At 55.1% G+C, this 57,671-nt stretch carries 49 protein-coding genes and 4 pseudogenes (2 of these 53 running past the window's edge); 8 read left to right on the top strand and 45 right to left on the bottom strand.

Translation table 11 applies throughout. The features are described from left to right. The 3 genes in view from prmC to hemA are tightly spaced (at most 41 nt apart) and all read right to left on the bottom strand, a layout consistent with a single transcriptional unit that may run on beyond the window. Positions 1-610, bottom strand: partial view of a peptide chain release factor N(5)-glutamine methyltransferase gene (prmC, locus tag O1722_RS10010; protein WP_023303859.1) — the 5' portion only. Its footprint begins 221 nt before the window's first position; 610 of the gene's 831 nt are visible here — the first part of the coding sequence; its start codon is at positions 608-610; the stop codon falls past the left edge of the window. Next, positions 610-1,692, bottom strand: coding sequence for a peptide chain release factor 1 (prfA, locus tag O1722_RS10005; protein WP_023296764.1), 1,083 nt, complete (start codon positions 1,690-1,692; stop codon positions 610-612). Before prfA ends, prmC begins: the two co-directional genes overlap by 1 nt. A gap of 41 nt (positions 1,693-1,733) precedes the next feature. Then, positions 1,734-2,990, bottom strand: coding sequence for a glutamyl-tRNA reductase (gene hemA / locus O1722_RS10000; protein WP_003856666.1), 1,257 nt, complete (start codon positions 2,988-2,990; stop codon positions 1,734-1,736). Between the two features lie 201 nt (positions 2,991-3,191). Between hemA and lolB the strand changes: the two genes are divergently transcribed. The 4 genes from lolB to dauA all read left to right on the top strand — a co-directional run bounded on the left by lolB (position 3,192) and on the right by dauA (position 7,546). Further along, entirely contained in the window at positions 3,192-3,803 is a 612-nt protein-coding gene (lolB, locus tag O1722_RS09995) for a lipoprotein insertase outer membrane protein LolB (RefSeq protein WP_003856665.1), read from the top strand. Further along, on the top strand, positions 3,800-4,669 hold the full coding sequence (ispE, locus tag O1722_RS09990) for a 4-(cytidine 5'-diphospho)-2-C-methyl-D-erythritol kinase (protein WP_017693293.1): 870 nt from the start codon (positions 3,800-3,802) through the stop codon (positions 4,667-4,669). Before lolB ends, ispE begins: the two co-directional genes overlap by 4 nt. A gap of 125 nt (positions 4,670-4,794) precedes the next feature. Next, positions 4,795-5,742, top strand: coding sequence for a ribose-phosphate diphosphokinase (gene prs / locus O1722_RS09985; protein ID WP_003856663.1), 948 nt, complete (start codon positions 4,795-4,797; stop codon positions 5,740-5,742). Between the two features lie 124 nt (positions 5,743-5,866). Continuing rightward, entirely contained in the window at positions 5,867-7,546 is a 1,680-nt protein-coding gene (gene dauA / locus O1722_RS09980; RefSeq protein ID WP_023296766.1) for a C4-dicarboxylic acid transporter DauA, read from the top strand. Here the strand turns inward: dauA and O1722_RS09975 are convergent. Together O1722_RS09975 and ychH are read right to left on the bottom strand one after the other, a co-directional pair. After that, complete coding sequence (locus tag O1722_RS09975) at positions 7,532-8,590, bottom strand: MerR family transcriptional regulator (protein ID WP_033486839.1); 1,059 nt, start codon at positions 8,588-8,590, stop codon at positions 7,532-7,534. The two genes, dauA and O1722_RS09975, sit on opposite strands and share 15 nt — an antisense overlap. A 120-nt stretch (positions 8,591-8,710) precedes the next feature. Then, a complete protein-coding gene (gene ychH / locus O1722_RS09970; protein WP_003856655.1) occupies positions 8,711-8,986 on the bottom strand; it encodes a stress-induced protein YchH in 276 nt (91 codons plus the stop codon). Positions 8,987-9,260: 274 nt separating this feature from the next. On the opposite strand from ychH, the gene pth reads away from it, so the two are divergent. Together pth and ychF are read left to right on the top strand one after the other, a co-directional pair. Next, a complete protein-coding gene (gene pth, locus O1722_RS09965) occupies positions 9,261-9,845 on the top strand; it encodes an aminoacyl-tRNA hydrolase (RefSeq protein WP_006810922.1) in 585 nt (194 codons plus the stop codon). Between the two features lie 126 nt (positions 9,846-9,971). After that, positions 9,972-11,066 carry a redox-regulated ATPase YchF gene (gene ychF, locus O1722_RS09960; protein ID WP_003856650.1) on the top strand — a complete coding sequence of 365 codons (1,095 nt, stop codon included), beginning with the start codon at positions 9,972-9,974 and terminating at the stop codon, positions 11,064-11,066. Positions 11,067-12,247: 1,181 nt separating this feature from the next. Here the strand turns inward: ychF and O1722_RS09955 are convergent. Both O1722_RS09955 and O1722_RS09950 read right to left on the bottom strand, forming a co-directional pair. Further along, the gene (locus O1722_RS09955; RefSeq protein ID WP_006812592.1) at positions 12,248-12,475 is read right to left on the bottom strand and encodes a hypothetical protein; all 228 of its coding nucleotides are present in this window, start codon (positions 12,473-12,475) and stop codon (positions 12,248-12,250) included. A gap of 94 nt (positions 12,476-12,569) precedes the next feature. Next, positions 12,570-12,773, bottom strand: coding sequence for a hypothetical protein (locus O1722_RS09950; protein ID WP_032653883.1), 204 nt, complete (start codon positions 12,771-12,773; stop codon positions 12,570-12,572). Between the two features lie 104 nt (positions 12,774-12,877). On the opposite strand from O1722_RS09950, the pseudogene O1722_RS09945 reads away from it, so the two are divergent. Then, positions 12,878-13,269: pseudogene (locus O1722_RS09945) on the top strand (DUF933 domain-containing protein); the annotation flags it as partial. A 302-nt stretch (positions 13,270-13,571) separates the two neighbouring features. Here the strand turns inward: O1722_RS09945 and O1722_RS09940 are convergent. From O1722_RS09940 to O1722_RS09930, 3 genes and pseudogenes are all read right to left on the bottom strand, one after another. After that, positions 13,572-13,937 (bottom strand): hypothetical protein, encoded by a 366-nt coding sequence (locus O1722_RS09940; protein ID WP_071963968.1) that lies wholly within the window; start codon positions 13,935-13,937, stop codon positions 13,572-13,574. Positions 13,938-14,149: 212 nt separating this feature from the next. Then, positions 14,150-14,521, bottom strand: a complete 372-nt coding sequence (locus tag O1722_RS09935; protein ID WP_006810924.1) for a hypothetical protein — start codon at positions 14,519-14,521, stop codon at positions 14,150-14,152. Beyond that, a pseudogene (locus tag O1722_RS09930) lies at positions 14,518-15,723 on the bottom strand (glycohydrolase toxin TNT-related protein); the annotation flags it as partial. The pseudogene O1722_RS09930 and the gene O1722_RS09935, both read right to left, overlap by 4 nt. On the opposite strand from O1722_RS09930, the pseudogene O1722_RS09925 reads away from it, so the two are divergent. Continuing rightward, positions 15,719-16,109: pseudogene (locus tag O1722_RS09925) on the top strand (DUF933 domain-containing protein); the annotation flags it as partial. The pseudogenes O1722_RS09930 and O1722_RS09925 overlap by 5 nt on opposite strands. Before the next feature lie 753 nt (positions 16,110-16,862). Here O1722_RS09925 and O1722_RS09920 read toward each other — a convergent pair. The 35 genes and pseudogenes from O1722_RS09920 to O1722_RS09750 all read right to left on the bottom strand — a co-directional run. Then, positions 16,863-17,234 (bottom strand): hypothetical protein, encoded by a 372-nt coding sequence (locus tag O1722_RS09920; protein WP_127341562.1) that lies wholly within the window; start codon positions 17,232-17,234, stop codon positions 16,863-16,865. Positions 17,235-17,239: 5 nt separating this feature from the next. Continuing rightward, complete coding sequence (locus O1722_RS09915) at positions 17,240-21,691, bottom strand: glycohydrolase toxin TNT-related protein (protein ID WP_479954560.1); 4,452 nt, start codon at positions 21,689-21,691, stop codon at positions 17,240-17,242. A 3-nt stretch (positions 21,692-21,694) separates the two neighbouring features. Beyond that, complete coding sequence (locus tag O1722_RS09910) at positions 21,695-22,135, bottom strand: DcrB-related protein (protein WP_017384279.1); 441 nt, start codon at positions 22,133-22,135, stop codon at positions 21,695-21,697. A gap of 75 nt (positions 22,136-22,210) precedes the next feature. After that, complete coding sequence (locus O1722_RS09905; RefSeq protein ID WP_058686689.1) at positions 22,211-24,133, bottom strand: type VI secretion system Vgr family protein; 1,923 nt, start codon at positions 24,131-24,133, stop codon at positions 22,211-22,213. 174 nt (positions 24,134-24,307) lie between these two features. Further along, on the bottom strand, positions 24,308-24,742 hold the full coding sequence (locus O1722_RS09900) for a hypothetical protein (protein ID WP_017384281.1): 435 nt from the start codon (positions 24,740-24,742) through the stop codon (positions 24,308-24,310). Between the two features lie 163 nt (positions 24,743-24,905). Further along, a complete protein-coding gene (locus tag O1722_RS09895; RefSeq protein ID WP_045342075.1) occupies positions 24,906-25,286 on the bottom strand; it encodes an immunity protein Tsi6 family protein in 381 nt (126 codons plus the stop codon). A 37-nt stretch (positions 25,287-25,323) separates the two neighbouring features. Beyond that, positions 25,324-25,689, bottom strand: coding sequence for a polymorphic toxin type 46 domain-containing protein (locus O1722_RS09890; RefSeq protein ID WP_230200456.1), 366 nt, complete (start codon positions 25,687-25,689; stop codon positions 25,324-25,326). 56 nt (positions 25,690-25,745) lie between these two features. After that, positions 25,746-25,947, bottom strand: a pseudogene (locus O1722_RS09885) (type VI secretion system Vgr family protein); the annotation flags it as partial. An 84-nt stretch (positions 25,948-26,031) separates the two neighbouring features. Beyond that, a complete protein-coding gene (tri1, locus tag O1722_RS09880) occupies positions 26,032-27,117 on the bottom strand; it encodes an ADP-ribosylarginine hydrolase Tri1 (protein WP_017384284.1) in 1,086 nt (361 codons plus the stop codon). Next, positions 27,117-28,457 (bottom strand): PAAR domain-containing protein, encoded by a 1,341-nt coding sequence (locus O1722_RS09875; RefSeq protein ID WP_045342008.1) that lies wholly within the window; start codon positions 28,455-28,457, stop codon positions 27,117-27,119. Before O1722_RS09875 ends, tri1 begins: the two co-directional genes overlap by 1 nt. Positions 28,458-28,459: 2 nt before the next feature. Beyond that, positions 28,460-29,254: a DcrB-related protein gene (locus tag O1722_RS09870; protein ID WP_017384286.1), complete on the bottom strand. Its 795-nt coding sequence runs from the start codon at positions 29,252-29,254 to the stop codon at positions 28,460-28,462. An 11-nt stretch (positions 29,255-29,265) separates the two neighbouring features. Then, on the bottom strand, positions 29,266-31,194 hold the full coding sequence (locus O1722_RS09865) for a type VI secretion system Vgr family protein (RefSeq protein ID WP_058686688.1): 1,929 nt from the start codon (positions 31,192-31,194) through the stop codon (positions 29,266-29,268). A 197-nt stretch (positions 31,195-31,391) separates the two neighbouring features. Continuing rightward, positions 31,392-32,138, bottom strand: coding sequence for an ankyrin repeat domain-containing protein (locus tag O1722_RS09860; RefSeq protein WP_033486913.1), 747 nt, complete (start codon positions 32,136-32,138; stop codon positions 31,392-31,394). 11 nt (positions 32,139-32,149) lie between these two features. Next, positions 32,150-33,616 (bottom strand): Tle-like phospholipase domain-containing protein, encoded by a 1,467-nt coding sequence (locus O1722_RS09855; protein ID WP_033486834.1) that lies wholly within the window; start codon positions 33,614-33,616, stop codon positions 32,150-32,152. Positions 33,617-33,641: 25 nt separating this feature from the next. Then, the gene (locus O1722_RS09850) at positions 33,642-35,075 is read right to left on the bottom strand and encodes a serine/threonine protein kinase (RefSeq protein WP_033486833.1); all 1,434 of its coding nucleotides are present in this window, start codon (positions 35,073-35,075) and stop codon (positions 33,642-33,644) included. A 24-nt stretch (positions 35,076-35,099) separates the two neighbouring features. After that, a complete protein-coding gene (gene tssH, locus O1722_RS09845) occupies positions 35,100-37,715 on the bottom strand; it encodes a type VI secretion system ATPase TssH (RefSeq protein WP_033486832.1) in 2,616 nt (871 codons plus the stop codon). 38 nt (positions 37,716-37,753) lie between these two features. Beyond that, the gene (tssG, locus tag O1722_RS09840) at positions 37,754-38,797 is read right to left on the bottom strand and encodes a type VI secretion system baseplate subunit TssG (protein ID WP_032653904.1); all 1,044 of its coding nucleotides are present in this window, start codon (positions 38,795-38,797) and stop codon (positions 37,754-37,756) included. Continuing rightward, positions 38,794-40,665, bottom strand: a complete 1,872-nt coding sequence (gene tssF / locus O1722_RS09835) for a type VI secretion system baseplate subunit TssF (protein ID WP_033486831.1) — start codon at positions 40,663-40,665, stop codon at positions 38,794-38,796. The genes tssG and tssF overlap by 4 nt, the downstream gene beginning before the upstream one ends. A 2-nt stretch (positions 40,666-40,667) precedes the next feature. Further along, positions 40,668-41,231 (bottom strand): type VI secretion system baseplate subunit TssE, encoded by a 564-nt coding sequence (gene tssE, locus O1722_RS09830; RefSeq protein WP_015570336.1) that lies wholly within the window; start codon positions 41,229-41,231, stop codon positions 40,668-40,670. Further along, positions 41,224-42,036, bottom strand: coding sequence for a type VI secretion system accessory protein TagJ (locus O1722_RS09825; protein ID WP_017384294.1), 813 nt, complete (start codon positions 42,034-42,036; stop codon positions 41,224-41,226). The genes tssE and O1722_RS09825 overlap by 8 nt, the downstream gene beginning before the upstream one ends. A gap of 9 nt (positions 42,037-42,045) precedes the next feature. Further along, complete coding sequence (locus O1722_RS09820; protein ID WP_033486830.1) at positions 42,046-43,032, bottom strand: hypothetical protein; 987 nt, start codon at positions 43,030-43,032, stop codon at positions 42,046-42,048. A 16-nt stretch (positions 43,033-43,048) separates the two neighbouring features. After that, positions 43,049-43,846, bottom strand: coding sequence for a PP2C family protein-serine/threonine phosphatase (locus O1722_RS09815; RefSeq protein WP_003859969.1), 798 nt, complete (start codon positions 43,844-43,846; stop codon positions 43,049-43,051). Then, positions 43,843-45,618: a type VI secretion system-associated FHA domain protein TagH gene (gene tagH / locus O1722_RS09810; RefSeq protein WP_015570335.1), complete on the bottom strand. Its 1,776-nt coding sequence runs from the start codon at positions 45,616-45,618 to the stop codon at positions 43,843-43,845. Before tagH ends, O1722_RS09815 begins: the two co-directional genes overlap by 4 nt. A gap of 90 nt (positions 45,619-45,708) precedes the next feature. Next, the gene (locus O1722_RS09805; protein WP_015570334.1) at positions 45,709-46,125 is read right to left on the bottom strand and encodes a hypothetical protein; all 417 of its coding nucleotides are present in this window, start codon (positions 46,123-46,125) and stop codon (positions 45,709-45,711) included. After that, on the bottom strand, positions 46,119-47,108 hold the full coding sequence (locus O1722_RS09800) for a hypothetical protein (protein ID WP_015570333.1): 990 nt from the start codon (positions 47,106-47,108) through the stop codon (positions 46,119-46,121). Before O1722_RS09800 ends, O1722_RS09805 begins: the two co-directional genes overlap by 7 nt. Before the next feature lie 75 nt (positions 47,109-47,183). After that, complete coding sequence (locus tag O1722_RS09795) at positions 47,184-47,666, bottom strand: Hcp family type VI secretion system effector (RefSeq protein ID WP_014884229.1); 483 nt, start codon at positions 47,664-47,666, stop codon at positions 47,184-47,186. Positions 47,667-47,846: 180 nt separating this feature from the next. Beyond that, positions 47,847-48,296 (bottom strand): T6SS amidase immunity protein Tai4 family protein, encoded by a 450-nt coding sequence (locus O1722_RS09790; protein ID WP_223230143.1) that lies wholly within the window; start codon positions 48,294-48,296, stop codon positions 47,847-47,849. 200 nt (positions 48,297-48,496) lie between these two features. Further along, entirely contained in the window at positions 48,497-48,775 is a 279-nt protein-coding gene (locus O1722_RS09785; protein ID WP_238138736.1) for a type VI secretion system amidase effector protein Tae4, read from the bottom strand. Then, a complete protein-coding gene (locus O1722_RS09780; protein WP_033486829.1) occupies positions 48,772-49,203 on the bottom strand; it encodes a Rap1a/Tai family immunity protein in 432 nt (143 codons plus the stop codon). Before O1722_RS09780 ends, O1722_RS09785 begins: the two co-directional genes overlap by 4 nt. 79 nt (positions 49,204-49,282) lie before the next feature. Further along, on the bottom strand, positions 49,283-50,782 hold the full coding sequence (tssC, locus tag O1722_RS09775) for a type VI secretion system contractile sheath large subunit (RefSeq protein ID WP_006810956.1): 1,500 nt from the start codon (positions 50,780-50,782) through the stop codon (positions 49,283-49,285). Between the two features lie 3 nt (positions 50,783-50,785). After that, the gene (gene tssB, locus O1722_RS09770; RefSeq protein WP_008502644.1) at positions 50,786-51,310 is read right to left on the bottom strand and encodes a type VI secretion system contractile sheath small subunit; all 525 of its coding nucleotides are present in this window, start codon (positions 51,308-51,310) and stop codon (positions 50,786-50,788) included. A gap of 75 nt (positions 51,311-51,385) precedes the next feature. After that, on the bottom strand, positions 51,386-52,402 hold the full coding sequence (gene tssA, locus O1722_RS09765; RefSeq protein WP_017693278.1) for a type VI secretion system protein TssA: 1,017 nt from the start codon (positions 52,400-52,402) through the stop codon (positions 51,386-51,388). 11 nt (positions 52,403-52,413) lie between these two features. Then, entirely contained in the window at positions 52,414-53,130 is a 717-nt protein-coding gene (tagF, locus tag O1722_RS09760; RefSeq protein WP_032671638.1) for a type VI secretion system-associated protein TagF, read from the bottom strand. A 16-nt stretch (positions 53,131-53,146) separates the two neighbouring features. Beyond that, positions 53,147-56,767 carry a type VI secretion system membrane subunit TssM gene (gene tssM, locus O1722_RS09755; protein ID WP_100151263.1) on the bottom strand — a complete coding sequence of 1,207 codons (3,621 nt, stop codon included), beginning with the start codon at positions 56,765-56,767 and terminating at the stop codon, positions 53,147-53,149. A 2-nt stretch (positions 56,768-56,769) separates the two neighbouring features. Further along, positions 56,770-57,671, bottom strand: the 3' portion of a protein-coding gene (locus tag O1722_RS09750; protein ID WP_003859963.1) for a DotU family type VI secretion system protein. 337 nt of this gene lie beyond the right edge of the window; only the last 902 of its 1,239 coding nucleotides appear in the window; its start codon lies beyond the right edge, outside the window — the gene reads right to left on this strand; its stop codon occupies positions 56,770-56,772.

The raw sequence follows: 57,671 nt of genomic DNA, 5'->3' as shown, positions 1-57,671 counted from the left end.
ACGGTTCAAAACGCACGTCGCCCTGCGCGAGATGCGGATCGTCTTCGTCGATGTAGGGCGGATTGCTGACAATCATTTCAAACATGCGGCTTTCAAGCGCGGCAAACCAGCTGCTTTGCAGAACGGAAACATTGTTCAGCCCCAGCCGTTCAACGTTGCGCCGCGCGAGGGCGACCGCATCAGGCATCACGTCTACCGCCGTCACGGTGCAGTCCGGTCGCTCGCTGGCAAGCGCCAGCGCAATCGCGCCGGTGCCAGTACCGAGATCGAGGATCTGACACGGCTGCGCCGGTAACCGCGCCAGCGCCTGCTCCACCAGACACTCGGTGTCCGGGCGCGGGATCAGCGTGGCCGCTGAAACGTACAGCGGAAGTGACCAGAACTCGCGTTCGCCAACCAGATGCGCCACCGGCTCGCCGGTTTTACGGCGGGCAAGCAGCGCCTCCAGCTGCGATTGCTGTTCAGCGGTCAGCGCGGTTTCGCCGAAAGCCAGCAGATACGTGCGGGCTTTACCCGTCACATGCTCAAGCAGAATTTCGGCGTCGCGCTTCGGGCTTTCACTTGCAGAAAGCTCACTGGCGGCATGGCGTAACCAGCGCTGAAAATCCATTAATCCTGCTCGGACAGTGCCGCCAGCTGGTCGGCCTGGTATTCCTGCACGATAGGCTCAATCAGCATATCGAGCTTGCCTTCCATCGCCTCATCCAGACGGTAGAGCGTCAGGTTGATGCGATGGTCGGTTACGCGACCCTGCGGGAAGTTATAGGTACGGTTACGGTCGCTACGATCGCCGCTGCCCAGCAGGTTACGGCGGGTAGAGGCTTCCGCCTGCTGGCGTTTCGCCATTTCCGCCGCGTGGATACGGGCGCCCAGCACGGATAACGCTTTAGCTTTGTTCTTGTGCTGGGAACGTTCATCCTGACACTCAACCACAATCCCGGTGGGCAGGTGAGTAATACGGATAGCGGAGTCGGTGGTGTTAACGTGCTGACCACCTGCCCCTGATGAGCGGAAGGTGTCGATGCGCAGATCTGCCGGGTTGATATCCGGCAGTTCCGCTTCCGGCAGCTCCGGCATCACCGCCACCGTACAGGCTGACGTATGAATGCGTCCCTGAGATTCTGTCGCAGGCACGCGCTGCACGCGGTGACCTCCGGATTCAAACTTGAGACGACCGTACACGCCGTCGCCGCTGATCTTGGCGATAACCTCTTTGTAGCCGCCATGCTCGCCTTCGTTGGCGCTCATGATCTCCACGCGCCAGCGACGGGATTCGGCATACCGGCTGTACATACGGAACAGATCCCCGGCGAACAGCGCCGCTTCGTCGCCACCGGTACCGGCGCGGACTTCCACAAAGGCGTTACGCTCATCATCCGGATCTTTCGGCAGCAGAAGCACCTGAAGCTGCTGCTCCATCTCTTCTGAACGCGCTTTCGCATCCTGTAACTCTTCCTGCGCCATCTCGCGCATCTCAGGATCGTCGAGCATCATCTGCGCGGTTTCGATATCTTCCTGGACCTGTCGCCAGTCGGTAAAGCATTTTGAAACATCACTTAACTGCGCGTATTCACGCGACAGCGCGCGAAAACGTTCCTGGTCGGCAATGATCCCGGCATCGCCGAGCAGCGCCTGGACTTCTTCATGGCGCTCGTGCAGAGCTTCCAGTTTAGCGACGATAGAAGGCTTCATAGGCGTAAATGCACCTTGTCTTAGAAAATGGGTATAGGGCGCTATTCCAGCCCGAGGCTGTTGCGCAGAATTGTCAGGCGTTCATCGTCCCCGTCACGGGCAGCCTGCTGAAGAGATTTGGTTGGGGCATGGATCAGGCGGTTGGTCAGTTTCCAGGCCAGATCCTGCATAATCGCCTGCGCGTCGCCGCCCTGTTCAAGGGCCGCTAACGCTTTGGCCGTCAGGTCATCACGCACCTGCTCCGCCTGACCGCGGTATTCGCGGATGGTCTCGCTGACGCTTTGTGCGCGCAGCCAGGCCATAAATTCGCTGGTTTCCTGCTCAACAATGGTTTCCGCCTGCACAGCCGCCGCCTTACGCTGGGCAAGGTTGTGCGAAATGATGCTTTGCAGGTCATCCACGCTGTACAGGTAGGCGTTCGCCAGTTTGCCCACTTCCGGTTCGACATCACGCGGAACGGCGATATCCACCAGCAGCATCGGCTGATTGCGGCGGGATTTCAGCGCACGCTCGACCATCCCTTTCCCGATAATCGGCAGCGGGCTGGCGGTAGAACTGATAATAATGTCCGCCTCTTTCAGACGTTCATCGATGTCGCTCAGCGCAATCACCTCAGCGCCCACTTCATCTGCCAGCACCTGCGCACGTTCGCGGGTGCGGTTGGCGATGATCATCTTCTTCACCTTGTGTTCGCGAAGATGGCGCGCCACCAGCTCGATGGTTTCGCCCGCTCCCACCAGCAGTACGGTGACGGTCGACAGGGATTCAAAAATTTGACGGGCAAGGGTACAGGCCGCGAAAGCAACCGAAACCGCACTGGCGCCAATGTCGGTTTCGGTTCGCACACGCTTCGCCACGGAGAATGACTTCTGGAACATTCGCTCCAGTTCGCTGGCTTTCAGATGCCCTTTCTGGGAATCCGCGAAGGCTTTTTTCACCTGGCCGAGGATCTGCGGCTCGCCCAGCACCAGCGAATCCAGACCGCTGGCCACGCGCATCAGATGGCTGACCGCATCGTTATCCTGATGCCAGTACAGGCTGTTGCGCAGTTCTTCTTCGTTGAGGTTGTGGTAGTCACACAGCCAGCGGATCAGCGCCTCGTGCAGGTTGTCCTGCTCTTCTACGCTCAAATACAGCTCGGTACGGTTGCACGTCGACAGCACCACGCCACCCTGCACCATCGGCTGTGCAAGCAGGCTGTCCAGCGCCAGGTCGAGCGTATCCGGCGAAAACGTAACGCGTTCTCGCAGTGAAACCGGGGCCGTTTTGTGGTTAATACCGAGTGCTAATAGGGTCATGTTGAGCGGGAGTAGTACCAGCGTTAATAAGGTTAGCAGGACGCATCATACAGGATGCGCGAGATCAATAAAAGAGACTGCCCCCTTTCGGAGTAATAGCTTACGCCACGCTTTGAGATAATTTGAACGTAGACGGTGGCACCCTTCAACGCTAGCATTAACAGTTATAACTGCAACGTATCTCAAGGATTTGTCATCATTATGACCCGAATGATTCGCCTGCTGCCTCTGGCGGCCCTGGTTCTGACCGCCTGTTCCGTTCATCAGCCGAAAGGCCCGGGCAAAAGCCCTGACTCACCGCAGTGGCGTCAGCACCAGCAGGACGTGCTGAAATTAAGCCAGTACCAGACCCGCGGTGCATTTGCTTATCTCTCTGACGAACAAAAAGTTTACGCTCGCTTCTTCTGGCAGCAAACGGGTCAGGACAACTATCGCCTGCTGCTGCTGAACCCGCTGGGCAGCACCGAGCTGGAGCTTAACGCGAAGCCTGGCGAAGCGCAGATCACCGATAACAAAGGCCAGCACTACACGGCAACCGACGCCGAAGAGATGATTGGCAAGCTGACCGGAATGCCGATTCCGCTCAATAGTCTGCGCCAGTGGATCCTCGGCCTGCCGGGTGACGCAACCGACTATACGCTCGACGATCAATACCGTCTGAGCCAGGTGAACTACACCCAGGGCGGTAAAACCTGGAAAGTGGTGTACAGCGCGTATGACAGCAAGACGCAACCGTCGCTGCCGTCCAATATGGAGCTGACGCAGGGTAGCCAGCGTATCAAGCTGAAAATGGACAACTGGATCGTTAAATGATGACCCACTGGCCCTCTCCCGCAAAACTGAACCTGTTTCTCTACATTACCGGGCAGCGCGCTGACGGCTATCACACCCTGCAAACGCTGTTTCAGTTTGTCGATTACGGCGACACCATCTCCATCGAACCGCGTCAGGACGGGCAGATTTGCCTGCTGACGCCGGTCGACGGCGTGGCGCATGACGATAACCTGATCGTGCGCGCTGCTCGCCTGCTGATGAAAACGGCGTCGACGTCGGGTCGTCTGCCAGCGGGAAGCGGTGCGGATATCCGTATCGACAAACGCCTGCCGATGGGCGGCGGTCTTGGCGGCGGCTCATCAAACGCCGCGACTGTACTGGTGGCGCTTAACCACCTCTGGGGCTGCGGTCTGACGACGGACGAACTGGCAGCGTTAGGGTTGACGCTGGGCGCCGATGTACCGGTGTTTGTGCGCGGCCACGCGGCGTTCGCTGAAGGTGTCGGTGAAATCCTCACGCCGGTCGATCCGCCGGAAAAATGGTATCTGATCGTTCACCCCGGCGTGAGCATTCCTACCCCGGTCATCTTTAAAGATCCTGACCTGAAAAGAAATACCCCGGCACGGTCAATAAAAACGTTATTAAATTGTGAATTCAGCAACGATTGCGAGGATATCGCAAGAAAACGTTTTCGCGAGGTTGATGCGGTGCTTTCCTGGCTGTTAGAATACGCGCCGTCGCGCCTGACCGGTACAGGGGCCTGTGTCTTTGCTGAATTTGACACCGAAACCGCCGCCCGTCAGGTGCTTGAGCAAGCGCCGGTTTGGCTGCATGGTTTTGTAGCACGCGGGATGAACACCTCCCCCCTACAGCAGGCCATTCTGGCGCAGACTGAGTTTCGGTGACAACGTCACCCTGTTCCAGACGTTGCATCGCGCTCTTTAATACACCGCCTGGATAGCGTTTGCTTAGGCCCCGCAGTTTGCGGCGAACGCTATCCACCACTGGACGCATGCCTGAGGTTCTTCTCGTGCCTGATATGAAGCTTTTTGCTGGTAACGCCACCCCGGAACTAGCACAACGTATTGCCAACCGCCTGTACACTTCCCTCGGCGACGCCGCTGTAGGTCGCTTTAGCGACGGCGAAGTCAGCGTACAAATTAATGAAAATGTACGCGGTGGTGATATTTTCATCATCCAGTCCACCTGTGCTCCAACGAATGACAACCTGATGGAATTGGTTGTTATGGTCGACGCGCTGCGTCGTGCTTCTGCTGGCCGTATTACTGCTGTTATTCCTTACTTTGGCTATGCACGTCAGGACCGTCGCGTCCGTTCCGCGCGTGTGCCAATCACCGCTAAAGTTGTCGCTGACTTCCTGTCCAGCGTCGGCGTTGACCGCGTACTGACGGTTGACCTGCACGCAGAGCAGATCCAGGGCTTCTTCGACGTGCCGGTTGATAACGTATTCGGCAGCCCAATCCTGCTGGAAGACATGCTGCAACTGAATCTGGACAACCCGATTGTGGTTTCTCCGGACATCGGCGGCGTGGTACGTGCTCGTGCTATCGCGAAGCTGCTGAACGATACCGACATGGCGATCATCGACAAACGCCGTCCGCGCGCTAACGTTTCTCAGGTGATGCACATCATCGGTGACGTGGCTGGCCGCGACTGCGTGTTGGTGGACGACATGATCGATACCGGCGGTACGCTGTGTAAAGCCGCTGAAGCGCTGAAAGAGCGTGGTGCGAAACGCGTATTCGCTTACGCCACTCACCCGATCTTCTCCGGCAATGCGGTAAACAACCTCCGTAACTCCGTCATTGACGAAGTTGTGGTCTGCGATACCATTCCACTGAGCGACGAGATCAAAGCGCTGCCAAACGTGCGTACGTTGACTCTGTCCGGGATGCTGGCCGAAGCGATTCGTCGTATCAGCAACGAAGAATCGATCTCTGCAATGTTCGAACACTGATCGAACACGGCCAAAAAACCCGCTACGGCGGGTTTTTTTGTTTATAGTATTTATTTGTATGACTTATGCCTCCTTCACCTGCCATTCACATGACAGATGATGCGCACACGGATGATAGATAATTGTGAAAAACGTAACCTCCTCACATGTTCTGCCCTTTCGCGCCCTCATCGACGCCTGCTGGAAAGAGAAATACACATCGTCACGCTTTGTTCGTGACCTGATAGCCGGGATCACCGTCGGGATTATTGCCATCCCGCTGGCGATGGCGCTGGCGATTGGTAGCGGCGTCGCGCCGCAGTACGGGCTGTACACCTCGGCCGTTGCCGGGATTGTGATTGCGCTGACGGGCGGGTCCCGCTTCAGCGTCTCCGGCCCGACTGCCGCCTTTGTGGTGATCCTCTACCCGGTTTCCCAACAGTTTGGTCTGGCAGGCCTGCTGGTTGCCACCCTGATGTCCGGCATCTTTTTAATTCTGTTTGGTCTGGCCCGCTTTGGTCGCCTGATTGAATATATTCCCCTTTCCGTAACGCTGGGGTTCACCTCGGGGATTGGGATTACCATCGGGACCATGCAGATTAAGGATTTCCTCGGCCTGCAAATGGCCCATGTTCCGGAGCACTATTTACAGAAAGTGGGCGCGCTGTTTATGGCGTTGCCGACGGCCAACCTGGGCGATGCAGCCATTGGCATCGTTACCCTCGGCACACTTATCGTCTGGCCTCGCTTAGGCATTCGTCTCCCGGGGCATCTGCCCGCTCTGCTGCTGGGCTGCGCGGTGATGGGCGTTGTCAACCTGCTCGGTGGACAGGTCGCCACCATTGGCTCCCAGTTCCACTATGTTCTGGCGGACGGCTCACAGGGCAGCGGCATTCCGCAGCTGCTGCCACAGCTGGTTCTGCCGTGGGACATGCCGGGCTCAAGCTTCACCCTAAGCTGGGATTCCCTTCGCGCTCTGCTGCCTGCCGCGTTCTCCATGGCAATGCTGGGCGCGATTGAATCCCTGCTCTGCGCCGTCGTGCTCGACGGCATGACCGGCACTAAGCACAAAGCCAACAGCGAGCTGGTCGGCCAGGGCTTAGGGAACATCGTTGCACCGTTCTTCGGCGGTATTACCGCTACGGCTGCGATTGCCCGTTCCGCCGCGAACGTACGTGCGGGCGCGACATCACCGGTTTCGGCGGTCATTCACTCCCTGCTGGTGATCATGGCGCTGCTGATCCTTGCCCCGCTGCTTTCATGGCTTCCACTCTCTGCCATGGCTGCGCTGCTGCTGATGGTGGCCTGGAACATGAGTGAGGCGCATAAGGTGGTTAACCTGCTGCGCCGCGCGCCGAAAGACGACATTATCGTGATGCTGATCTGCATGTCGTTGACCGTACTGTTCGATATGGTTATCGCCATCAGCGTCGGCATTGTGCTGGCCTCGCTGCTGTTTATGCGCCGCATCGCGCAGATGACGCGTCTCTCCCCGGTTAACGTTGAGGTGCCTGACGATGTGCTGGTGCTGCGCGTGATTGGCCCGCTGTTCTTCGCCGCGGCGGAAGGTCTGTTCAGCGATCTGGAATCCCGCATCGCGGGCAAACGGATTGTGGTGCTGAAATGGGATGCCGTCCCGGTGCTGGATGCCGGCGGTCTGGATGCCTTCCAGCGCTTTGTTGCCCGCCTGCCGGAAGGCTGCGAGCTGCGGATAAGTAACCTTGAATTCCAGCCCCTGCGCACCATGGCGCGCGCGGGCGTGCAGCCGATCCCTGGCCGATTGTCCTTCTACCCTAACCGTGAAGCTGCGTTAGCGGATCTGTGAGTCATCTGATGCAGAGACGCGTCTTTGCATCATCACCCCGATCGCCTGCTGGAGCCATTCAAGCACGGCAGGCGTCATCCACGTGCCTTTCATCAGATGCGGCTCCTGCTGCATGGCGAGGCGAAATTTTTGCTGGGTCTGCGGGTTTGTTCCCGCATAGGACTGGAATAAAACCAGCCACTTTTCTGCCAGCTTTTGCGCATCGTCAGAAGCGGGACTGAGATTATCCCGCTGCGCCTGATGCAGCTTCGCCACCAGCGGCGGCCACTCCATCATCCGGTCAAAGTAGTGCGACCGGGTAAAGGCCATCTCTTCGGCAGTGAGATATTTCTCCCAGATGCTGAGCTTTGATTCGGCAAACGCCCGCGTGATGTAATCAGTTATCTCCGGCGTAATGCCGGTTTGCGCCTGCATCTGCGGCTCCACGCTGTGCATCTCGTTCAGACGGGTCAAAAATTCCGGTTTGCCTGCGGTATCCTGCTCCAGGCGTTCCATCCACCGTGAAGCCAAATCGGTCGCCCGCGCGTCCGTGACGCTGACGTTCTGTTCCAGCAAGTGTTTAACTTCCGTCACCAGACCCGCCCAGATATCCGCCAGCGCCTCTTTCTCTACCGCAAACGGCAGTTGCTGCAACTCTTCTTTGCTAAACCAGCGATCGTACATATTCATTAACTCCAGAGTCTGTAGCCAGGATTCCAGATCCGGCGTCGCATCGTCGGTCAGCCCGGTACGCAATTCCACCAGCCGGTTGCGCAGCGTATGGATGCTACGCAGTTGCTTGTCCAGCAGAGTGATTTGCCCGTCGAGTAATTCGGCTAATGACAGCGAACGCTGTTCCAGAAAATCCCTGATTTCGGCAAGCTCCAGTCCGGCTTTTGCCAGCGCCTGGATCATATGCAGACGCTGCACATCCGCCAGGTTATAAAGCCGGTAGCCTGCCGCGCTTCTGGCAGAAGGTAACAACAGCCCTGTTTGCTCGTAGTGATGCAATGTCCGCACGGTGATCCCGGCACGTTTCGCCAGTTCACCCACCTGTATCAACATAACGGCTCCTTTTGTTCTGCCAGTGTCGTTACTCTGGAGCCTTACGTTACGTGAGGGTCAATGCGTCATGCAAAAAAAAACGACTTCAGATGAAGTCGTTTCGGTGTTCTTTATGGGGCACTAGCTATGCTTGCGCTGGTCGCGGCGGCATCGTTTATCGTAATGGCGCACCCACCAGTATTTATCGCAGACTTCCTCATGTCCGCTCACGCGCGCCCCGGCGAGCCACAATACCGCACCAAGGAAGATACTCAGCACCGCGCCATGCGCAAAGTATTGTGGGAGGTCAAGCTGCGGTAATTGGTTTAAGATTGAATAACCGACACCGGCGACCATCACGAACAGTCCCAACCCCATTAGCACGTTACCGAGCATTGAAGCGTTTTTGCGTTTCATATGTCACCTCCGGAACTTTGGGTTGTCAGGGGAAAAGCCCCTTCTCCTTGTGTGTAAAGTATAGACAACGCCTCTTATATGAGTTGCGTGAATGATCACATTTACTGATAACTCACGGACAAAAATTTACAAATAAGACATTGAACAGCTTGAAATTCTAATTGTTCAAAGAGGAAATTATTCGCATTTCGGTGTACAGCAGGCAGAACTTTGTCAAGCGGCGCGCCAGACAGTAAACTACGCGCCAGATCTGGAACCCATTAGGAAGTAAATCGTGACGATTAAACTGATTGTCGGCCTCGCCAATCCGGGCGCAGAGTATGCCGCAACCCGCCATAACGCCGGTGCCTGGTATGTTGATCTGCTGGCGGAGCGTTTGCGCGCTCCCCTGCGTGAAGAACCCAAGTTTTACGGGTATACCTCACGCATCAATCTTGCGGGTGCCGACGTGCGGTTGCTGGTGCCAACCACCTTTATGAACCTGAGCGGCAAAGCCGTGGCGGCCATGGCAACGTTTTATCGCATCAATCCGGATGAGATCCTGGTGGCCCACGACGAACTGGACCTGCCGCCAGGCGTGGCGAAGTTCAAACTGGGCGGCGGTCATGGCGGCCACAATGGTCTGAAAGACATCATCAGCAAACTGGGTAATAACCCTAATTTCCACCGTTTGCGCGTGGGAATCGGCCATCCGGGCGATAAAAACAAAGTTGTTGGTTTCGTACTGGGTAAACCACCGGTTTCTGAGCAGAAGTTGATTGACGAAGCGGTGGACGAAGCGGCCCGCTGCACCGAGATATGGCTTCAGGATGGCCTGACAAAAGCCACCAATCGACTGCACGCTTTCAAAGCGCAATAATCGGCGCCCTGGGGCTTTTTTACCGCGCGTCGCGCGGGTTACGTGTATAATAGGCGTAGTTATTTACTTTTCTTCAATCGGTTATCGTTAACGGATTGATTATCAAGATATTAAGGTGATTTAGAAATGGGATTCAAATGCGGTATCGTCGGTCTGCCAAACGTGGGCAAATCCACCCTGTTCAACGCGCTCACCAAAGCAGGTATTGAAGCGGCGAACTTCCCGTTCTGTACCATCGAGCCGAACACCGGTGTTGTTCCTATGCCCGATCCGCGTCTGGACCAGCTCGCGGAAATCGTGAAGCCGCAGCGCATTCTGCCAACTACCATGGAGTTCGTGGACATCGCGGGCCTGGTAAAAGGCGCATCCAAAGGTGAAGGCCTGGGCAACCAGTTCCTGACCAACATCCGTGAAACCGAAGCGATCGGCCACGTTGTGCGCTGCTTCGAGAACGACAACATTATCCACGTTAACAATAAAGTGGATCCAGCTGACGACATCGACGTCATCAACACCGAGCTGGCCCTCTCTGACCTCGACACCTGCGAGCGCGCCATTCACCGCGTGCAGAAGAAAGCCAAAGGCGGCGACAAAGACGCGAAAGCGGAACTGGCTGCGCTGGAGAAATGTCTGCCACAGCTGGAAAACGCGGGCATGCTGCGCGCGCTGAAAAACCTGACTGACGAAGACAAAGCGGCGATCAAATACCTGAGCTTCCTGACCCTGAAGCCTACCATGTACATCGCCAACGTTAACGAAGACGGTTTCGAGAACAACCCGTATCTGGACAAAGTGCGTGAAATCGCTGCGGCTGAAGGTTCTGTAGTTGTGGCGGTTTGCGCTGCCGTTGAATCCGACATCGCTGAGCTGGACGACGCCGACCGTGAAGAGTTCATGGCCGAGCTGGGTCTGGAAGAGCCGGGCCTGAACCGCGTGATCCGCGCGGGCTATGAGCTGCTGAATCTGCAAACCTACTTCACCGCTGGTGTAAAAGAAGTGCGTGCGTGGACCATCCCTGTGGGAGCGACCGCGCCTCAGGCGGCTGGTAAGATCCACACCGACTTCGAGAAAGGCTTCATTCGTGCGCAGACTATCGCGTTTGAAGACTTCATCACCTACAAGGGTGAGCAAGGCGCGAAAGAAGCAGGCAAGATGCGTGCGGAAGGGAAAGATTACATCGTTAAAGATGGCGACGTGATGAACTTCTTGTTTAACGTTTGATTTGTTTTGAATGAAAAAAAATCCACGCTTAGGCGTGGATTTTTTTATAGAGTAACGAACTTATCCCCTTTTGCGCAGATAGAACTCTAGATATTTTTTGGGTCTATCCTGAAACGCACGCTCTTTGCCGTAGTTATAAGCATCGTTAAAATATTTATACGCTTCCTCGAATTGATTCAACTCATAACAGACCATGCCGAGATCGATTAAGGGTGCAGTGTCTATATCCGATCCACGTGTCCGTAATGTCGTCTCTCCCCATTTCTTTGCCTCAGCGTAATCCGCGAGATCAAAACATGCGCTGTACATGCAGGCAGCGATCCAGTTGGCGAGTTCCCATTCGAACTTTGGCTCAGGAAGAGCTTGCCAGGCTTTTTGGTATTGCTCTAAAGCCTCGACGTATTTTTTATCATCGTGAACTCGTTTCCTTGTTCAACAAAGGAGTTAATTTCAGATTCAATTTTTGGGTTTTCAAGGTCTTTCATGGAACAATGCTCCTTCATTGGAAATATTGTGATTTTTCCTGTGGGCCAATATAACTTTTATTATTAATAGCGAATTTAGTACGCAGGTCCTGATCGAGACAACGTGTTATGAACCATATCAAAGGAATAAAACCAATCATACCAGCCATTTTGTTGAACTGCGAAACTACAGATAACAACCACTTCCTTCGACAAATTTAATGTTAAGTAATAGAAATAAGCCTTTTCAGGCGGTGCAGACAATAATAGCTCTCCGCCCTCTGCATTGAAGATTTTAAAACGGTTGGTAATAGTTCTGGTTCGCTTATCGCAAAGACTAATTGGCGTGCAGGATCGACCATGGCGGCATATAAGCGAGGTATGTTTAGACTTATAGTTCTTGAAGAGAAGATCCATTCGAGCATGTTTTTTCTCTGGAAAACCTGAAGTCAGCGATCATGTTCGCTCTCAATAAAAATGTTTTTTATACATGGATGATGTTGAATTTTTTGATATTGATGCTTGCTTCACTTTTTAAAACGGCCTCGAGACTCCATTGATGTTTGAGGAATTTTTTATTAAGAAAACAACCTTGAATTTAGTTTTGGATTGAATATTTTATCTGAGAAATAATAAAAATATCATCTGTTTGATTATTGATAACTTTCCTGTCTCTGTAATTATAGTATTTTAAAAGAAAAGAATTGATATATCTCATCACGGACCATAAAAATGCATCAATGTACTAAGGTCATCTCTATCTTGTGCGGTGAGTTCATTTCTCTCCATTTTATCATATTTAAACATTATGCCTTTCATAGGAGGGCCGGACTCATGTTTAATTGCCATGCTCATTAACTCATCGATATCAGATTCTTTTATTAAAGTTCTCTTTAAGAATTCAAAGAGCATTTTCTCTGCATCTTTTCTTTCTAAAAAATACATTTAGATTACTCTACTATTTTTATGTAAAAATCACCAATATAATTAGATGCGCCTTCTTTGTCGCTGACCTATAGTTGCTCATTAAAAATGAAGTCTATACTTTATTTTTTCTATTTTCGATAGAAATTAAAACCTCACAAGCATCTTTTTCACTCACTTGAACTTTTTTAGCCGCATCAATACTCACTTCTTCCTCCTCCTCTTTCATAACCATCCCCCCTGAATAAAACCTAATAAATAAACGCCCTTCTCTCTCGATAAGGATCACTCCATAATTATTAAATATTATTTTATCCATATTACTTCCATCTTTTATTTTTCAATAGTGTGATTTTTAAATAATTTAGCAAAGACTGCGTCAGGGGGTTGTGCGGGATCTTCTCAGCAAAATCTTCGAGCGGTGAATATTCTGTAGTGGTGGCGGTTTGCGCCGCGGTTGAATCTGATATCACTGAAATGAACGACGCCGATCGTGAAGATTTCATGGCCGAACCGGGTCTGAACCGCGTGATCCGCGCGGGCCATGAGATGTTCAGCCTGCAAACCTACTTCACCGCGGGCGGAAAGAAGTGCGCGCGTGAACCAACCCTGTCGGTGCGACTGTGCCTCAGGCGGCTGGTAAGATCCACTCCGACTTCGAGAAAGGCTTCATTCGTGCGCAGACTATCGCGTTTGAAGACTTTATCACCTACAAGGGTGAGCAAGGTGCGAAAGAAGCAGGCAAGATGCGTGCGGAAGGGAAAGATTACATCGTTAAAGATGGCGACGTGATGAACTTCTTGTTTAACGTTTGATTTTTTTATTGCGTGGCTAAAACACATTGTTTAAGAGTTCTGTTTTCATGCTGGGTTCAAAAGGAATGATATCGGCAGTCACAAGCTTTAACGCCTGAAAAAGATCCTCGCCTAAGCGCTCTTCAAGAGAGTCAAGAATCTCATATTTAGCGAGAATGACACTGCCGTTTCTTGGGATCCGTCTTCCGGAGGCCAGGATAATTCCCCTTTACGCACACCTTTTTAAACCACTTGTTGGAATTATTTATATAGTATCTCTTTTGCCACCGGCTATTGTTATCATTTTTTGGGCTCATTTGATATTAATACGCAGGGCCTGATCGAGACAATGCGTTACGCTTCATATCATAGGAATAAAACCAATCATGCCAGCCATTTTGTTTTACTGGATAACTACAGACAACGACCACTTCATTTGACAGGTTGAATGTTAAGTAATAAAAAGTCGCGCCTTCAGGAGGTGCAGACCAAAATAGTTTTTCGCCATGAGCATTGAAGATGGTCAAAACGGTTGGTAATGATTTTGGTTCGCTTAATGCAAAGACTAACTGGCGTGTAGGATCGACCATAGCGATATCTAAGCGAGGTATGTTTAGACTTATATTTCTTGAACATTGAATCCATTCGAGCGCGTTGTTTTCTCTAATGAATCTTAAGTAAGCAATCATACATGTCCTAACTGCATGAAATTATTAACACTTCTAAATATAAATTATATAAGACCCATGTTGAATGATGCTTGATATAATCGAACAATTTATTACGGGAGTGATGATATTTTTATCCCATCCAAAGATTACTCTCAGGTTGTTACCGAAAACCCTAAAATCTGGAGCCTCATCCCAAAGGCATTTTAAATCACATTTAATATAGCAGAATACTAAACATCATTACTATTAAAAACACCTATTAAATAAGATTCATAACGAGCGGGTTGTATCTCTTTATAAGTAAAGATGACAAAAATATCATGGATTCCTTTTGAACATTTTTTTTCTGATATCCTTAGTGGGCTTTCTTTGTATCTATAGCCCGGGATTAAACCATCTGATAACTTTACGCCTCGCATCTTACTTACCATTTTTGTTTTTTTGCAGTCCTCAAGCTTATCAAAACTTTTAGAGTTATATAAACCGAAACGAACGACAGCATCACAACATGGACAGGATATTTCTTTTTCGTTCCTTAAGAAGTCATCTTCAAGCCCATCATGGATAAGTTCTTTTCTTTTCTGAAAATTAATTAAAGTCATATTTTCCTCAAAAAACCATTTTCAATTAGTGCTTCGATCGCTTCGGATGTTTCGTATTGGGTTCCTCTGCCCGGTTGCCCAAACCATGGTATAGCAGGACCACTATCTACCGGCAACGGTTTAAGAACTTCATAAACCGAATATGGTTTGTTTAAAGTATTTTGTTGGAGGGCTCTCCCCTCGAAAGATGATCCCGCAGGGGATATAAACGTACCACTATCGTGGAAACCATCTGCATCGGTCCAACCACCGTAGCGGTCAACTTTTGTACCAGGTTTTAGAGTCGTTTTCGTTGCAGTAATAAATCCACGATTAGGAGGCCAGGCACCATCGCCCATAAATTTCTCTAATGCCGCCCAGTCTTGTTTCTTCCATAACGCGTAGGCCTTAGATGCTTGTGTTCTCGAAGAGAACTGACGCTTATTAGATTTTTTCTGAAACTCATTCCAGTCATTTTTACAACGACTCAACCCCCACGGATCCACCCACCCCAGCGCATTCGGCGCATACTGGTAAAGGTTTATCCCCCCCGCCAGCCCTATCGGGTCCTGCTGCGTAAACCGCCCGCAGTCCGGGTCGTAATACCGGAACAGATTGTAGTGCAGCCCTGTCTCACGATCCAGGTATTGCCCCTGCATACGCAGGTTCTGAGAATATCCTGATACCTGCGTCTCGCTTTCCCGCAGCAGCTTGCCCCAGGCGCTGCTCACCCCTTCCCAGCGTACCTGACCTTCGCTATCCGTCATCCGCTCCGGCGTGCCGTTGGGCTGACAGTGGAACCAGAAGATTTCCGGGGCATCAACGCCGTCAATACGTGCCAGCGGATCGTAGCTGTCCTGATCGCTGTAGACGTAGGTGAGCGGCACATCCCCGTGCACCTCCTGCAACAGCCGGAACCCTTCCCAGACAAACCGGGTGGTGACCGGCTTGCCGGTTGGCTGGCCGCCCAGCATCTGGCGGCGCGTTTTGCTGATGCGTCGCCCGAGCGGGTCATAGCGGAAGCTGACCTGCGTCTGCGGCCTGTTGCGGTCCCGCGGCTGGCTGATGACCTCCGTCAGGCGGTGCTCGCCGTCGTAGCGGTAGTGCCAGCGGGTCTGACCGTTATCCTTCTCCACGGTGCGGCCATGGATGTCATAGCGCCAGCGAATGCCGTTCAGCTGCGTCAGGCGGTTGTGCGTGACCTTCTCAGCAGACTCTTCAAGCGATAAAGGTTCTGTAGTGGTAGCGTTTTGGAACGCGGTTGAATCCGATATCGCTGAAATGAACGACGCCGATCGTGAAGATTTCATGGCCGAGCAGGGTCTGAACCGTGTGATCCGCGCGGGCCATGAGATGCTCAGCCTGCAAACCTACTTCACCGCGGGCGTAAAAGAAGTGCGTGGACCATCCCTGTGGGTGCGACCGCGCCTCAGGCGGCTGGTAAGATCCACACCGACTTCGAGAAAGGCTTCATTCGTGCGCAGACTATCGCGTTTGAAGACTTCATCACCAATAAGGGTGAGCAAGGCGCGAAAGAAGCAGGCAAGATGCGTGGAAAGATTACATCGTTAAAGATGGCGACGTGATGAACTTCTTGTTTAATGTTTGATTTGTTTTGAATTAAAAAAAACCACGCTTTGGCGTGGATTTTTTTATAGAGTAATGAACTTATCCCCTTTTGCGCAGATAAAACTCCAGATATTTTTTTAGGTCTATCCTGAAACGCACGCTCTTTGCCGTAGTTATAAGCATCGTTAAAATATTTATACGCTTCCTCGAATTGATTCAACTCATAACAGACCATGCCGAGATCGATTAAGGGTGCAGTGTCTATATCCGATCCACGTGTCCGTAATGTCGTCTCTCCCCATTTCTCTGCCTCAGCGTAATCCGCGAGATCAAAATATGCGCTGTACATGCAAGCAGAGATCCAGTTGGCGAACTCCCATTGGAGCTTTGGCTCAGGAAGAGCTTGCCAGGCTTTTTGGTATTGCTCTAAAGCCTCGGCGTATTTTTTATCATCGTGAAACTCGTTTCCTTTTTCAACAAAGGAGTTAATTTCAGATTCAATTTTTGGGTCTTCAAGGTCTTTAATGTAACAATGCTTCTTCGTTGGAAACTCTGGCATTATTCATCCGCAACTTTTATTAGGCTCTAGTTTGCTAATCTATAGCTCTCTGTTTATAATTGATTTAAGCTTACCATTCTATATACCGCAATCAAAAAACCTTTCATTTGATTGCACTGCTAGCTCTCCCCCTTCAAACCTGCATTTAACTCCCTATATTAAAAGATCAAATAAGGTTTATGTAGCGACGCGCTAAAGGCGAGTAACTTCCCTCGCCGTATCCCTCAAAATATATTACCCAACAATTACTGAACCTAGCAATATAATTTTATATCTGGCAGGTTGACTTTCACCTTGCGCCAATACAATATGAACATTTTTATTTTCCAAAAAACAAGAATAAATATACACATCAAGATTATTATATTTATAAGAAGGTTCTGGATCATCATGAAATGTCAAAGTCCTAACTCCAGAAATATTACTTACAATTTCTTTTTTTAATGAGTTATCGACATCCCAAAGAGGTGTTGCGTTTATATTCCTGAATTCAATCTCAACATTTAAATATGGAATATGTATTTTTTCTGAAAAATCATAAAAACCATTCTCTTTCCCATCATATAAATTTTTTCTAGGTTTGAAGTTATAAAATTTCAGGTTCATAAATTTCATATCTCTCTAATTTTATTTTCGGCCAAAAGTTGGCTTATAGATTTTGATAGTTCATATTGTGTTCCTCCCCCTGGCTGATCAAACCAAGGGATAGCAGGTCCTGCGTCCGCATGTACCGGTGCAATCACTTCATATGTTTTATATGGTTTATCTAACGTATCCAATGGTAAAGCTCGACTTTCGAAAGATGCTCCAGCAGGGGATACAAAGGTTCCTCGGTCACTGAAAGTACCATTGTCGATACGCCCGCCATATCTATCGATCTTAGTACCAGGTTTCAGAGTTATCGGCGTTGCCTTGATGAACCCTCGGTTTGGAGGCCATGCTCCAGCGCCCATGAAGGACTCTAAGCTTTGCCAGTCTTGATTTTTCCATAATTTATATGCTTTAGAAGCATCTGCACGTGTTTTGAAAACACCTCTAGATTTTGATTGAAATCCATTCCATTCGTTTTGACACCTACTCAACCCCCACGGATCCACCCACCCCAGCGCGTTCGGCGCATACTGGTAAAGGTTTATCCCCCCCGCCAGCCATATCGGGTCCTGCTGCGTAAACCTTCCGCAGTCCGGGTCGTAATACCGGAACAGATTGTAGTGCAGCCCTGTCTCACGGTCCAGGTATTGCCCCTGCATACGCAGGTTCTGGGAATATCCTGATACCTGCGTCTCGCTTTCCCGCAGCAGTTTGCCCCAGGCGCTGTTCACCCCTTCCCAGCGCACCTGCCCTTCGCTATCCGTCATCCGCTCCGGCGTGCCGTTGGGCTGACAGTGGAACCAGAAGATTTCCGGGGCATCAACGCCGTCAATACGAGCCAGCGGATCGTAGCTGTCCTGATCGCTGTAGACGTAGGTCAGCGGCACATCCCCGTGCACCTCCTGCAACAGCCGGAACCCTTCCCAGACAAACCGGGTGGTGACTGGGTTACCGGTTGGCTGTCCGCCCACCATCTGGCGGCGCGTTTTGCTGATGCGTCGCCCGAGCGGGTCATAGCGGAAGCTGACCTGCGTCTGCGGCCTGTTGCGGTCCCGCGGCTGGCTTATGACCTCCGTCAGGCGGTGCTCGCCGTCGTAGCGGTAGTGCCAGCGGGTCTGGCCGTTATCTTTCTCCACGGTGCGGCCGTGGATGTCATAGCGCCAGCGAATGCCGTTCAGCTGCGTCAGGCGGTTGTGCGTGACCTTCTCAGCCGAGCCTTCAAGCGGGTTACCGGCAGCATCCCAGCGCCACTGCTCCTGGCCGGGCAGCGTGCCGTCCTGAACCAGCAGACGTCCGGCGCTGTCGTACTGCCAGCGGTACCAGCTGAACGGGTTATCGTCCCGCTCTTCGCGGACCAGGTTATTGCGATAGTCGTAATCCCAGCGGCGGGACCAGCGGCGCGGCGACGGGCGCTGGGCATTGCCGGTAAAGACGTCCCGGCGATGCAGTCGGCCAAGGCGGTCGTATTCGCTGCGGGTGGTCAGCAGCCCCTGGGTACGGCTGGTTTCACGGTGGAGTTCGTCGCGGGTAAAGTCGGAGACCGACAGCTTATCAAGCGCGATGCTGAGCAGATGCCCGCTGCCGTAGTAGAACTGTTTCAGCTCCCGACCATCGGGCAGCGTGACGGAGGTGCGGTTACCCAGCGCGTCATACTCCCACGCCAGCTCCCCGTGCTCGCCCGTTTCGCGCGTGACGCGCCCGAGCGCGTCATACTCAAACACAAGCTCCTGCTCGGCCTCGGCACTCCAGGCATCGGCTGAAAGCGCGGGATGCAGCCCAATCCGGCTCAGAAGGCCGGACGGGGTGTAGTGGTAGCGGGTCTGCCCCTCCGGCGTGGTGCGGGCGACCAGCTGGCCGCTCGCGCTCCAGGCGAAGGAATGGGTAATGGCCTCCGGATGTCCGGCGGCAAAGGTGCGCGCTATCGTACGCCCGCAGGCATCGTAGCGATACTGCGAGGCCACGCCATCCAGCCCCACCTCTTCCAGCAGCAGCGAGTCTGCGCCCCAGCGGAACTGATACGCTTCGCCGTTTTCGTTTTCCAGGGCAATCAAACGCCCGCGGCTGTCCCAGCGGCGGCGCACCTCTTCACCCTGCGTATTGCGGGTGGCGGTTAAGCGCCCTGCCTCGTCGTATCTGAACTCGCTCTCTTTCCCGTCGGCGCCCGCATGCTTCACCGGCAGACCACGTTCGTTCCATTTGAGCGACTCGGTCCACCCTTCCGGGCGATCGAGCTGCACCGGACGCCCCGCGGCGTCGTAGCGGTAACGCGTCTCTTCGCCGTCGGCGCTTATCTCAGCCACCAGCCAGCCCAGCGGATGATAACGGTATTGTGTCACACGGCCCGAACAGTCCGTCGCACGCACCATCTGCCCGGCTTCGTTGTACTCCTGGTAGCGGCTGTTCCCGGTGGCATCAACTTCTTCCACAACCTGACCAAACTCGTCCCGACGCAGCAGCGAGGTCTGCCCCATCGGATCCACAACGCGTTTCAGCCCGTGATGTTCGTCATACAGGAACCGGGTGGCGCTACCGTCGGCTTCGATGATGGACGCCGGAAGCGCACGGTGCTCCAGCCAGGTGGTGGTGCGGGTATTGCCGTCGGCGTCAATCTCCTGCACCCGGTTGCCCATCTCGTCATAGACGAAGGTAACGGCATTACCCAGCGGATCGATGCGACGCGTGAGGAGTTCGTTGTCATCCCACTCGTAGCGCCAGTTCTCACCGCGCTCGTCAACGTAGCGAACAATCAGGTTTTGCGCGTTCCAGTAATGCTTTCGCGTCTGACCGTCGTAGTGATCGACGGTCGTCAGCCCGGCGGCTAAATCGTAGGTAAAGCGACAGCCGTCGCCGGTGCTGGTGCGATTTTCCACCACGCGCCAGTGGTCGAATTTTTGCCAGCGGTATTCGCTCTCCAGCCCGCCCGGCAGACGGTGCCAGACCATCAGGCCATCATCGTTATAACGGTATTCACGGGTAACCACGCCGGAGGCATCCGTTGCGCTGGCCAGCTGGCCGCGCGCGTCGTACCCCCACTGCATCAGCGGCCATGTCTGGTTGCCGTCAAAATGGCTGGCAGCGGTAACGCGCTGCGGGAAACGTTCATCGTCATAGCGCAGGGTGACATCGATCGCTCGCGGCTCATCGTGCAGACCGACCAGCCGCCCGTGCTCATCCCATTCAGTCAGCAGCGCGTTGCCGTATTCGTCGCTGAGGGAGGCCAGGCGCAGGATGGAGGGGTTAGCGCGGGTCGGTTTATACAGACGCCACACCGCGCCGTCATCGTCGGCAATCGCCACGTCGCCGCTCTCATTGCGGCGGATGATAATGCCTTCGCTGATGCTGTAAAACGCGCGGTCGACCGGCGGCAGCTCGAAGCTCAGCTCGCGCCCGGTTTCATCGAACCAGGTGGCATTGTTTTCTTCCAGCGTCAGATAGCTGTCAAAGGTGGTAGCCCAGCCCAGGCCAAACAGCCCTTCGCGGGTGGTCAGGCTGTTGTAGCTGCGCTGCCAGCGCAGCGGAAAGCGCCCCGGCAGCGAGAAATCGAGTTCGTCGTCGTCATTCAGCACCTTCACGCCGGTAGCGGCGTGAACCGGGTGCGAGGAGCCGAACACGGCGTTGACGGCCATATCAGCCAGCATCCCGCCACCGGCAGCAGCCAGCGCACAGGGCATGTTTTTCAGGATCTTGCCCGGACGCCCGCGCAGCAGGGAGAGCGCAATCATCCCCAGCGCCAGACCCGGCGTTTTGCCGCTTTTGATGTCGCGGACCGTGAGCGTGTCGCCGCCAATGATCACGTTCGGGGATACGTCGTCGGAAACGGTGCCCTCGCAGGTGGTGCGATCTTTTGCGCGCACCGCAGGCTGTCCGTTGATGAAGACGCTTTTCGAGCCTTCCGCCAGATACTGCGGCCCGGAGTGCTTATCACACGCCACCTTGTCTTCTTCCAGTGGCGAGGTCCCTGCGGCAGCAGAGGCGACGCTCGGCTGCCACATCTCGCTGCCGAACTGTCCGGCAGCGGAGAGCAGCATGCCCGCGTAGTCGGCAAAGCTGCCCGGCGACTGCGGCTCAGGGGACGGGGTATCGGCAGGCGTTAACGTCCCGGCGGCGCGCGCAGCGGGAAGTTTATTTGTCAGAACATTGCTCGAACCGGTGGTGATTTTGCCCGCGGGCGACGGCGGGAAAAGCGCGTTACCCAGCCCTTCAGCGGCGTTGCTGATATCGTCGGTGATCCCGGCGACGTTCGCCAGAACCCCACCAATAATGCCGCTCAACAGACAGCTGGAGCCAATTGCCGCCACGCCTGCTGCTGCTGCCCCGGCTCCCAGCAGTGGGGCCGCAACGGTCGCTGCCGCGCCCACCGCCGCGCCAATCACCGCATAGGCAGCGCCTTCCGCCACAATGCTGGTAATATCAGCAAAAATGCTGGAGTGAATAATCTCGTCGCCCTTACGGGCCGCGTTGTTATCGCTCATGCCTTACACATTCCGGTTGTCGTTTAGCGTCAGACTCTGCTTCAGTGCGCTCCAGCGCGCCTCGTCCTCTTCCGTAAAGGCTTTTAAGGCCGAGAGGGTAAAAATCATCAGTACCGGTTTGCCTGGCGTCTGCACGGCCAGCTGTTTTTGCCACAGGCGCTGGCCGTTACGGTCAAAGGTGGTCTCAACTTCAACCCCATCAATGTTGCCGGCAGACCCGGCTTTTACGTGCTGAAATTCGCTCTGGGCGATCTCACCCATCTGAGGACGCAGCACGTCCCACTGGCGGTGAAACTCTTGTTCGTAGTCGCTGCCATCCGGGATAACGCCGCGGCTGACCACCACGGACAGCCCGCTTTCGTCATCGCGAATGATGTTCATGCTGTTGTCCTGCCAGGCGGCAGGAAAAAGGGTAAAGGAACCTTCCTGGAGGGTGTATTTCATCGGTGAACTCGCGTCTAAAATTGCTAAAGGGTTTTACGTGCCGCCACGGACAACCCGGCGGCAGACAGAAAGCGGTTACTCTTCCGGGGGCGTAAATTTCTCCTGCACCGCCGCATCAATATCCCCTTTATGCCCTGACCCCGGCGCCGTTGTGCCCGGTTGGGTGCCCGACGTATTCAGGTGCAGCTTGCCGCCCGTGGTGATATAGCCGTCCCCTTCAACGAAGAAGTTGAACTCTTTGCCGATCAGGTTAATTTTGCCGTTAGCGTTAAGCTCAATAGCACTCTCGCCCGAGACCAGCCGCAGCTTCGTCCCGGAAGCAATAACATACTGCTCTACCGCCGCATCCAGCTTGCCTTTACCCGTCAGGATCTCGGTTCCGCCTTTCACGGCCTGGATCTGATTAGCTTCCACGCGATGCAGCTCATTTTTCTTCACGTAATGGCTGCGCGCGCCGCCAACGCTGTGCGTTTCATCATTCTTGACGCTGGTGTCCATGTTGCGCTCGGCCTGGATCCACACCTGCTCTGCGCCCGCCTTGTCCTCAAAGCGCAGGGCGTTGGCGTTGTCCACTGAACCGTCTTTCGTGCGGCTCATAAAGCCCATCTGCGTCGCGGCAGCCGGCAGCGCCCACGGCGGCATGCTTGCTTCGTTATAGACACGACCAGTGATAATCGGACGGTCCGGGTCGCCGTTGATAAAGTCCACCACCACCTCATCACCGACGCGCGGGATCTGCACCCCGCCGTAGCCCTGGCCCGCCCAGGCGCTCGACACGCGCACCCAGCAGGAGCTGGTGTCATCGCCTTTCGCCAGACGGTCCCAGTGGAACTTCACCTTCACCCGGCCGTATTTGTCCGTCCAGATACTCTCGCCCTGCGGCCCGACCACTTTCGCCGTCTGCGGGCCGTAGGTGCGCGGCCACGCCGTGCTCTGCGCCGGACGGTAGGACACCGACGCCGGGATAACGGTGAAATCGGTGCGGTGAATGGTTTCCCCCTCACCGCTCGCGTAGCGGTTCTCCTCGAAGTGGTAACCCGCCGCCGTCACCAGATACTCGCCGTTGTCACTGAAGAACGGCGCGTTGGTCAGGGTAAAGATGTGGCCCGGCGCAATGCCCGCCGCCGTGGCCGTCGCCTGAATCTGCTGATGCTCCACCTGCCAGCGCTCCTGACGGATTCGGGCGTAGAACTCCGCATGGCCTGTCTCCACAAAGCGGCCCGGCCAGTCGTACACGTCGATGCTGCCCGGCTTCGGGGACGCCGGGTTCTGCTGCGCCTGGAACAGCCACGCGTTCGGCTTGCGGAAGTCATAGTCGTCGAGGCTGTATATCCCCGGCGTGACGCTGTCCTCCAGCGCCCACTGGCTGATGCCCTCTTCATCCGTACTGCCGCCGGACGGCGTCTGATGGTAAGGAATGACCTCATAGCCGCTGAACGGCTGGTGCTGGGTGGCGGCGTCGGTCAGTACCAGAGTGTGTTTGTCGGCCTCGTGGCTGAAGTAGTACGCAATCCCCTCCAGCTCCATCAGGCGGCTGATAAAGTCCAGGCTCGATTCCTGATACTGCACGCAGTAGTCCCACACCCGGTAGCTGCCGGTAAGTTTGTCTTCGAGGTTAACCTGATGCTCACCCAGCAGAGTTTTGACAATCTGCGGTACCGTCTGGCCCTGGAAGATACGCAGGTTACGGTCGCGCTTCATCGGCCACAGGTCCGGCTCCACCGTCAGCTGGTACACCGCGTAGCGGGTGCCCGTCAGCTCCACGGCGCTCACCGCCACGCGCGTCACCTTGCCGTTGATATAGCGGGAAGTGAGCAGGTTCTGCGTCGGGATGGTCACCGTGACCGGCTGGCCCAGCAGCTTGCTGCGGTCAATGCGCGCGTCCGTACCAAGCAGGGTCAGCGTCAGCGCGAACGACTCGGACATCGCCTCACGGCCGGAGAGTTTCCAGAACAGCAGCCCCTTCACCGGGAGCTGGACGGTAATTCGGTTGAGCATAATCTTTATTCCAATATGGACTCATCTCAGTGCCAGAAGTTAACTCAGCGTCAGTGCGCAAAGCGGAAACGCTGTTGATGTGATAATGAGTAGCTAAAAGATTTACTTCCCTTGCCACAAATAAAAAAAATTTCCCTGTGGTTTCATTTAGATAATGAAACATTAATGTCGTGCTTATTTAAGCCATAAACCTGAAAACATAAGTATGCTTCCCAGGGAAACTGCACTTTTAGCAACAATAAGTAAGCCAGGTGCAGCGACGCGTGTTAAAGACGATACTTTTTCATAATTTTCTGCGTTGTATCTTTTGTGCCCCCCCATAATCCCGGAAAATAACGTGCACAGCAGGGCTACTGTGACCTTTAATCCCCAGACGCACAGGAAAGACATGGATAAGATGATCGAATAATGTTTGGCCGTTGCGACGGAAAATAATGACATTGACTGAGCAAGCCATTTCAACGTAAAGCCAATGACGACTGTAGCCACTAGCACCAGAATGAACATCAACCCCGCCAGGAGCCATTGTTTTTTGTTAAATAAATCTCTTCCATTCCAGATTAGCGCTAGCGTCCAAATCATAAAGAGAATAAAGAAAAACCAATGCATCACAACATTCCCCATTTACACATTTTAATCTCCTATAAGGACTGTAGGACTGCAAATGGGTAAGTACTTACGATATCTATCAACATATTTTAATAATACATTCAAATTAGTATGTAAATCAACCACCATTCACCCATGATAAAAATATATTTAACATTAAACCCTAAAATTCATTAGGATATTTCATCTTGAGATTTTGTTGCTTTATTTTGTAATTGGCGTCAACCTCATGCGGCAGCCTAACCTTTAACCCTCGGCGGATTTGATCCACAATAAACCAGGCATCAGACAACCTTTCAAAAAACAACTCATCACAATTATCAAACTCCTTCACTGCATACATACCGAAAGTCATTTTCCATAATTTCGCCTTGTCCTTTTCCTTGCCTTCGATTAAATCCCGTAGAAATAATAATTGTTGTACAATAGAGTCGTACATTTGTAAAAGAGGGGCATGGGGATTGAGATTTTTTACCTCAGCATATCTCTTTTTTGCTAATATTAATGCTTTATCAACATAATTTAGAGCTGTCATTTCATTCATTATATGGAGGAAAAATATCACGCTTAGTGGTAAACCATTATGTCCCACCACCTTCTGTCTGGAAAGGTTTGTCTGGTACAGACCAGGTGTCCAAGGCTGGTGTGGCATTACTTCGAAGCATTTCTACTTTTTGTTGCGCCTGATAAGCTTTTACTTCTTTAGGAACAATTAACCCCGTATCCCTGACCTGTCCTTCTGGGTTAATGCCAAGTTTTATGGCAGGGGTCGATTCGTCAAGTGAATACCAGTTTCCTTGCCAATTACCTGGGGATTGATTCTGATAGGCTATTTTATCTTTATTGATTGTTTCAATTGTCACACTCTGCTCAAGATCTATACCGGTGCGATAAGCTGGTATTTTACTTACTTCAACAACCTGAGAACGCATAAAATCATCAACAATTTTTTTATTTGCACGGATATTAATATCTCTATTAAGATCGCCCGTACGTCCAAATGGTACGACACTGACGCCGGGATAACGGTGAAATCGGTGCGGTGAATGGTTTCCCCCTCACCGCTCGCATAGCGGTTCTCCTCGAAGTGGTAGCCCGCCGCCGTGGCCTGTCTCCACAAAGCGGCCCGGCCAGTCGTACACGTCGATGCTGCCCGGTTTCGGGGATGCCGGGTTCTGCTGCGCCTGGAAAAGCCACGTGTTCGGCTAACAAAACATTAGGTACAGACATAGAAAGAGGCACGGTACAATACCCGTGCCCGATGACTAATATAATTATAAAAAATTATCCTATGGAGCTCTATCGAACAGTTCACCTGCCATTTTGGCGATACGTTCGTGCTGTACGAGTTTGCTTTTCCACTCCTGCGGAATACCGGAATAACCATATAATGCTCCTGCGATTTGTCCCGCTGTCGCCGCAACGCTGTCAGCATCATCAGCAAGATTGGCGGCCAGCAGAATCGCATCCCGAAAGTTATCAGTATTCCATACGGACCACATCGCGGCCTCAAGCGTATCGATAACATAACCACTTGAACGAATCTGATCGCGAGTTTTTTGCTTATATTCACCCACGTTGATAATCATTACACGTGGCTGTAGCGGCATGACGTGAGGAGAAAAAACAAAATCCTTATTGCTACCGTTAATCATATGCACAAGTAAATAACTTAAATACTGTGTGCTATTTATTGCTTCCGCGGCTCCGTGCGTTGCTATACTTTGTTTTTTAGCCTCATAAAACGCTTTACTTAATGACTTTCTAAAAAAAATAGAGACAGGTGCTTGTCTGATAATGGAAGCATTACCTGCAGTTTCTGGCGCAGTATTACCGCTCCATCCAGGACCAACAGTTAAATATTGCTCTAAAGCATACCGAGTTGTATTGCCTATATCAAAACAGACGCCATTTGAACTATTATAACCATGCTGATACCATTCCAGTAGTTTATTCCTGAAGCATATAGTATCAGCATCACCTTTCTCAAGAAGCGTTTCCGCAAGACATAATGCCATGGATGTATCATCCGTCCATTCACCTGCGCGGAGTCGAAATGGCCCACCACCTGTCATATCTTTGACATGTGCTTTGTCACGAGGTAAAAATTCGAGCGTCGTACCAATAGCATCTCCAACAGCAAGACCTATAAGCGCACCGACAGCACGATCGCGTGATTCCGCGAGTGAGATGTTACATTGTGGTGTTAAGTCCCATTGTTCTTGTACATTACTATTCGAGGATGATTCTAAGGGCTTATTATCATAAGTATACTGCATCCTTCGCTGAACCAAAGGGCTGCTAACGGGTAAGTATTGTCGATATTTGTCCACATACTTTAGTAACGTATTTAAATCACTGTGCAGATCGATCATTATAATTCCTTATATGTAAGCGCGGTTTTACCACCAGCATCAACACGCTCAACAACTTCAAATTTGGTACCTGGTTTGAAAAGCACTTCAGTTTCAGTTCCTTTATATTCAGAAAGAAAATCAATAGGCTTACCCGTTTTACCATTTATCGTAATGGTGGTATCTCCTGAAAAAGGAACTTTCTGATCGGTGCTCATAAATGCTGGGTCAGAAACAATACTACCCACCTGATTTTCCATTAGTACGTTTTCAGGTAACGTCGCGCCTCGATATGTTAACCCCTCATAGGAAGGAAGCTTATCAAGAGCGCTAGTAGCGTGATCCGCAAAAGCTTGAATTTCTGGTGTAAGTTCAGTCTGGCCTCTTAGCGCATTGTTAACCATCGGATAGCCTTCATTCGTAGTATAACCGTAAAGAGCCCCTACCTCATCATCGGTTAGCAGAGAGGAGAGTCGTTTATCCCCTTGTTCAGCAAGTTGTCTTCCCTTCGTTACCCATGTATTCGCCAGGTCTTTACCTACAGCCTCGGATAAACTCATCTTCGGTTTATTTAAAGCTGTAGCGCCTAATGGACTTGCTTCGACAGGTCTAACTGCCGGTATTTTACCAGCCCGCCACGCATCAAACCGTGCCCCGCCTTTAATGCCAGCCCCGCCGCCGATAACAGAGCCGATCAGCATCCCCCATTTCTGACCGTCGCTACCTTCGCCAAACAGCATTCCCCCCGCATAGCTACCAACAGTGCCGCCGCCCATCGCACCGAGGGTACTCAGAAGTGCGATTGCCGGACTGGCCAGCACCGCCATCGCTCCGGCACCAACGGCGAGCATCGTCCAGTTTACCCATTCAGGGATTTCAGGACTTATTTCATCGGTCTGAACTTTGCTTCCACCAATAATAACATTACGCGATCCCTGACTAATCTCGGCGCTGCAAGTCAACTTATCGCCAATGCGGGAGGCGGGAAAGTTGTTGATGTAAACTTTTATCGATCCTTCCGCAACCCGTTGCAGGCTACCGCTGTGCTCATCACACTCTCCGGCTGACAGATGCGCGCGGATAGCCTTTCGGCTGTTGATAAAGACATTGGGTGAACCTTCTTTTAGCGTACCGGTAGTATGGCGTGGAGCCCATGACATACTGCCGAGGAGCTCACCCAACCCACCCGCAGCACATGCCCCAGCCGCAACGGCAGAAACAGCAACCAGCGCGGTCCCTCCGGTCACGACAACGGCAGCTGCGCCCAGAATTGCCCCACCAACCAATCCTGCGATCATCCAACCTTTTGAGGCTGTATGAGCAATCTCATCATCTACGCGTGCGGCCAGACATTCTGACATAACTATTCGGCTCGCTGTGCCATCAGATACCCACGTATCCGATCGGGTGTATTAAGTTGGTCAGAACCAGAGACCTGGCGGCATACGGAAAGCTGTGAATGTAAGTGATGTGACTCGTCTGCGAAAGTCGTCCACAGCGCGTAACGAAGGGGTTGGCTGCCCGGAACGGGTGCAATACTGAGCGGTTTACCCTGTTTTTCAAAAAGCAAATACTGCCCCTCTTTCGCCCGCTGAAGCGAAAGATGTCCATAAAGTTCCTGAATGTTTTCAAAAACACTAAGTACCTTACTCTCAACATCAAGCGCAAAAAATGGCCCCAGGCTGTCGGCAGCGAGCATTTCTTTAGTTTCGGTCAGAGCTGGTTTGTGGAATTTAATACTGCGAATAATTTCCCGGTATTGATTATGATAATAATCGCTAAATTCGCCCGGACATGTGCCAATATAACACACCAGCTTTTGTCCGCCAGGATGGTCACCGAGCAAAATCACCGTCTGCTTCTGAAAGATGGCTGAGTTATCATTTTTAAATTGATAAAAAAGCTCTACCGCCGGGTGACCATCAACAGAAGTCATCTGAGAGGATTCAAGACGAAAATCGGGCACCGTGATTTCCAGCTCTCGTACCAGGCGAGTTGCCGCATCATGAACTTTATCTTCATGTTTAGCACTCGCACGAGAAACAACAAAAGTAAACTCGCTTGCTCCATTATCACTCAGGGTAAATAAATTCATTGTTCTGTCTTTAAATACATCGGGTAAGGCGAGAGTTGCTTCCTGAAGAATATATTCGGCCATTCTGATCACTCTTACTTATTGGCATTAATTACAAAAAAACCATCTACTTCCTGCTGGATTTCACCCTGAAGGGATGCGCCAGGCGGAACGATGACGTTTCGTCCATCATCAGGGTTCAGGTGCAACTCGCCGGAAAGTGTATTAATTTGTGCAGTCTGTTTTGCAGTAAAGTTAAAGTTATTACCAATGATATGAACGCTACCGTCTTTGGATAGCTCAAGGGCACTCTCACCACATTCCAGTCTCAGTGTATTCCCTGCGGAAAGTATAAAGTTGTTAACGACTTTATCGGTTCGACTCTTACCCGTCAGGCATATCACATCGCCTTTAATCCCTGATTTCTGGTTTTTCGCTACCCGTAACATTTCATCTTCACCAACAAACTGGGTACGATTTTTTTCAGTAGAATGCGACTCGTCGTTTTTGACGTTAATATCCAGATTCCGCTCGGCCTGGATCCACACCTGCTCTGCGCCCGCCTTGTCCTCAAAGCGCAGGGCGTTGGCGTTGTCCACGGAGCCGTCCTTCGTCCGGCTCATAAAGCCCATCTGCGTCGCGGCAGCCGGCAGCGCCCACGGCGGCATGCTTGCTTCGTTATAGACACGACCAGTGATAATCGGACGGTCCGGGTCGCCGTTGATAAAGTCCACCACCACCTCATCGCCGACGCGCGGGATCTGCACCCCGCCGTAGCCCTGGCCCGCCCAGGCGCTCGACACGCGCACCCAGCAGGAGCTGGTGTCATCGCCCTTCGCCAGACGGTCCCAGTGGAACTTCACCTTCACGCGGCCATATTTGTCCGTCCAGATACTCTCCCCCTGCGGTCCCACGACTTTCGCCGTCTGCGGGCCGTAGGTGCGCGGCCACGCCGTGCTCTGCGCCGGACGGTAGGACACCGACGCCGGGATAACGGTGAAATCGGTGCGGTGAATGGTTTCCCCCTCACCGCTCGCGTAGCGGTTCTCCTCGAAGTGGTAACCCGCCGCCGTCACCAGATACTCGCCGTTGTCACTGAAGAACGGCGCGTTGGTCAGGGTAAAGATGTGGCCCGGCGCAATGCCCGCCGCCGTGGCCGTCGCCTGAATCTGCTGATGCTCCACCTGCCAGCGCTCCTGACGGATTCGGGCGTAGAACTCCGCATGGCCTGTCTCCACAAAGCGGCCCGGCCAGTCGTACACGTCGATGCTGCCCGGTTTCGGGGACGCCGGGTTCTGCTGCGCCTGGAACAGCCACGCGTTCGGCTTGCGGAAGTCATAGTCGTCGAGGCTGTAAATTCCCGGCGTGACGCTGTCCTCCAGCGCCCACTGGCTGATGCCCTCTTCATCCGTACTGCCGCCGGACGGCGTCTGATGGTAAGGAATGACCTCATAGCCGCTGAACGGCTGGTGCTGTGTCGCGGCGTCGGTCAGTACCAGGGTATGCTTGTCGGCCTCGTGGCTGAAGTAGAACGCAATCCCCTCCAGCTCCATCAGGCGGCTGATAAAGTCCAGGCTCGATTCCTGATACTGCACGCAGTAGTCCCACACCCGGTAACTGCCGGTGAGTTTGTCTTCGAGGTTAACCTGATGCTCACCCAGCAGGGTTTTGACAATCTGCGGTACCGTCTGGCCCTGGAAGATACGCAGGTTACGGTCGCGCTTCATCGGCCACAGGTCCGGCTCCACCGTCAGCTGGTACACCGCGTAGCGGGTGCCCGTCAGCTCCACGGCGCTCACCGCCACGCGCGTCACCTTGCCGTTGATATAGCGGGGGGTGAGCAGGTTCTGCGTGGGGATGGTCACCGTGACCGGCTGGCCCAGCAGCTTGCTGCGGTCAATGCGCGCGTCCGTACCAAGCAGGGTCAGCGTCAGCGCGAACGACTCGGACATCGCCTCACGGCCGGAGAGTTTCCAGAAAAGCAGCCCCTCAACCGGGAGCTGGACGGTAATTCGGTTGAGCATAATCTTTATTCCGTAATGGTTTATGCTGGGAACGTTTATGAACGTAAAGCTAATTTCGACGAGGTGGTTTTGGATTGATGCAATGCTGGGTTGATTTGTCTGGAGGTACGAACTTTCGTATTTATAAATCCAAAGAGTGCAGGCTTATGGAAACTCCGGAAAAAACCTTATCTCTGGCTTTTATGACAGTTGTGCAATCACTTAACCGGCGCAGGTGGCCACACGCCCCCTTTCTGAATAAGTTTCTCTTTTATTTCATTTAACTTCTCGTATTGCTCGCTGCCTCTATCAAGTCCACTCAGCGCGTCCGCAAGCGCATTGCTCATTGACCAGCCATTTTTAGCCTTAACTGACGGGTCCGCTCCACGATCGAGCAGTAACAAGACATGATCGTAAGCCTGGTTATCCAGCGCATCAAACACCAGCGTTTTACCCAGTGAATTGGTTGCATTGACGTCAGCTCCGCTATCGAGCATGGCTTCCAGCGTCTCTGTATTTTTCGCTTTTAGCGACTGGAAGATGATGGGTTCGTGGAAGACCTTATCTTTCACATTGGGCGAAAGGCCACCGTCCAGCATAGCGTTGATCCAGTCTGCGCTGTCCCCCTTCAGGGCAAATTCGGCAGGGCTGCTTTTTCCCTGCGGTCGAGGCTGGAGCGGATCTGCGCTGGCCTTAACAAGCAACGTAATCACCTTTAAATGGGGCGATGTTTTTTTATCATTAATCGCGTTGCCGATGGCCCAAAAAAGCAGGGTCATATCCTGCTTTCCCGGTTTATTAAGATCGCTTTCTGGTGCAAGCGTCTTCACCGCGTCGACATCACCTTCTTCAATCGCTTTCGCCAGTTCAAGCTGCTGACCGCTGAAGTAGTCCTGTGGATTAAGGTCCATATCCTGCTTACACCCCTGAATCATGAATAAAAAACATAACGCGACAAAAGCCATCAACCGTTTTTTCACAATCGACTCCCGATTATCGAAATATCCTCGTCCTTCTGTTGCTCTATGCAATCAATCGCCTGATTAATCCCGTGGCGGTCCAGCGCGCTTCCGGTTCCACCGGGAAGATCGTGGGGTATTCCGGCAGCATTAGGGCTCAGCGCAGAGATTTCCTCTTTGAGGATCCACGAAGGGACATGCCCTTTCATCGTTTTCAGATCCTCCCAGGGGTTAACTTCCTGAATCTTCGTCAGCAGCTCACCTTCAACCCGATAAGCCTGGATATTATCCGTACTGCCTAATATCTTACCGCCGTATTTTTCTACGGTTCCGGCATTCAGGCCGGCGGCGTTGAACGTCCACCCCGCTTTCCCGCTGCCCATAGAGGTTGCAGAGGCGAGGCCACCGCCAAGGGAATGACCGGCAATATCAATATTCTGGCCTGACCTTGCCAGCTCCTTACCGATACTCACGGCCTTTTTATAATAATCTGAAGCCATACCCATGCCCTGTGAGAAGTTATTCGACCAGTCAGCCCCGTTTACCACCGGCGCCAGCTCCCCTTTGGTCAGTAAAGAGGAGACATTATCAGACAGAGAGGCGAAACCAGGCTCGCGCGATCCCCTGAATACCAGTGTGGGGTTCATATCTGTACCAAACACTTCCGGCTTCGGTTGATAGACGCGCGCCAGAAAATTGGGGGACGTATCATCGTCAAAGAGCATTGATTTGTTCAGCCCGAACTTTCCTAACAGCGCATCGTCATTACTGATATCCGTCCACCCCTCCGGCACGCCCGGTGTGGTTTCCAGCGGGTTCACAGTCTTATAAATATTTTCCGCAAGCTTCGCTTTTTCCACCGCGATATTATTCGCCGCCAGACGCTTCGCGGCGATCTGGGCATCCGGATAAAGGCTATTGCTCCCCTTCGCAATCAGATCTTTACGCGCCTGCCAGCGCTCTGCTTTGGTCATCTTCTGAAGCTGCCCGGCATAGGTTTTACCGTCCTTGCCCGGAGTAGGTTCATCCGGCATCTGTGCCGTTTTAGATTTCACCACCTGTTTTGGCAGTACCGTTGGCGCAGGGCGAGATCCGTACGTTCTCACCATGGTTTCGTAGCGGTCGACAATCGTACTCACCGGATACCAGCCCAGGCCGACCAGCGAGGCAGCCTGGAGTTGTCCTTTGGCATTGATGTAAAAAATTTCCGTTACTGATGACCAGTCACGAAAACTTTCGTCAATGGCAACCACTCTGCCCATCTCTAAATCCTGCGCGATCAGCGTGCGGGTATCGCGCCCGGACTGATAAGGATTCGCACCGGTGATCGTGCGCAACAGATCGTAGCGCGTGAAGAGCGAGCGCAGCGAATGGTCGGGAACCGACATAATCCACTGTCCGGCAACGGACGGGCGGATTATTTTCGCAAACAGCGCTGGCGAGACGTTCTCGTGGAACAGATAGACAAACTTGATGTTATACATTCGCTCCGTCCTGTTACCCGCAGGCTTACGGATTCACCAGCCAGGTGCCTGGCTTCGCAATATCCAGCGTCTGGGTACGCGTTCTTCCATTGCCTTCCAGTTCAATGCGGGTCTCGCCCGCAGGCAATTTCAGCGATGCGTAACCGTTATTGCCCGGACGCAGCGCTTTAGACTCGCCGTTCACCTTCAGCGTCTCGCCATCAAGCATGCGGATGTAGACCAGCGCGACCGGGCTGGCGTCGACAGGCGGCGCACTCTGCTGCGCCGTAGCAGGTGGCGCAACCGGCTCGCTCACGTCTGCCGTTGCCGGTCTGGTTTCCGCCTGGGCGGAGGTCTCAGCCGGAGGGTTCACGGCAGGCGTTTGCGCCGTCTGCGCTGGCGTTTCCTGACTGTCGCCGCCGAACAGCATCGCACCGGCAACCACCCCAACCAGCACGCCCGCGGCCACCAGCCCCGGAAGCTTGTAACGTCGCCAGTCCAGCGCGGAAGCAGAGGTCTCCTCTTCCACCGGCACCAGCATCGTGCCGGTCTTCTTCGCGGTAAGCACCTCGTCGATACCGGCGACGGGCATCTCGATCAGCGCCGCGAACTCCTCAATGGATTGCGGACGGTCTTCCATATGCAGCGCCAGCGCCTTGTCGATGGCCTGTAGCAGCGGGATGGAATAGCCCTGCGGCATCAGCTCCACCAGCGGTTTGCAGGTGTCCTGAATCGAGCGCACCACGCTGACCGGTGGCGGAGAGCCTACGATAAGGGTGCGCAATACGGCGCCGAGCGCGTAGATATCCGTCCACGGCCCCTGCTCGCTTTCATTGTCGTCGGTATACTGCTCGATAGGCGCGAAGCCCGGACGCAGCATGGTTTCCGTCTCATCCGAGAGATTACCGATGGTGCGGCGCGCCGATCCGAAATCGAGGAGCACCGGCAGGCCGTTATCCTGAATCTGGATGTTATCCAGCGAGATGTCGCGGTGCAGATACCCCTCGTCGTGGATCGTTTTGATGGCGCCGAAGAGCATTGGCAGCATGCGGCGGATCCACGCCTCGTTAATCAGCTCCGGTTTCTCTTCGCGCAGACGCGACAGCGTGGTACCGCTGTAAAACAGCGTCCCCATATAGGCCGTGTCGTTTTGCACCCAGAAACGCAGTACGTGCAGCAGGTTCGGGTGGTTAAAGCGCGCCAGCAGGCGGGCTTCCTGGATGAAGCTGTTCAGACCGGCAGAAAACGCTTTGCCGAAGCGCTCGCTGCGCAGCACCAGCGTCATATCCTCGCCGCGCACGGCGAGGGAGGAAGGCATAAATTCTTTGATAGCGATAGTGCGTTCGAGCTGGTGATCCCAGGCGCGATAGACGATGCCGAATCCGCCGCCGCCAATCACCTCTTTTATCTCAAACTCATTGAAACGGTACCCGACCGGGAGCGCGTTTGGGACAGTCCGATTGTTATCATTATCCGTCATCTTTTACAGTTCTCTTGATGATTATTACGCGGCAAACTGACAGTGGAACTCGCCCTGCTCGCAGGTGACATGCAGACGTCGGTACTGCTCGTCGCTGCGGCTGGCGGTAAGTAAAATCTGGCTCATCTGAGGCAGCAACGTATTGGTCAAAATCGCATCCACCATACGCCCGCCCGACTCAACCTCGGTACAGCGCTGAACAATCTGTTCGACCACGCTGTCGTCAAATTCAGAAATAATGTTGTGATTCTCTTCCAGACGACGCTGAATGCGCCTGAGCTGAAGACGCACAATCTGCCCCAGCATCTCGTCGCTCAGCGGGTAATACGGCACCACCAGCAGGCGGCCCAGCAGCGCAGGCGGGAACACCTCCAGCAGCGGCTGGCGCAGGGCGCCGCTTAACGCGTCAGGCTCCGGCATCAGTTCCGGGTCGGCGCACATGGCTGCGATCAGGTCGGTGCCGACGTTAGAGGTCAGAATAATAATGGTGTTACGGAAATCAATGTGACGCCCTTCGCCGTCCTCCATCCAGCCCTTGTCGAAGACCTGGAAGAAGATCTCGTGCACGTCCGGGTGCGCTTTTTCAATTTCATCCAGCAGCACCACGCTGTAGGGACGGCGGCGCACGGCCTCGGTTAAGACGCCGCCTTCACCATAGCCCACATAGCCCGGAGGCGCACCTTTTAACGTCGAAACGGTGTGCGCTTCCTGGAATTCACTCATGTTGATGGTAATGACGTTCTGCTCGCCGCCGTAAAGGGACTCCGCCAGCGCCAGCGCGGTTTCGGTTTTACCCACGCCGGATGGCCCGCAGAGCATGAATACGCCGACCGGTTTGTTCGGATCGTCAAGCTTCGCCCGCGAGGTTTTTACCCGACGGGCAATCAGATCCAGACCGTGACGCTGACCAATAACCCGCTGGTTCAGCGTGTCGGCCAGATTCAGCACCGCGTCGATCTCATTTTTCACCATCCGGCCCAGCGGGATCCCGGTCCAGTCTGAGACCACCGCAGCCACCACGTTCTCATCCACCGCGGCAAACAGCAGCGGTTCGTCACCCTGTAAGGTCTTCAGCGCCTGCTGCTGTTCTGCCAGCTGACCGCGCAGTTCAGCCGTATCCTCATCACCCGCCGCAAACAGCGCGGCACGCAGACGGATAATCTCCTGTACCCGCGTGCGCTCTTCTTCCCAGCGACGAGCCAGGGCTTCGCGCTGGGTTTCGAACGCGTCACGTTCGGCGGTTAAGGCCGCCACACGCGCCGGATCGCCCGCCCCCACGCGCGCTTCGCGTTCAGCAATCTCCAGCTCCACGTCCAGGGCCGCCAGGTGACGCAGACAGTCTTCCAGCTGGGCAGGCGGCGCGCTCTGGCTGACGGCCACGCGCGCGCAGGCGGTGTCCAGCAGCGCCACCGCTTTATCCGGCAGCTGACGCGCAGGAATATAGCGATGCGACAGTTTCACCGCCGCGCTGACCGCTTCGTCGAGGAGTAAAACCTGATGATGAGTTTCCAGCGGCGACACGGTGCTGCGCAACATCAGCACGGCTTTGGCTTCGTCCGGCTCGTGAACCTGTACGGTCTGGAAACGGCGGGTCAGCGCCGGATCTTTCTCAATGTATTTTTTGTATTCCGCCCAGGTGGTCGCGCCGATGGTGCGCAGTTGCCCGCGCGCCAGGGCAGGCTTGAGCAGGTTAGCGGCATCGCCGGTGCCCTGCTGACCGCCAGCGCCAATCAGGGTGTGGATCTCATCGATAAACAGAATAATTGGCGTGGTGCTGGACTGCACCTCGTTAATCAGCGCCTGGAGGCGCGCCTCAAATTCCCCTTTCATGCCCGCGCCGGCCTGAAGCATGCCGATATCCAGCAGCCACAGCTGAACGTTTTGCAGCGGCTCCGGCACGTCGCCGTCAGCGATACGCAGCGCAAGCCCTTCCACCACCGCCGTTTTCCCGACGCCGGCTTCCCCGGTCAGCAGGGGGTTGTTCTGGCGACGACGCATCAGAATATCGACCATCTGGCGGATCTCTTCATCGCGCCCTACCACCGGGTCGATTTTCCCTTCCCGGGCGCGCGCCGTCAGATCCTGACCATACTGCGCCAGCGTGCCCTGCGCAGCCGGTACTGCCCCGGCAGGCGCGTCCGCAGCGGCGGCGGCCTGCTGGCTCTCTTTGCTGCTGGCGCAAATGGCGTCGAACTGCTCGATCAGCACCTCGACGTTAAGACGGGTGAACTGCGCCGAAATGCTTTTCAGCACGTTAGCCAGATTCCACGTTTTCAGTATGCCGATCAGCAAATGGCCGCCGCGGATGCGGCTGACGCCAAACTTCAGCGAGCCGTAGACCCAGGCGCGCTCGACGGCGCTGTCGATATGCTCGGAAAGATCAGACACAGAACTCGCGCCACGCGGCAGGGCATCCAGCGCCGCCACGATATCGCGTGTCAGCTGCTGTTCATCAAGGGCGAAGTGACGGATGACCTGTTGCAGATCGCCATCCTGCTGCTGCATCAGCTGATGCAGCCAGTGCACCAGCTCAACGTACGGGTTGCCGCGCAGCTTACAGAAGGCAGTCGCGCTTTCCAGAGAGGTAAATAACAGCGTATCCAGTTTGCCGAAAAGCACGGCACGGCTAATTTCTGACATGTTAGTTTCCATTAACAATGATTCGGTATACGGAAGGATTATCGCTCTGCGCGATACACCAGATCGCCACGCGGAACAGGCTGAGGCTGAAGGCCGAGCCAGGTGTTGTACCCTAATCGCCCGGCGCTGCCGAGCGTGGCGCCCTGCACCGCATCGGCGCGCAGGATCACCCGTGTTTCCCATTCAAATTCCACCCCGGCGTACTGTCGCACCCAGTCGCGCAGCTCGGTCACCCACCCTTCGCCCGGCAGAAAACGGTTGTAGTCGTCTGCGCTCAACGGGCCAATCTCGAGCCGGAATTTATGCTGCACGTCGCGTACCGCAATGCCGAGAAAAGCGGACTCTCCCATGCGCGGCATACGACGCCCCTCGCCCAGCTGTGCCTGCTCCCGCGTTGAGAGCGGCATCCACTGAGGGACGTTGGCCACCAGCCTGACCGGCACGTTGAAATAGTTGCGCAGGATTTTCTCCAGCCCTTCCGGGTCCCGCCCGTGGCGGGTCAGGTGCCCGGCGTGAGTAAAGCGGGCGTGCGCGCTCAGGCTGCCTTTCGACATCTGGGCAGGCTGCCCCATGCCAATCAGCGATGCCAGATACCCTTCGAAGCGCCTGTTGTCGTTGCGATCCAGTGAAACGGCAGGCTGCGCGTCCGCCCAGGCGCGGTAGAACAGCAGCGTCAGGCGGTGGTGAAAGAGGTCGGCAAACGCGCTGAGGCTGTGATCCTGATGATGATGAATACGCTCGCGGGCATACTCAGTCATGTGCACCGGCAGCGGGCCGTTAGGACCAAACAGGCCGAAGCTGAGTATGGAAACGTCATGCAGTCCGTTCTCTTCCCGCTGCCGGACCTCAGCAACCGTTGACGGCGCAAAGCCCATTGAAGGCTGCTGACCAATACGCAGCGGCTCAAATTTAGGCAGCGGCGCGCGCCCCAGCGGGTAACGTTCACCGCCCTGGGCATCAATGCGTCTTAACAGCTGGAACAGATCATAGCGCCACGGCGTCTCGCGCACCCCGCGCCAGAACGCATCGGGCAGCGGCGTCAGGCGATGCACGCGCAGCGTTGCAGGGGCAACTTCACTCATACCAGCGCCCTTTTACCCATGCGCGGCGCCCAGTAGCCGATTTCACCACGCTGCTGGCTCTTGAGCGTGAACTCCGTAAAACTGTTGATGGAGACCAGGCGGGCAAAAAGGCGTTCCAGCACGCTGCCGAAAAGCCATGGGCTGGCGCCGGAAAAGGCGCGTTCGTCCACCGTCAGGGTGATGCCGATCCCGCGGGCGAACACCACCGGGCCGGGTTCAGGCACGCGGCGGTGCACCGGCTCCAGCACGCAGTGACGAACGCCATCCACCTGACGGGCAACCGGCGTCTCGGCCAGGTTGGCGTACAGCCCTAACAGCTGACGCAGCGCGGCAGCGCCCTCTTCGTTTTCGCTGTCCATCAGGCTGAGGTAGTTCATTTGCAGCTGGCTGATGAGCCGCCAGGTGCTGAACCCTTCCGCCAGCGCCGGACGCGGCGGCGTCGGGCCTTTACGCAGGGTTAACGCCTTCACCGGCATGGAGTCGGCCATAATAAACTGCCCAAGCTCCTGCTGGAGCATCAGCGGCAGGTCACGGCTGGTGCACAGCACCTCGGCGGAAATGTAGCGCAAATTCTCCTGCCACGGCGCGTGCTGCGCATCCACCAGCGAGACGAAGACCTCCGAGCCGATATAGCCCGTGCGGGTGCCATAGCGCAGCGCGTGTTCGGAGAGAACGCGCTGCTCACGGCGCAGGGAAAAATAGGCGCCGTAGTTGCCCGCGTCTCCGCTCCAGGTACTCCAGAACGGACGAAACGTCTGGTCGTCCCGCTGACCATCGGCGCTGGCATAGATTTTTTTCACGGCATAAATTTCATAATCCAGCGGGCGGATGTTATCCACCACCAGGTGGTATTCATGCTGGCTTTCGCTCAGCTTCTGCCGGGCCGCCACTTTCGGGAACAGGTTGATCACCGGCGTGCAGTGCAGCGCCAGGTGGCTGGCATCCACTACGCGCTCCAGCTGATCGTCGCTCTTGTCGAGCAGAATGAAGATATCAAACGCTTTTTCGTCTTCGCAGCGCTGGATCAGCTTGCCCAGCCCGCTCAGGCTGATGAAACGAAAACGCGCCGGGAACGCAAAGTACTCCTGCAACAGGCGATAGCCGTCGAAGTTGCGCAGATCGTCCGGGAGCAGCGCCTGGTCCGCATCAAAGCCTTCCTGACGCAGGGCGTCAGAAGACAGCAGCTGGCGCTGGGGCTGCTTGCTGACCGTCTGGCAGACAATACCCGCGTGGTGCTCCATCACCAGCTCCAGCAGCTTCAGCGCCTCGATGTCCGGGCCGCTTAAGAAGAACTCCAGGCGGTCAAAATCCAGATGCCCGAGATGCTGCGGGCCATCGCAGGCAATGCGGACCCGCAAGGCGCTGCTGATCCCCCGCTGGCTCAGGCCGAGCTGGGCCAGCGGCAGATCGGCGGGAACGCCTCCCAGTTCGATCCGCTCAATTTTTAACGGCAGCAGGTTGACCTCATGCGCCGTGGTATAGCTGCACGTAACCCCGGTCTTTTTCAGCGCCAGGCTGTCCATCATGGTGCCGCGCGGCACAGTAAAGCCTTTACTCAGGTCGCCCCGGCTGCTGTCGGGCTGAATTTCAGCGATCGCCATCGACGGCGTAGGCGCCAGATAATTTGGCGCAATCATCTCCAGCATACGCTGTGAAAAGCGCGGAAACTCGGCGTCCATTTTCATCTGCACGCGGGAGGTCAGGAAGGCGAAACCTTCCATCAGGCGCTCAATGTAGGGGTCCGCCACTTCGATGCCGCGCATGCCGAGCCGCCCCGCCACTTTTGGGTAGCGCTCGGCGAACTCTGCGCCCATCTCGCGCAGATAGGCCAGTTCACGGTTGTAATATTCGAGCAGTTTGCTTTCCATAATTACCCCGCATCCTTCAGTTCAAAATGGCCGTTCTCAAGATCGACGTCAGTGCGAAAGAGAAACTCCAGCGGATACGGCACGCACCACAGGCGACCTTTGATTTCGATAGACAGAACGTTGTGCAGATCTAACGAGGAGGTATCGGACACGCAGCGAACCTGAAGCCCCTGCGGCAGGATCCGCGGTTCAAAGTTAATAATCGCTTCGGTGAGCTTGCGCTGAATGTCGTGCCATTCGATATCGGACATTCTTTTCCCCGCCAGCGGCGCGACGCCAAAATTCACGACGGAACGGCTCACCTGCGTCAGCCCGCTCAGATCGCTGGAGGCATCGTGGTTGATGGTATTAAACAACCACTGTAAATCCCGCAGGACGTTACGACGCAGCGCGGCGTGGGTAATCAGATTGCTGTTGGCGGACTCGCGTTTTTTTTCCGGATCGTTATCCGTCAGACGATCCAGCAGTGAAGGCTGCATTTTGTCGCGCGCCCCCACTTTCTCCTGCCTGCTGCGGGCCTGCCAGCCGCTGCGCAGCAGATCGCCTTCGCCTGCGGGATTACTCATCCGCACCATCCGAGGTAAATGTCACCAGGCTCAGGGTAAGCAGCGGGCTTTCGCTTTGCTCGCTCAGCCAGGCTTTCTGCCCCATGCCTTCATACAGGGCGCCGTCATCGTCCAGCGGGAGCCACTCGGTGGTGCGCCCCAGCTTAACGCTGTCTGGCGCCCCGTCAGCAAACGGATAACGCGCCGGGATCTGACACACCTGCTCGGTGCCGTCCGTGAGGCGGACCAGCGCATGACGCCACACCAGATCGGTCACGCTGGCCGGAGCCTGAAAACGGATCGCGTCGATGGCGCAGAACGGCACCCAGAAATAACGGCCATTGACCAGGGTTTCACACACCGGCCCCAGACGGGCATCGCCGTCCATCAGCCATTCAAAGGTGTGGCTCTCTTCATTCTCCAGCGTGACCTGCCCGCGGCTTGCCGGGGCCTGTTCGAGTGCCGCCAGGCGCAGCGTTTGCGCTTGCCCGGCGCTTTCGGTCAGCGCCTGGGCTAACGTCGTCAGCCACGGCCACTGCGCCTCGGGCATTGCCGGTCGTACCTCTCCCGCGAACACGCGCGCCCGCTGCTGTTCACCCTGAATGGCCTGCTCCAGCAGCGTTACGGTCGGTTTTGCCTGCGGCTTCAGCGCCAGCCAGCTTTTCAGCTGGGTCAGGGCGCGCGCCCAGTTGCCGCTGAGGATCAGAAACTGCACAAACGCGGCGCGCAGATCGGCATCCGCCGGACGGGCTTTGATATCGGCTTCCAGGCGAAGCAGCGCGTCGCTAATCGACTCGCCCGCCAGACGTTGATAAAGCGTATTCATAGCCCCTCCTTAATTCGCCGCGCGCCAGGCGCCCACTGCCGGATCGCGCAACTGCGGGCGCAGCGTGTCAATCAGAACAACGTTCAGCTCCGCGCCCGGTGCAACCCATGCGCTCCAGATTTTCTTCACCTCTGCGATACGCGCCTGAAGTCTGGCGTCGTCGCTGGCGATCTCACGGGTGATTTCCACCGCCACCGTGCCGTTGCTCTTCCAGCCGTTCAGGGTGCTGTCGTACGGCAGGATCATCCAGCTCTGGTCGCTGTTCTGGGTGCTGAAGACCATGCGCTCTTTGTTGACGGAGGTGATCAGCGCCTTTTCAGGATCGACCGCGTTGTTCAGCCCCATCACCGGGAAGCCGTGAATGTAGGTGACCGGAATCGCTTTCTGCGTCCCGTTACGGTTCTGCGTCACCACGGTGTGGCCGCTGAGCCAGCTGCCGTTGCCGCAGCGGGTGGTGTCGGAATCCGGAATAAACAGCGCTGGCGCGGAGGAACCGCCCTCCCAGAAGGTGCGCAGATGGCAACCGTCCTGAAGGGTGAACTCCTGCCATGGCGTACGATCTGCCGCCACGGTGTGCGTCTCCGGATTCTGGTCAGGCGGCAGCAGCGCGCCTGAGGTGGCGGTCGTTGCCGCCGCCGTTTCCTGCTGCTTCACCACCAGCGCCCAGTCCTGCGCTTTAGCCGCTGTGCCCCGGGCAAGCGTCGTGCCTTCCGGATCGTTAAGCGTCCAGTTCAGGGTATTCAGCTTGCTGCACTGGTGCTCCAGCAGCGAGCCAAGGCGCGGCACGAAGTTTTCCAGCACCGAAACCTCTTTCTTGCCGTTCGCCACGATACGCAGCGCCACGTCCGCCTTACACCAGCTTTGCGGCGTATTGTCTTTAATGTTGTCGATCCAGATATCCAGCTTCTGCGCAGGAGACTGCACGATGCGGAAGTTTTCAGCCTGTGCGGTGGTCGCCACCGTCAGAAGAGCCAAACCCGATAGCCAAAGTTTCATATCAATCCTTGTGTGTCTAATCAGTTCCGCAGGGAAGAAATTGTGCTGCGTCAGAGAGCGTATGCAGCAAAGTGGTGTCCTGAGGGTTGCCCATCCACACCGCCACGGCGGTATAGTTATCCTGAGCATTGCCCTCCTGTTCGGCATTCTTTTGAATGATTTGGTTCATTAAGGTCAGCCACTCCTGTGGCGTATTGACCATGTGCAGCGACTGCTTCATCTGCTCTTCGCTGACGCCGTGCCAGAAACCGTCGGTGCAGAGCAGGAAGGCATCACCGTCCTCAACCTGCACGACATCGCTGTAGCTCGCTTCCGGTCCGCCATTCTCAATACCCAGCGCCAGATACAAAAGGTTGCTGTTGAGATCGTCAGTCTGATGCCCGGCATCTTTCATCTGCTGGACGAGGCTGTGATCGGTGGTGACATGCCACAGCCAGCCGCGGCGAAACAGGTACAGGCGGCTGTCTCCGGCGTGCGCCCAGTAAGCCAGACGGTAATCCCTGTCGATAAACAGGCTGACCAGCGTGGTGCCCATCCGGCGATAGTCCTGCACGGCCTGTTGTTCGCTGAGAATGGTGCGGTTCGCCGTTTGGACGTAGTCACGAATATGCTGCGCATTCAGGTGCTTGTCGCCATCAAAGCGGGAAATAATGCTGTTGCGGGCCAGCTCAGCGGCCACCTCGCCGCCCGGCAGGCCTGCGATGCCGTCACAGACGACAAAGCAGGCTGAACGTTCCCCGATGGTTTCTCCCGTCTGATCCTGGTTGCTGGCGCGCGTCCCCTGGCGGGAGAGAGAAGCCGTTGCGATATTCATTTTTCTTCCGATCCGCTTTGTGAGTCTTTGTACTGATTGACCTCCATGTCATAGGCATGGAGGAAGGCTTCGCCAAACAGGGTATGGAAGTCGTCCTCGATCTCGCCCGCCGTCTCGCCATAGCTGCGAACGAAATAATCCCACAGCGCGGCTTTACGGCTGCCCGGCAGCGCCAGGCGTGACGTCATCCCGTTCTGCTTAGCCTGCTCCTCCAGCTGTTCCGGGTTAAAGGATTGCAGCATGGCGGCGATAATGGCGCGGATACCAGAGATCATCCCTAGCTGGTGTGCCTGGAGATCGATCAGCGCATCACGCACCGATTTGGTCGGCGGCATAAAGCCCGGCATCGGCGTGCCGAACATCTGGATAAGCACCGTTTTCCCGGTCGGCAACAGTTTGAACGGGTTGTTCGCATCGTCGAGCACCATGGTCATATCGGCTTTCACCCCACGCTTGAGGATGGAGCGCGAGGAGAGCAGCGCCACGGTCCCCTGCGAGAACATGCCCAGGATCTGCCCCAGCTGACGCATATTTTCCCGGTCGAATTGCGGTACCGGCTGCATTTCGCTCAGGCCCATGCCCTCCAGCAGCGCCTCCAGCAGTTCGCCCTGAAGCACCTCGCCCCGCTCGCCGGTCTGCGCGGAGGCAGCAGGCGATGCAGCGTTTTTAACCGGGTCGATACGCAGGCGGCCTTTAGGCGCCTGCGCGTTGCTGCGCGCCACGGCCTGCGGTGTTGGCATGGTGAAGCCAGCGTAATCAGGGCGCGCGGGCTCCTCTTCCGCGCGCGGCGCATCCTGTGGTTCAGTCGGTTCCGGATCGAACAGCGGTGAGCTGGCCAGCGCATCCTCTTCCTGTGCGGCTTGCGGTTCAGGCTTTGGCTCCGGCTTATCGGCCACGATTTCATCCGGATGGGTTAACGGCGCGCCGCCCATCAGGCCGAGAGGGTCATCGTGACGCGCGGCAGGTGCGCTCGCCGACCCGCCAAACAGGGCTAACGGATCGAGTTCGTCCGACGCCTCTTCCTTTGGCTGGGCAGGTTTGCTTTCGTCCGGCTGTACCAGCGTTGAAGGGGTGACATCGTCAAAGATGCTCTCTTTTTTAAACAACGCTTCATCGCTAAACAGCGTGTCCGGGTCAACGTTTTTACGTTCAAGCGACGGTTCGGCGTCGTTAAACATTGCCAGCGGATCTTCGGCATTCCGCTCCGGGGCCGCAGGCTGAGAGAACGGATCGTGGGATGCGGCGGGCTGTGGTTTTGCCCGGTTGCTGGAGATGCTGTCGGAGATGGAAAACTCCTGCATCAGGCTGTCCCAGATTTCCGACGGCACGGCCGTAGGTTCAGCTTTTCCACGAGGCGCGGCGCTGGCCGGTTTCGGTTGCGGCGCTGGTGCAGGTGTCGCCACTGGGCGCGCCTGCTGCATGCTGGCCGCCATGCGGCTTACGGGCTGGGTGTCATGAATGAGTTCGCTGACTTCAATGCGATAATCATCAATACCGAGAATATCCCCATCCTGAAGCTCAACCTGACGCCCACGCTCCAGCGGGATATCATTCAGTACCACGCGGGTAACGCTGCCGCGGTTCGTGACGCGGCATTCGCCACTGGCGTCGACGTGAACGATGGCCTGCAAACGCGAGATGGTGCGGTCATTGTCCGGCAGCACCAGATTGTTATCCGTACCGCGCCCAATGGTGCCGCCCGGGGCATAAAAATCACAGCTGCTTTGCGGCGGCTGATGACCGGGTTTCGTAGAAATAATCGTGAATCGCATGGCGTATTCCTGCTGGTATGATTAGCGCTCAAACGCTGCCGCTCTCGGGGGTGAGAACGGCGGGGTTTGGGGGTTAAGGGCTGATTAAAGCTATTTGACTACATTCAGGAAAATAATGCCGATAAGCAGCCATAGCGTAAAAAGTAAGGCCTGAGCTTTATAGCGTCGATGCAGTTTTAATATCCAGCCGATTCTCTCTTCCGGTAAAGCCTGAACGAATTTATAGGCATCGTCCTGAACATTTCTGTCTTTGGTAAATTTCATCTTCACGCCTTTGCGAAGACGAACAAACCAGATTATTTTTTGATAGTTCGCCAGCGAACCAAAAAATGATGCGTAATTTGTCACCAGATCGAGATCGTAGCCTTTTTGCCTATATTCTGAAAGAAGCTGATTATATTCGGCCTCGTGTTTTTTAAAATAACGGGAACTGATGAAGTCCATAATTACGACAAGTAAAAATAAAACAACAATCAGAAATAAAAGAATATTTTCTAAATTCACCATAGCTTATCCATGACATATTCAGTTGCTCCACCGGCAACTTCGCCACCAATGTATCCACCCGCAGCGGCGCCTACCACAGAACACGCGAGCAACCCTACACCACCTGTTGCCACGCCCAATGCAACACATACGCCAGCCCCAGCCATGGCGCCATATTTTCCGCCATAAATCCCGCCCGCAAGACTGGCGCCAAATTGACTGTACTTCTTAACGGCGACTTTGGAACAACTCTGCTCTCTACCTACTGTACAGGCATCGTAAACTTCATTGGTTGTGTTTGCACCAGCGAAGCCGATAGCAAGCCATCCTCCCATTTTCAGAAAACGGGCAGCTTTTGAAGCATTGTCTACATATGTTGAATACCCTCGTATCGAGGCAACACCCGCAGTACTCCATTCGTGGACAATTGACCTGCTTGATAAACCTAAAGCGTGCTTGATTTCTTCATAAGGTTTCAGTTTCAGCGTTAGTCTGGACAGCTTATTTAATAAAACGTCCAGCTCAGAAAAAAGTTTTTGCCTTTCAACAAAAAACTGCTGCCCGATCAATGTGCCTTGCGTTCTGTATTGATTTTGATAAGCCAGTTCGATAGCTTTTAATTTCTTTTCTATTTCGCTAAAGTACCTTTCACCTGCATCAGCAACCACCCCGAGAGATTTATCCATAAAATTAGTTAATGCTGCGATGGTACTAAAATGCTTGTTAAAGAAATTAGCTTCATCTGTATTCAGTTCTGCCAATGCTCCATTAACCTTTTGCTTTGCATTTTGTAATTGTTTTAGCTGAACCGCATTTTCAGCACCCGGAGCATTAAGGATCAATATTTGCCCGGGTTTTAACCACCGTGTGTCCCTGTTCACTTGCATAAAATAACGTGCCGCTTCACTGTCTGGTTTATTGAACAGTAGTCTTGCCTGGAAATCTAACGTACCAGCCTGCTGAACAACACAATAACCAGGAGCAACCGTTGATTTTACGCTCATATTGACATCCCTTTGCAAACGAAATTAAGTCTCTGTAAATAATGACCGGGGAAAACTCCCCGGTCACGCGCGCAATTACGCTTCTTTATTTTCTTTGATGTTCCAGCCAGCGCTGCTTTCAGCACCTTTACCACCGGCAGTGGTCTGCTCCCAGTACTGCTGTTTCACTTTCGCAGCCTGGAATGCATAGGTCACGCCAACGGTATCGCCGTTGTCTGCACCCGTGTACTGAACGGAAGTCACGAGAACGTCTTCCAGGGTGATGCGGGTGTATTCAACCTGCTGACCACCCGCTTTGCAGACGGACAGTTCAACTTTGGTCAGGTGTTTACCGCTTGCGCAGTGTTTCAGGATTGCTGTAGTGGATTTGTCGATCAGAGCGTTAACGTGCAGATCGTTAAAGTTCACTTTACCGGCACCGCCGCCACCGCCAACGCTCATATTACCTGGCTGGGACGCGCCCCAGGAGAAGGAGGTAATATCAGTCCAGCCGGTGTGGTTAGAATCTTTAGATTCGCCCGTAACACCCTCGACCTTCAGAAACATATCAATAGCCATAATATCTACTCTTCGTGGATGAACAATATTGCTTTCGAAAAAGCCCTTATATGGCAAACAGGAAAGCATGGGGCTGAATAAAACCGTCCATATTTTACCTCTGCCTCATATCAAACGACCCGTGTCATTTGACAGTCTTACATTCCCCCTGAACGAAAGGAAAGAATGTGAAGTCTTATACTATTGTGGATTATCCTGAATCCAGGTGCGGTCAGGATCGCCAATGATGAGCTGCGGAACCAGTTTATTCAGTTCGTCGCTATGATAAAGACGTAGACAATTTAAGGTTACGCCTTTTACATCAGGTTTGCGCTCCGAGTGGAAACCATTAATTTGGTTTTTATACTTCCCAATAATGGCGTTAACTTTGTCAGTACCGTTTTCAGCATCAAACGGTATCCATTCAATAAATGCACTCGCACTGCGGGCCGCATCAGCAGAAAATTGACTGCCTTTATCTGCCACCTGCGCAAGGCAGCGCGCCAGGACAAAATCTTTTACCACCTGCCGGTATGTTTGCTGCTGATAAAAATCAACGTAAGGGTTGTCACCGCGAGCAGAAAAAGATAAGCAAGTGAGCAAAAGAAATACGGACTTTAGACACCTGAATATAATTATTTTAATTCCCAAAACCAGATTTCCTGACAGTACGGAAAGCAATCGGAGTTACATATAAACGAATTATTACTCAGAGGCTCGATAAGGTCGATATGACCACCGCCATACCCATCAATTTTATTGAAGAAAACAACACCTTTTCGGCCCAACATTGAGCGTGCACCAGCCTCGCGGTCTTTAAAGATTTCTGCCTTGCCCAACACATGGGATTTTTAAAGCTGATCGGCAAGTAATTTTGCGCCAGGCTCGATTGTTTTTCCCTTATAGGGACCGGTCTTTATGGGTAAACGCCCTGTAAATTCAACATTGCATTTTAACAATGCCAGGCTCATTCTTACCGCACAGGTATTTTCGTATGCCGGTTGTTGCTTGATAATCGTCGAATAATCGTAGCCAATTTCTGAAAAAACCTGTTCACCCGAGGCAAAACCCGCGCGTGTGTGATTTGAAGAGTAATGCTGACGTTTAAGTTGTTCGTATAATGGTCTCATTTGTCACTCTCCTTTCTGCACGGGCGTAATTCTTTCATGCCGTCAATGATGATTTTTGAAGCGCGCTCCTCGCCTTGCTGTTTCGATAAGTTCGCAAAACGAGAATAGAGAAACTCATGTATTGTATTTGGCAAAAAAGGCTTGCCCTTGCACCATGCAGTGCCCTCAGACGCGTCGACTACGCCGAGAAGATACATATTTGCCTTAATGCGTTCACGTTCATTCGTTTTCGACAGCCAGGCTTTAGCAAAACGCTCTGCACTCAGATCTAAATCGTACCCTGTTAACAGCGTCGGATCGCGTTGGAAGTTTGATGTGTCATCCTGAGGCAATGCTTCCGCTTGAGGGTATTTGTAATTTCCAGCGTCCGCGCTTGCGAGAGTAGAAACTGCCAGCAAACTGGTCGCGATCAAAAGTATATGTTTCACCGTCTATCCTTATTCACTGACAGAAATAAGCTAAGCTCTTCCGCTCAGATGGCCGGCCCCTTCGGGCCGGCAATCGTCATTACGCGTCCTTCGTCTTCAGCGACGGCAGTTTAGATACCAGACGCAGGGAAACGGTCAGACCTTCCAGCTGGTAGTGCGGACGCAGGAAGAACTTCGCGGCGTAGTAGCCCGGGTTGTCTTCGATTTCCTGCACCTGCACTTCCGCCGCCGCCAGTGGTTTGCGGGACTTAGTTTCCTGGGAGGAGTTAGCCGGGTCGCCGTCCACGTAGTTCATCACCCAGTCGTTCAGCCAGCGTTCCATCTCTTCGCGCTCGCGGAAGGAGCCGATTTTGTCGCGCACGATGCACTTCAGGTAGTGAGCAAAACGGCAGCAGGCGAACAGGTACGGCAGACGGGAGGCCAGGCGCGCGTTAGCGGTGGCATCCGGGTCGTGGTACTCGGCCGGTTTTTGCAGGGACTGCGCGCCGATGAAGGCGGCGAAGTCGGAGTTTTTGCGGTGCACCAGCGGCATAAAGCCGTTTTTCGCCAGTTCCGCTTCACGACGGTCGCTGATGGCGATCTCGGTCGGGCACTTCATGTCCACGCCGCCGTCATCGCTTGGGAAGGTGTGGCACGGCAGGTTTTCCACCGCCCCGCCGGATTCCACGCCGCGAATCGAGGTGCACCAACCGTACTCTTTGAAGGAGCGGTTGATGTTGGCCGCCATCGCATAGGCAGCGTTTGCCCACGAGTAGCTGTTGTGGTTCGCGCCGTCGGTCTGCTCTTCAAAATCAAAGCTGTCGACCGGGTTGGTGCGAATGCCGTACGGCAGACGCGACAGGAAGCGCGGCATCACCAGGCCCAGATAGCGGGCATCTTCTGATTCACGCAGTGAACGCCAGGCAGCGTATTCGGTGTTCTGGAAGATTTTGGTCAGGTCGCGCGGGTTAGCCAGCTCCTGCCAGGACTCCATCTGCATCACGCCCGGCGCGGTGCCGGTGATGAACGGACAGTGGGCCGCAGAGCCGATGCGCGCCATCTCGCCCAGCAGCTCAACGTCCTGCGGGCTGTGGTCGAAGTAGTAGTCGCCCACGATGCAGCCAAACGGCTCGCCACCGAACTGGCCGTACTCCTGCTCGTAGATTTTTTTGAAGATCGGGCTCTGGTCCCAGCCCACGCCCTTGTAGCGCTTCAGGGTGCGGCCCAGCTCCTGCTTGGAGATGCTCATAAAACGGATCTTCAGCATCTCGTCGGTTTCGGTATTGTTCACCAGGTAGCTCAGCCCGCGCCAGGCGCTCTCCAGCTTCTGGAACTCCTCGTGGTGAATAATCTGGTTCACCTGCTGTGAAAGCTGCTCGTCAATACCGGCAATCAGGTTCTGAATGGTGCGGTAGGTATCGTTTGAGAAGGTCACGGTGTTTTCCAGCGCCTGCTGCGCCAGGGTTTTAACCGCGCTTTCTACGGCAGAGCGCGCCTGATCGGTTTTCGGGCGGAACTCTTTATTCAGCAGCGCGCTGAACTCGTCCTGGCTGAACGCCTGGCCCGCCTGCTGATCGTGTTGTTGAGTCTGGTTGCTCATCGATTATTCCTCGCTACCTTTCGCACTTTCGTCATTTTTTGGCAACTGGCTCAGGGATTTGAGCAGCGTCGGATCCTGGAGAATTTTCGCGATCAGCTCTTCCGCACCGTTTTTACCGTCCATGTAGGTCAGCAGGTTGGAGAGCTGGGTACGGGCTTCCAGCAGCTTGTTCAGCGGCTCTACTTTGCGGGCCACCGCGTCCGGCAGGAAGTCGTCCATGCTGTCGAAGGTCAGATCGACATTGAGCTTACCTTCGCCGGTCAGGGTGTTATCCACCTGGAACGCCACGCGCGGCTTCAGCGCCTTCATGCGTTCGTCGAAGTTGTCGATGTCGATTTCCAGGAACTTACGCTCGTCGACGGCTGGCAGATTTTCCACCGGCTTGCCAACCAGATCGGCCATAACGCCCATCACAAACGGCAGCTGAATTTTGCGTTCTGCGCCGTAGATCTCTACGTCGTACTCGATCTGCACGCGGGGAGCACGGTTGCGTGCGATGAATTTCTGTCCACTGTTACTCATTGCCATGATGTTCTCCATCAAAGATGCGCGGTGAAGGTGAAACGGCAGACTCCATGCCTGTCGTCATAATGCCAGGACGCGTCATTCGCGGCGTCCAAAGATGTTTTCCAGTTGGTTAACGCCGTCTGGCGCCAGGTCGCGAATAATGTCCATAAAGTTGAGTTCAGACAGCCGCTGCACCCGTTCAATCATCAGCGGTGCGGGATGGCTGGGTTCGTACTGCGCAAAATACTGTTTCGCTTTTTCCAGCATCAGCTGGGCGTCGGCGCGGCTGGTCACCTGCACGCTGCGCCAGTCCGTCACCTGCTGAACGGGCGACGCGGCCACCGGCTGCGGCTCGGCGTGCTGTTCAGCCTGCGCGTCACGGTTCGGCAGCAGCTTGCTGATATCGGTCACCTGACAGGCGCTGGAAACCAGTCCGACGGTTTTCAACAGCTGTTCCATCTCCGGTACGCCACTTTCCCCGAGATAGCCGGTAAGCAGTTCGCGGATGGCCAGCAGGCGTTCGTTGATCACGATTACCGCTTCGGTGCCGGGCTGATCGCCCCGGGCCAGCTCATCGATCAGTCGTGGACGACCGCCCGGATAATCCGGACACTCGGTTTTACTGCCGTCAAGCAGCGCCTGGGCGTCACGGAGCGAAATCTCATCGCCGTTTGAGCGGAGCAGTGAGGCGTTACGCACCGCGACCGTCAGGTCAGATTTATCACTCAGCCCGGCGAGGGCGTTGATGCGGTAGAACGGATCGGTTTCGCCATACTCTTCCAGCAGCGGGTAAAGTTGCTCCCAGTAACGGGACAGGGCTTCCTGCACCAGCACTAGCCCGTCGGCGTAACCTGCCAGCCCGCGACGACGCGTCCAGGCATGGGTTAACGCCAGCATGACGCGAAGATCTTTGGTGCGACCCAGCAGGCTGGTGGCGAGTTTTTCCACCGTGTTCCAGTCGGCAGGCTCTGCCGGAATGATGGTGTCGCCAAACTGCTGCTCGGCTTTACCCTGACTGGCCTGACCCATGGCCTGGAAATCAGCGTCGTACTCCAGGTTTTCACCGCAGGGGTTATCGGGGCTTATCGGCGCGAGAAATTCATCGATATTCATAAGATCCCTGCTTATTCAAACATAGGCGGGTAAAGACCGTGGCGGCCCGGACGGGCGCCGCCTGCCGGATCGAACAGCAGCGTAAAGAGCTGCCCGGTGAAGTTTCCACTGTGGACGTGGGTGTACAGCGGATAGCCGTCGCAGCGGTTTGTCCACCAGTAGCTGGTCTGGCGCAGCGGATCAAAACACTCCGCCGCCTGCGGCCAGCCCAGCGTGCTCTGACCATCGTCGTCATAGCCAATCACGTCGAGAATGTCGGAACGCTTTTGCGGCTCAACCGGCTGGGGCGCCGGGATGGTCATCAGCATTTCATCCAGCTGGGTGGCAGAATAGCTGTTACGCACCGCGTGCAGCCCCAGACGGCCAAGCTGCTGGTACCAGCTTTCAGCCTGCCCGAGCAGGCGGGATGACCATTCGGCGGGGGTGAAGCTCAGTTGCAGGCATACCGGATAGTGGCGGCCTACGCTGTCACGGCCTGGCAGCAGGCAGCCCATCTGAATCATCTGGCTACCGAGCATCGGCGGGACGACAAAGTTCCACACCGGGGCTTTTGAAAACGGGCGCTCGCCGCTGCGCTGCTCTTCCTGTTGCCAGGACAGCAGGCCGACCTGGAACCAGTGCGACCACTGGCGTTGCAGGGTATCCGGAAAGCGACGCTGCAAAAAATCTCCGGCGCTGGGTAATTTGCCATACCAGCTATAACGGTTCATCGCAGGGGTATTCGTCATACGGCTGTCCTTGCGGTTATGGGCATGTGAAACGGGGAAGCTGGAACGGGTTGCGGATGCTGTTCGGGGCAAACTCCAGCGTGACCTGATGTCCGTCGACGTTGAAGGTCGCCTGACGGCTCAGGCTACCCGCGCCAGGGCTGGTGCGCGCCTTGTCGAAAAAGCGGTTGAGCGCCCAGGAACCGTTAGTTACCAGCGTTGCGGTGCTGCCATTGGTCAGACCGAGCTGCATACGCACCTGGTTCGTCCCGCCCGGCCCCGGCCAGTTCATGATCTGCACCGCCTGCGGACCGTGGCTGTAGCGCAGCAGCTGGCCGTCCACGTCCAGCGTCAGGTTCAGAATGGTGTTGTCCATCCGCACGGTGCGCACCGTGACCTTAAAGGATGGCGTGGTCGCGCCGTTGGCAAAGAAGGCATCGCGGACAGACTGCGCCTGCTGGAACGGACGCAACAGCCCTTCGCTGCCCGACAGCGTTTTACCGTCGATGCCCGGCATAAAGCGCCAGTTCGCCTGGGTGGTGTCCACCTTGTTGGTCAGGTTGTCGCGGAAAAAGGTGTCCATCAGTCCGGTGCCCGGCGCGAACATGCGGGCGAGATCGTCCGGCGTCACCTCGGTGCTGGCGCTGCGCACCAGTGGATAACGCCCGGCAATCGCCTGACGGCAGAACCCACCCACTTCCACGTTAATGCGCTTACGCACGTTCTCCAGATCGCGACGCTGGGTATCGCTGCTGGCGCCGACGGCCATATTGCTGAACATGGTTTGCAGCCCGCCCGGCAGACGTCCCGCGCTGGCTTGCAGGCGGCTGATTGCATCGCCGCCCGGCGCGGGCATACCGCTGTTTGCCGCATCCTGAACGGCGGTCAGGTAGCGATAAAGCTCGTCAACCTGCTTAAGAAAATCGTCAAAGACGATGGTCTTGCCACCCTTCTCCAGCGGCTGCGCCAGCTCAATCATCGGCGCATAGTGGTCGGTCACCAGTTGCTCAGGCGCCTGCGTCACGACCGCGCCCTGCGTCGGGGCATTGTCACCGTTGCTGAACAGCGCTTCCAGCGTGCGGGTGGCGCGGTTGCTTTGGTCTTCCGCTTTCTGCGCATCTTCCGGCGCAGGCGCAGTGCGCGACAGGGTCAGCACCTTGCTCAGGTTAAGCACCAGACGGCGCAGCGGCGAGTTGGTGCCTGAAAGCAGGCGCGCGGTGTTAATACGCTGGGAAAGATCGGCGCTGTTGTTGAGCTGAATGTCAGCGAGAAAGCGATCCCAGTTGACGATAAAGTCGCGCATGTATAGCTGGCGCACGGCGTTATCGATCTGCTGTTTATCTTCCTGGGCGGTGGTCGCTCCCAGTACCCAGGCATCGTCCTTGTGCAGGGCGGTGGTCACGCTGTCGATCTGGTCGTTGAAGCTCTTCCAGTAGCCGTCCGGCGTATAGAGGCCCGGTACGCCCTCACTCACCGGCTTGCCGCTTTTACGGGAAAACACCAGCTCGCTCTGCGGGCCGCCGAGATCTGAAAGCGAAACCGGCTTCAGGTTTTCATCATGCTCCAGCAGACGTTTCAGGCGGCCATATACGCGTGTTGAGAGCGGCTGCTGGTTGATAAGCGCCCTTTCACGTGCCACCAGATCCTCATCCTGCGCATACGGTGAAGCCTGAATTTTTGGCTCCAGCAGCTGCGTCAGGTGCCATTCCAGCTCCTGAAGCTGCGCCTGCGTCACGTTCTGCGGCAGGTTGCGTTGCAGGTTGAGCATCACCCACGAGTGCAGGAATTTGCCGTCATAGTGCTTCGGCTGATAGAGCATCTGATAGGCTTTCAGCGCCTCGTAGCTGTACTCCACGTCGCTGCCGTTGTCGTTGCGCAGCCAGGTGGTAATGTGCATCGCCACGGCGGGCAGCAGCATCTGATCCAGCGCCTTCTGGTACAGAGACTGCGAGGCATCGCTGACGTCATCCCCGCGATAAAGCCCCATGCGGCGGGAAACCGGCGGGTCGTTAACGTCGAAGGCATTGCTTTTCGGCAGATCCACCAGGCTGTTAAGCAGCGGCAGAAGCGCAAACAGATCGCGCTGGGGCTGGTTTTGCAGCGCCTTGCTCTGCTGCTCCAGCATCGGCACTTTTGCGTCCACTTCTTCCAGATAGGCTTTATTTTTGGCGTAGCTGGTCAGCCACAGGCCACCCAGGATCACCAGCAGGGCCAGCAGCGCCGCGTAGCCGGACCACATCACGGCGCGGTTGCGCAGCTCCCACCAGCGGTTTTCCCCGGCGATGCCCGCTTCCTGGAAAATGACGTTTTGCAGCAGGTTTTTAATGAAGAAGCTTTGGCCCTTCGCGCCCGGGATCGGCGCCTCTTTGCTCACCGAATCCCAGCGCGTGCTTTCCCCCCCTTCAGGTAAGGAGAGCGCGCGGTTCAGCTCGCCCATCACGCGGTCAAACGGCATCCCTTCCTGAGTGCCACTGGCAAAGTAGATGCCGCGCGGCGAAAATTCGGTTTCGAAGTTTGAACGGGCAAAGACCGTGCTCAGGTAGTCTGCCAGCAGCGGACGCAGCGCGGCGAACTCCTGCGGGAAGAGATAGGCTTCCGCACGGGTTTTGGCGTCATGCTCTTTGAGCATGGTTTCCGGAAGGCCAGCATCCAGACGCTGTTGCAGCAGGGAAAATTCCTGCTGGAAGTTGCCCATCAGGTCGTAATCGGCGTGTTTGGTCTGCTCCCACGGCAGCGTAAAGCCCCAGATCTGGTCGCGCTGGGCTTTGTCGTAATCCGCAAACCAGGCGCGGAAGCCTTTAAGCAGGTCCGCTTTGGTCACCATCACATACACCGGGAAGCGAATACCCAGCTGTTCATGCAGCTCGGAGAGACGCTGGCGCAGGTTGACCGCCTGCTGGCGCGAGGCCTCAGCGGACTGCGAAAGCAGGTCGGAAATGCTGATGGTGATAATCACGCCGTTGATGGGCTGGCGACGGCGGTATTTACGCAGCAGGTTGATAAATTCCAGCCACTCCCCGGCGTCCTGAACCTGCTCACTCTCCTGAGTGGTATAGCGCCCCGCGGTATCCAGCAGAACCGCCTCGTTGGTGAACCACCAGTCACAGTTGCGCGTGCCGCCAATGCCGCGCAGCGCGGTTTTACCGAAGCGGTCCGCCAGCGGGAATTGCAGCCCGGAGTTGGCCAGCGCGGTGGTTTTACCGGAACCCGGCGCGCCAATAATGACGTACCACGGCAGCTGATAGAGGTACTGCGTGCTGAAGCGCTGCGTCCACTGCGCGCCATGTCCCGCTTTGCTGAAGTGGGCTTTTTTCAGCATCTGGGCGGCTTCATCGAAACGCCCGGCAAGGATCTGCTCCTCGCTGTTCAGACGTTTCTGCGGATCGGCCGCCTCCGGGCTGGTGGTATTTTCGTTGAGCTTGTCCATCAGCTTACGGTTCAGCCAGGCGTTATACAGCCGCGGCAGAATGTGGCTCTGGGCCCAAATCAGGTAGACCACCGCAATGCTGATGACGCGGTTCTGCTCTGATTCAAGGGGCCGGGTATCCACGATGGACAGCAGCGGGCCAATCATCCAGATGACCGCCGCGAGCGCCGTTACGCCCAGGAAGCTCAACAGAATGCGATTGGTCAGTATAGAAAGTAGAGTTGTCAGCATCCTTAGTTTCCTTGCGGCAATCCGTTCAGCTCGGCCTGTGTATTGTCAGGCGATACCAGCAGCGTAATCTCCACGCGGCGGTTACGGGCGCGATTTTCAGGCGTGGTGTTAGGCGCTACCGGGTTGATCTCGCCCCGCCCTTCGGCTTTGACGCGCTCAGGCTGCGAGAGGCTACCCTGGAGCTGTTTTTGCACCGAACGGGCGCGCTCAAGCGAGAGTTCATAGTTGGAGGCGAAGCGTGCGCTGCGGATCGGCACGTTGTCGCTGTACCCCACCACCAGAATTTTGCCGCTGACGTTATTCATCGCCTGGGCGATGCGGTCGATGACCGGCTCATAGCGATCGCGCACCACCGTTGAGGCCGAGGCAAAGAGTCCGTCCCCTTTCAGGATCACCACGCTGCGATCCGCCTCATCCTTAACGGCCACCAGACCGGCATCAATTTCTGGTTTCAGGAAGCCGCGCAGGTTCAGCACCGCCGGCAGCTGACGCGCAGGCTGCTGGATCGTGGTTTCCGGCAGTTGGGACTGGTAAATTTTCGCCAGCACCGGGCTGGTGTTATCACCCAGACGCCAGTTCAGCACGATATAGAACAGGCAGGCGATAAAACCGACCAGCGCCACGCACGCCCAGAGTGGGATCATCGGCCGCCAGAGCTTGCGCAGAACGGGGCGATCTTCCGGGTGCGGCGAGAGCGGCGGCGGGTAGCTGCCGCGCACGCCACGGATCATCTGCCACAGGCGCTGTTTGATGGTTTCAAGCTGGGTCCGGCCATTGTCCAGCACGCGGTAGCGGCCTTCAAAGCCGAGCAGCAGACAGTAGTTGATCATCTCCAGCAGCAGAATGTGTTCGCGCGGATTCTGCGACAGACGCGCCAGCAGCTGGAAAAACTTCTCACCGCCCC

Source organism: Enterobacter cloacae complex sp. HYC003_NIDB (assembly GCF_056673375.1).
The sequence above is the reverse complement of the archived record's forward strand: the minus strand, read 5'-3'. Positions and strand labels throughout refer to the sequence as shown.

Excerpts from the sequence above, each read along its gene's own strand:
- prfA (WP_023296764.1), bottom strand. The coding sequence starts at position 1,692 with ATGAAGCCTTCTATCGTCGCTAAACTGGAAGCTCTGCACGAGCGCCAT.
- hemA (WP_003856666.1), bottom strand. The coding sequence starts at position 2,990 with ATGACCCTATTAGCACTCGGTATTAACCACAAAACGGCCCCGGTTTCA.
- lolB (WP_003856665.1), top strand. The coding sequence starts at position 3,192 with ATGACCCGAATGATTCGCCTGCTGCCTCTGGCGGCCCTGGTTCTGACC.
- ispE (WP_017693293.1), top strand. The coding sequence starts at position 3,800 with ATGATGACCCACTGGCCCTCTCCCGCAAAACTGAACCTGTTTCTCTAC.
- O1722_RS09975 (WP_033486839.1), bottom strand. The coding sequence starts at position 8,590 with ATGTTGATACAGGTGGGTGAACTGGCGAAACGTGCCGGGATCACCGTG.
- ychH (WP_003856655.1), bottom strand. The coding sequence starts at position 8,986 with ATGAAACGCAAAAACGCTTCAATGCTCGGTAACGTGCTAATGGGGTTG.
- ychF (WP_003856650.1), top strand. The coding sequence starts at position 9,972 with ATGGGATTCAAATGCGGTATCGTCGGTCTGCCAAACGTGGGCAAATCC.
- O1722_RS09955 (WP_006812592.1), bottom strand. The coding sequence starts at position 12,475 with ATGTATTTTTTAGAAAGAAAAGATGCAGAGAAAATGCTCTTTGAATTC.
- O1722_RS09950 (WP_032653883.1), bottom strand. The coding sequence starts at position 12,773 with ATGGATAAAATAATATTTAATAATTATGGAGTGATCCTTATCGAGAGA.
- O1722_RS09940 (WP_071963968.1), bottom strand. The coding sequence starts at position 13,937 with ATGATTGCTTACTTAAGATTCATTAGAGAAAACAACGCGCTCGAATGG.
- O1722_RS09935 (WP_006810924.1), bottom strand. The coding sequence starts at position 14,521 with ATGACTTTAATTAATTTTCAGAAAAGAAAAGAACTTATCCATGATGGG.
- O1722_RS09920 (WP_127341562.1), bottom strand. The coding sequence starts at position 17,234 with ATGAACCTGAAATTTTATAACTTCAAACCTAGAAAAAATTTATATGAT.
- O1722_RS09915 (WP_479954560.1), bottom strand. The coding sequence starts at position 21,691 with ATGAGCGATAACAACGCGGCCCGTAAGGGCGACGAGATTATTCACTCC.
- O1722_RS09910 (WP_017384279.1), bottom strand. The coding sequence starts at position 22,135 with ATGAAATACACCCTCCAGGAAGGTTCCTTTACCCTTTTTCCTGCCGCC.
- O1722_RS09905 (WP_058686689.1), bottom strand. The coding sequence starts at position 24,133 with ATGCTCAACCGAATTACCGTCCAGCTCCCGGTGAAGGGGCTGCTGTTC.
- O1722_RS09900 (WP_017384281.1), bottom strand. The coding sequence starts at position 24,742 with ATGCATTGGTTTTTCTTTATTCTCTTTATGATTTGGACGCTAGCGCTA.
- O1722_RS09895 (WP_045342075.1), bottom strand. The coding sequence starts at position 25,286 with ATGAATGAAATGACAGCTCTAAATTATGTTGATAAAGCATTAATATTA.
- tri1 (WP_017384284.1), bottom strand. The coding sequence starts at position 27,117 with ATGATCGATCTGCACAGTGATTTAAATACGTTACTAAAGTATGTGGAC.
- O1722_RS09875 (WP_045342008.1), bottom strand. The coding sequence starts at position 28,457 with ATGTCAGAATGTCTGGCCGCACGCGTAGATGATGAGATTGCTCATACA.
- O1722_RS09870 (WP_017384286.1), bottom strand. The coding sequence starts at position 29,254 with ATGGCCGAATATATTCTTCAGGAAGCAACTCTCGCCTTACCCGATGTA.
- O1722_RS09865 (WP_058686688.1), bottom strand. The coding sequence starts at position 31,194 with ATGCTCAACCGAATTACCGTCCAGCTCCCGGTTGAGGGGCTGCTTTTC.
- O1722_RS09860 (WP_033486913.1), bottom strand. The coding sequence starts at position 32,138 with ATGGCTTTTGTCGCGTTATGTTTTTTATTCATGATTCAGGGGTGTAAG.
- O1722_RS09855 (WP_033486834.1), bottom strand. The coding sequence starts at position 33,616 with ATGTATAACATCAAGTTTGTCTATCTGTTCCACGAGAACGTCTCGCCA.
- O1722_RS09850 (WP_033486833.1), bottom strand. The coding sequence starts at position 35,075 with ATGACGGATAATGATAACAATCGGACTGTCCCAAACGCGCTCCCGGTC.
- tssH (WP_033486832.1), bottom strand. The coding sequence starts at position 37,715 with ATGTCAGAAATTAGCCGTGCCGTGCTTTTCGGCAAACTGGATACGCTG.
- tssG (WP_032653904.1), bottom strand. The coding sequence starts at position 38,797 with ATGAGTGAAGTTGCCCCTGCAACGCTGCGCGTGCATCGCCTGACGCCG.
- tssF (WP_033486831.1), bottom strand. The coding sequence starts at position 40,665 with ATGGAAAGCAAACTGCTCGAATATTACAACCGTGAACTGGCCTATCTG.
- tssE (WP_015570336.1), bottom strand. The coding sequence starts at position 41,231 with ATGAGTAATCCCGCAGGCGAAGGCGATCTGCTGCGCAGCGGCTGGCAG.
- O1722_RS09825 (WP_017384294.1), bottom strand. The coding sequence starts at position 42,036 with ATGAATACGCTTTATCAACGTCTGGCGGGCGAGTCGATTAGCGACGCG.
- O1722_RS09820 (WP_033486830.1), bottom strand. The coding sequence starts at position 43,032 with ATGAAACTTTGGCTATCGGGTTTGGCTCTTCTGACGGTGGCGACCACC.
- O1722_RS09815 (WP_003859969.1), bottom strand. The coding sequence starts at position 43,846 with ATGAATATCGCAACGGCTTCTCTCTCCCGCCAGGGGACGCGCGCCAGC.
- tagH (WP_015570335.1), bottom strand. The coding sequence starts at position 45,618 with ATGCGATTCACGATTATTTCTACGAAACCCGGTCATCAGCCGCCGCAA.
- O1722_RS09805 (WP_015570334.1), bottom strand. The coding sequence starts at position 46,125 with ATGGTGAATTTAGAAAATATTCTTTTATTTCTGATTGTTGTTTTATTT.
- O1722_RS09800 (WP_015570333.1), bottom strand. The coding sequence starts at position 47,108 with ATGAGCGTAAAATCAACGGTTGCTCCTGGTTATTGTGTTGTTCAGCAG.
- O1722_RS09795 (WP_014884229.1), bottom strand. The coding sequence starts at position 47,666 with ATGGCTATTGATATGTTTCTGAAGGTCGAGGGTGTTACGGGCGAATCT.
- O1722_RS09785 (WP_238138736.1), bottom strand. The coding sequence starts at position 48,775 with ATGAGACCATTATACGAACAACTTAAACGTCAGCATTACTCTTCAAAT.
- tssC (WP_006810956.1), bottom strand. The coding sequence starts at position 50,782 with ATGAGCAACCAGACTCAACAACACGATCAGCAGGCGGGCCAGGCGTTC.
- tssB (WP_008502644.1), bottom strand. The coding sequence starts at position 51,310 with ATGGCAATGAGTAACAGTGGACAGAAATTCATCGCACGCAACCGTGCT.
- tssA (WP_017693278.1), bottom strand. The coding sequence starts at position 52,402 with ATGAATATCGATGAATTTCTCGCGCCGATAAGCCCCGATAACCCCTGC.
- tagF (WP_032671638.1), bottom strand. The coding sequence starts at position 53,130 with ATGACGAATACCCCTGCGATGAACCGTTATAGCTGGTATGGCAAATTA.
- tssM (WP_100151263.1), bottom strand. The coding sequence starts at position 56,767 with ATGCTGACAACTCTACTTTCTATACTGACCAATCGCATTCTGTTGAGC.